The following is a 57,671-nucleotide window of genomic DNA, read 5'->3' as shown; positions in this document are numbered from 1 at the left end:
GTTTGAACTATGCCAGTGCCGCCCTCCAAGGCGGTCGCAGGGGGGCGGGTTGACCGAACCCACGAAGCATCATTTCGCCGGAATTGAAACCTACGTCGTCAATGCCCACATCATCCGCGTAGGTGGCGCATCGTTACAGAGGTGCAACATGGTTGGTTCGTTTTTCCCCCGGGCATCGTTCAGAGCGGATTTTGGCTCTGGATCGGGCGGTGGGTTGCTCCCTAGCGACAATCCCGGCGTTTTGACCCGGAAAATCGGCAGCATTGCCCATATCGCGCTCCATGATTTCGAAAGGGAGCGCGCAAAGCTGTTCTTTAAGGTCTACGAAAAGAAGCTGCCGTTCCGATATTACGCCCCTGCCTTCGTCGTCGCTGAGCTTGAAGAAGCGCACCGAAAGCACCCGACCACGGACATGGTGCATAAGAGTCTGGCCTGTTTTCTCGACCAGACCTTCCAGTCCGCCACTGAGGCGCTGCAAGGCGCTGTTTGGCATGGCATCGTCTGCCGCCAACAATCCGATGACAGCAGCAAGGATATCGTGCGTCTGAATGACACCCAGCGCAACCCAAGCAAGCAGGATCGAGCAGGGACTGAAAACGCTTCATTCGGAATTCGCTCTTCGCCTGGCGAAGGAGTCCTAGGAAGAAAAAATCGAGACTCTTGAACCGCCCCGCAATGGCAAAGCGCGGACGCTACACGGCGGCATGGGTTGCAAAGGTGAGGTTCCAAGCGGAACCGAGGCAATCCTGGAGGATGCGTCCACGCGTGCCTTTATCATCATGCTCGTCGCCTTCGGCATCGCGAGCCCTATAGGCGCCGCTCGTGCCGGAGGTTGGGGACACGGACCCAGCTGGCATCAAGTTCGCAAAGACGCGGGAGCCATAGCCCGGGGCGCAGGCCACACTGTGTAGAAGGCGGTCCAGGAACTCGGCAAAGTCAAGGTGAACGTTGCTATCGGATCGGCGGGGACGCACGGAGCGGGTATGCGCGGTGACGCCCCCTGCACGATTGACGAGGCCAACCAAACCCAACAGCTACCGGAGTACCCGCGGTTCGAGAATTCGACCCGTTCGAGACAAGAAGTTTTTGACGGGCCCTGTCGAGGCATGGGTTGTGAAGGCCCGATTGAAACCAATCCCGGCAACGATCTCCCCGAGAGATTGCCCGAGCCCGTGGGCGAGCCCGTAGCGGATTGACCAAACGCTTTCTGTGTTCGTGTCGTCGTCGATCGGCATCCGTCGGCTCTCTCGTCGGCTTCGGGCATGATGATTTACAACCAATAGCACATCATTCTTCATGCTTCGGCTGTTCGGGCTGATGATGCTGGAACTGCCGCCGCACGTTGCCGCGAGAATGGGCCATCATGTCCAACGGCAGGGCGAAACCGACACGGAAATACAGTCATTGCTGGATACGCAGGCGGAATCTGGAGGGTTATGTGAGGTCGCATCGGTCGTCGCGGCGAGCTCGAGCGACCTCACATAAGCCGGATTGAAGTAAGGCGCGGGTTGTTAGCCGCTGTTATGGAGATAGTAGGGCACGCTGTTTGACGGCGATAGCGAATTCGTCGCGTGCAGCGGTGGCACGACCGAATTTTGGCTTGATCCGGCGACCTTCGCGAGCAGCTTGGCGGGCGATCGGTGGCGATTTTTGCGCTCTCAATGCACACTGTCGGTCTTTCGGTGTGACCAGGGCCAAGCGGTGTCGCGCGCAGGCGGGGCGCTTGGTTTTGCGGGCATATCGGAGGGGGTGCGGATTGTCGGAGTTCATGATGTATCGCACCAGAAAGATGATGGCCGGGGCGGCGAAACAGGCGCAACAGTGATCCCTGTCCTGTGCATGGGACGCCGGCAGTCAGGGCATTCGTAGGACTGCCTGTGCTGTGATTTGCCGGCCTGCTGCTGCCCGCCTGCTGGTGATGGCTGGTCGAGGAGCTGCCTGCAGAGACCGATCCGATCCCGTCGGTGGCTATTGGCGAGAAAGCCGAAGTGACGCATGCGGTGGAAGCCGGCGGGAAGCACGTGAAGAAGAAAGCGCCGGATGAACTCGCGCGGGTCAAGGCGCATGATCTTCTCGCGGTCCCGACCATTGCCACGGTAATCCTTCCATCTGAAGGCAACATGGCCGTCATCGACCTCGACGATGCGGCTGTTGGCGATGGCAACACGATGGGTGTAACGGCCGAGATAGGCGAGCACCTGGTCAGGGCCGCCGAACGGTGGCTTCGAATAAACAACCCATTCGACGCGGCGAGCACGCGCGAGATGGCGGGTGAACGCCTCGTCGTTGAGATGGCTGAGTTCGTTGGAGAAGCGGAGTTCACCGTGAGCGAAGACGTCGGCAAGGGCAGTCAGAAAGAGCCGCCGAAACAGGCGCGACAGCACGCGCACGGGCAGAAAGAAGCCCGGCCGGCAAGCGACCCATCTTGACCTGCCGGGCGAGAGACCGCCGCCGGGCACGACGCAATGGACATGGGGATGATGGGTCATGGCCTGGCCCCAGGTGTGAAGCACGGCGACGATGCCGATCTCGGCGCCCAGCCGCTTGGGGTCGGCGGCAACGGCCTGCAGCGTCTGGGCTGCGATCCGCATCAGCAATGCATAGACGACCGCCTTGTTGTGAAAGGCGATCTCGGCGATGCCAGGTGGTAGCGTGAAGACCACATGAAAGTACGGGACCGGCAACAGATCGGCGACGCGTGCATCGACCCACTCCTTGCGGGCCGCGCCTTGACACTTCGGGCAATGGCGATTGCGGCAGGAATTATAGGAGATGCGGGTCCTGCCGCAATCGTCGCAGGCATTGACGTGACCGCCGAGCCTGGGTGTCCGGCAAGCTTCGATCGCGCCCATGACGCGTCGCTCGCCGCGGCCCAGATGGCCGGCGTTCTCACGCCTGTAGGAGCTCCCATGTCGTCGAAAGATGTCGGCGACTTCGAAGGTGGGGCGCAACCGATTACGATTCCGGCGGCGTCACCTCCAGTCGTAATCGATCGAGCGGACTGGCCGTCGACCGGATCGTGTCAGTGGAGACCTGCGTATAGCGCGCTGTTGTCGAGAGGTGGGCGTGGCCGAGCAGGACCTGGATGATGCGGATATCGGTCCCGTTCTCGAGCAGGTGAGTGGCAAAGGAATGCCGCAGCGTATGGACGGTGACGTGCTTGGAAAGACCCGCCGCCGTAACCGCCGAACGGCAGGCGGAATGCAGCACCCACGGCTCGATCGGCTTGTCAGGATCGCGCCCAGGAAACAGAATGTCCTTGGGCCGCGCCAAGCGCCAATAGCTGCGCAGGATACCGAGCAGTTCCGGCGACAGCATGACGTAGCGGGCTTTGCCGCCTTTGCCACGCGTGATGTGGATCACCATCCTTGAGCTGTCGATATCGTTGGCGCGAAGACCACAGACCTCCGAGACCCTGAGACCGGCGGCATAAGCTGTTGTCAGAGCCACCCGCGCCTTCAAGCTGGAGACAGCTTGAAGAAATTCGACGACCTCGTCGCTGGAAAGAACAACCGGCAACCGGCGAGGCTCGCGCGCATACGGAATATGCTCCGGGATTGTATCCTGGCCGAGCGTTACGCCATAGAGGAACCGGAGTGCACAGACGATCTGGTTCAATCCCGACCAGGAAATGCCCTTCGACACGAGGTGAACCTGGAAGGCATGGATATCGTCAAGGCCTAGCCGATCGGGCGATCGGCCAAAATAGCGGCTAAACTTTGCGACTGCATAAAGGTAGGATTGCTGCGTGGCCGGAGATAGATTGCGGACTGTCATGTCCTCGATCATCCGGCGACGCAGAGGGCTCATCTCAGCCATCTGGATCTCCTGTCTGAAGGATGGGTTTGCAACACCCAAATCCTCTCAGACAGGAGGCGTCTCTCAAAGCGGGCACCAATTGCCGCGACTAGCGGCTTAGTTCAATCTCATCTAACGGTCGTCTGCCGACAGCGATTCCGAAAGGGCCAAGGGTCCGAAGGACGGGAACGCCTCCGGAGGAAGGGGTCCACCGTCGGCGGAGCCACGGCGAAAGTGCCGGCATAGCCGCCCCTTCTCCTTATGGTTTCGACGGTATTTCGCCGACGAAACGGACCTCGGGGGCTATCGCTCCGATCGGCCTGGACGGGCGGTAGTCCGGATCGAAGTCGAGCAGCCTGCCCGCCCTGGAGCGGTTGTAGATGAGCCCGGGGATTGATACCCAACCCATCAGCGGTACACTGCCGTCGCCGGGGAAGAAAGCACCGAAGGCGAGCATGTCGTTGTGTGGCGATCTTTCGGAGAGCAGCCACTCCGATCCCGTGTCCAGCGAAATAATTCGAACGACCGGGAAATGATCGAGAGAGCGTCCGCGCTCTGCTGAGGCTCGGCCATTTTCGAGCAATTTTTCCATTTGTGCGATCGGAATCATTTTGCCTCTCCAGAGAGCCTGTCGTTCAGCCTGCTTTCCATCAAGAGGCACGCTGTAGGTTGATCGGCCATGTCATCCACCCCCTTTGTGGCGGTGCGGTCGCGACGAGCGGTCCTGCAGGCGGTCGCACCCTCTGTCCGATGCTGCGTAACCTACGCGGACAGTCGCCAGGCAGACGCGTGCGGCGGCCTTCGGCAGCTGCGCGCCCAGCACCGCTTGAACAAGTTGCTCTCGACCGAGCGGCACTGAAGGTTCGCAACCTCAGCTTCCTCGGCCCGACCGGGTGGACAGCCTGAGAAGTCACAGCTAGGCGAATAGGCCAAGAAGAGTTGGGCAGACGCCGCATAGCGTGATCACGGATATTGGCATATATCACAACAAAGCAGCTTGGCCTTAGGTCGCTATTCGGCGTACCGGCGCTCCAGCGCGGTTGCAATTCGCTCGCAAAGCAATTCTGATGTCACGACTGTGAGGTGGAGACGGAGGCGAACTCCGCGTGCATCAACTATGGTAGTGACAATACCGCGATCAGAATACTCGGCGAGGTCGAGAACATCGTTGATGATGAAGTCTGGTATTTCACGAAGCCTCTCAGGGTGCCCATCCACTGGGGTATCCTCCCAGATTGGTGGTTTTCCAGGCAGGCCAAGCCTAACTCTCTGGAATTCGGCGTAACTCTCGGCAACGGCTTTAGCGTTGAATGAATGCCGAGTTACTTTGCCATTTTCGACGACCTGAACAATCCATTGGCCGTTGAGATTGTTCAATCTCACGTCGCTCGGTTCTCCCGCAACCATATTCGCCATCCGTTTCAGCAATCAGGAGGGAGGAATGACAGTGGACGTCCCAAGCCGCGGTATCGGCATTTAGACCGAAAACGACATCGACAACCCTCGGTTATAGACGACGAGCGCAGGGCTGCTCGTCACGGACCGCCGAAACCCAGCTCTCAGCAAGCCGTCGCCCGAAAACGTAGCCACTGCGGCCCTGGCCGAGCCTAGACGGCAAGTCTCTTGTGGGTGATAGACGGCGCTACAGTTGCATGATCGAGGGAGCCGTACGGATGATCTCGTCCCAGCACTCGACGATCGTGTCGGATCGGATTATCCACGCCATGCTTTGGCCCGGGATAGCAGTTCGCAGGTCCAATCGAGGCGAGCCGGCGTTCGGGCAGATGCGCAGCCGTGGCACGAAACCGGTCAAGCAGATGGCAGAGGTCGACAACATGGTCTGAGGCCTCTACGCCCTTGCGAACCTGTCTTCGGCCGAAATGGCGACCTATGGGGAAGGACGGCCGGTTTGGGAGAGCAGGGGCATCGACGGCGCCACCGCACATGCTGCCTAGAGCAAGGACGAAACCCGCCGATCGTTCGGCCGTATCCATCAGTCGCTGTACCAGGACTATGCGGTCTATTCGCTCGCCACGCTTCTCGAGCAGACCAAAACGCATCCCTTCACCCTCGGCCGCTTTCTGGCATGCGCGACAAGTCCGAATGAACTGCATCTGACGCCACGGCCAGGGTCGAAGCAAGGCAATTCATTGTTCTTCTAGCAGGGGTTACCAAAATCACTCGACGGTAACGGACTTCGCAAGATTGCGTGGCTGATCGACGTCTAAACCCATGCATGCGGCCGTATGGTAGGCGATCATTTGGATCGGCAGCGCATAGACAATCGAAGCAAACAGCGAATCCATGACAGGCATGATGATGGTCGCTTCGGGAGTAATGCCACATTCGGCCGCGCCCCTCGAATCCGTAATCAGAATGATGCGGCCGCCGCGCGCGGCAACCTCTTGCATGTTCGAGGCTGTCTTCTCGAAGAGCGCGTCATGTGGGGCAATGACGATGACCGGCATGTCCTCATCGATCAGCGCGATGGGACCATGCTTGAGCTCGCCGGCCGGATAGCCTTCGGCATGAATGTAGCTGATTTCCTTCAGCTTCAATGCGCCTTCCATGGCCAGTGGGAAGCTTGTCCCACGACCAAGATAAAGCGCGTGGCGGGCCTTGGCGAGCGTGTGACTCAGCTTCTCGATCTGCGGCTCCAGTTCTAGCGCCTTTGCCAGAAGGCCAGGCAGCGCGATCAGGCTTTGGACATGACGTGTTGCGTCCTCTTTGGAAAGCTTCCCGCGGCTTTGCGCTGCCGCGACGGCGAGGCAAGCCAACACCGTCAGCTGACAGGTAAAGCTCTTGGTCGAGGCGACTCCGATCTCGGGGCCTGCAAGCGTGGGTGCAACCGAGTGGCTCTCCCGCGCTATCGTCGAGGTTGCTACGTTGACCACCGAGAGGACAGTTTGTTTCTCTCGTTGCGCATAGCGCAGGCACGCCAAGGTGTCAGCGGTTTCGCCTGATTGCGAGATGAAAAGCGCAAGACCGTTTTCCGGTAAAGGTGCCTCGCGATAGCGGAACTCGGAGGCAACATCGATTTCGACCGGCAGGCGCGCGAGGTGCTCGAACCAGTATTTGGCGGTCAAGCCGGCATAATAGGCGGTGCCGCAGGCTGAAATCGACACGCGGATCAAGGCCTTCCAGTCGATATCGATGTCGACGGGCAATCGGACGCTGCCTGTGACCATGTCGATATATTGCGTCAGCGTGTGACTGACCACTTCGGGCTGCTCGTAGATTTCCTTTCCCATGAAATGCCGATGATTGCCTTTGTCGACCAGGAATGCACCAGCGGCGACACGCTGGGCGCGACGTTCGACCGGCGCATTGGCCTTGTCATAGAAGGTAGCGCCCTCACGGTTGAGAACGACCCAATCGCCCTCTTGCAGGTAAGCGATGAGACTGGTGAAGGGCGCAAGCGCGAGCGCGTCAGACCCGAGATACATCTCGCCGTCGCCGATGCCGACGGCCAGTGGCGAGCCCCTGCGTGCCCCAATGAGCAGATCTTCCTCGCCCTGGAATAGGAAGGCGAGCGCGAAAGCGCCACGCAGCAGCGGCAGGGATGCTCCGACCGCTTCGAACGGGGTTCTGCCGCGATCGAGTTCGCGTGTGACGAGATGTGCGACGATCTCGGTGTCGGTCTCGGTGTCAAATACACAGCCGTCCGCCTGCAATTCAGCGCGCAATTCCCGAAAATTCTCGATGATGCCGTTGTGAACGACTGCAAGCTTTGCAGTCGCGTGCGGATGGGCATTGGTCTCGTTGGGCTTACCGTGCGTCGCCCATCGAGTATGGCCGATACCTATCAACCCGTCGAGCGGTTCCATCGAGAGCCGAACTTCGAGATTTCTTAGCTTGCCTTCGGCGCGTCGGCGCGTGAGCAGCCCGCCTTCCAGCGTAGCAATGCCAGCCGAATCATAGCCGCGATATTCAAGCCGCCGCAACGCTTCCAGCACCTTCGCCGCAACTGCTTGCTTACCCAGAATTCCAACAATGCCGCACATACTATGATCCTCAAAAAAATGTCATTTGTGGTAAAGCCTGTAGCGATCGCGGGCTTAGCACGACTGCTTTTCCGGTTCCCGAGCGGGCCAGACATAGCAATCTGGCCTACCCTCACGCGCTACGTCCGGCACAACGGGCGAACTGCGTCCGCATCACGACAAATCGGTGAAATCGGCAGCCGCCGGCGAATTGACCGGCCCGCACTGCGGAAAATTGCCCCTTGAACGTCGCATCCATCAAACTCCACCGGTTATCGCTGCTCGTTCAGGTAAATCGAGGTGTCCAGCACTGGCCGGTCGCCTGCCGCCTCACGTCGGACCTCAAAAGCAAACTATGATCAGCTCAAGGCCCGGAAAACCCTCAAAGGGCTCGTGATCTGCCAAAACGGCCGTGATGAAAAACCAAAATGGCTCCCGAACACTCTCATCAAGGTCGACCGGGGAAGTCCCAAGTGAGGCTTGACTAATCCGGATACTCCAGATGGTCATCTGCCACTTCGCTGGCACGACGAAGGCCACTCAAGTCTTCCATACGGTCCTACTTGCGTGATGACGCAGGCAAGCGCATCGCGAGCGCCTAGTGGCTTGAAATCGATCCTTTCAAGTTCCGCGCCACCAGCATATGCGATTTGCGGAACCAGCTCAGGCCGGTTTTGCGAAATAATTTCATTGCCATAGGCTAAATTATTTTCTGAGCGGATAGCGGCCTGCGACTCCAAAAGGGAGATCCCTGGCGACGTTGTTGTTGTGAGGCCGTAGGCTGGGCGGCCAGAAAAGGGTACACCTATGAAAAGATTGTCCTGAGCGGAAACTAAAGCTCCGTTGCTTGCAAAAATACCATAGGTCGACCCTGACGTGCCATTCCCTCGATCGAATGGGGTGAATGCAAATACATTGTTGGTGGCGTCCAGCAACACTCGGCCGAAGGCTCGCGGTTGTCTTTGCCCCGCCCATTCGAAGAAATTGGCAAAAAGCGTCACCTTGTACAGCGGCGCTAGGGGTTCAGAGTTGGCTTTCGCATAGTCAGGGCAGTCAACTGGACCAACGGTTGCATCGCCGCATCCGTCCGTTCCCAAAAGCATAGCTTTATCATGATGCCCAAATCGATTGAATGCGATCGTCATATGTCCGCCAGCGTTTGGCATAAGGTTGCCCACGCCGGATGTGATATCGAGTTCGCCATCGCCGCAAGTCTCGAAATCATTATAAAGGAAGGCCAGCCGATCGACCGACCCGGAAACGGTTATACAGTCTCGAAAATCCTTCCCATCTGCTCGCCCCTTGTTCTCGCCCGTATAAGGATACTTCCTCATTTTCAGCCCGGAAATAATCACATTCTGCCTGCCAGCAAGAATTATCAGTGCTATATCGGCGTCTGCGACAAGTGTCACGCCTGTACATTTGCCGTCAATAGTTGTATTGTCGCTAGGCCGTAACGCTGAGTATAGTTTAATCACGTGCCCTTTCAACTCCGGAGAAAACTCGATACGAGTAGCCGTGCGATGCCTATATCCGAATTCCACCGCCTCTCGCAGTGTCCCCGGCAGTGGCCGAGTTCTCGGTTGATTGTCCTCGTCTGAATGGACCTGCAGGACTACCCCCCCCTGCCCACCGCTCGTTTGCGCGTCTCCGGCAAATCCTGGTATTTGGTCGAAATCCTGCTTTTTTTGCTGGCAAGCATCGTGAAGGCCAATTTCTTCAGCCCGTGCTCTCGCCGAGTTTACAAGTGCTATAGCTTGAGCTTGAGCAAATTCGTCCAAAATTGCCGAGGAGGCTGAAATTGCGATCTGGGGCGTCAAAAACGCTGACAGCGCAAATAGACGGAAGGAGATTACCAACATTTTGAGGTATGTTGCCACGAATTACTCTCGTCTTTAGGTCTATTCAGGGCAGACCATGAGGCAAACTGGAGCTTGCATAGCAAGCAAAAAGCCGGCAATAACTCTGTCTAAATCTTATTCTAAAGAAATGCCCGTCCGCTAGCTGTTGTTTTGTACAGCGATGGCCGTCGAGTTTGCGGATACGTCTTCAGCGATTGATTTATTCGAACTGGCTTGTTTAGCTCAACACTTGGCGGCATCATGGCATCGCTTTCAACACTTGACGTAGTCCAGCAGTAACACCTTTGCAGACCCAAGTTGGACGCTCAAATATTGCGCCAGAGTCCGCCGTTGAGGCGTAGATTTTCTGGACCCGTTACCAATACATTCTTAACCTCCTCGAAGAAGGCTTGCTGCCAGCGACTGGAAAACTGTCTCAACCCCTCACCTGTTTCGGCGGTCGGCAGCCTTTTTACAACAAACCGAAATTGGTTTTCTGCCCAGAGGGGAGAGGTAAAGATCGTAGGCACTTTGGTCTTGTAAGAGAGCATCGCGCAAAACGGGGAGTATGTTATGGACTTTCCCTCCCAGGTGATGCGTGGCGCATTGGGGGACATCGCGCCGTCGGCGGCGAGGGTGACGAGGCAGTCGGCACGCAGCGAATCGATGACACATCGCGCCACTTGAACTTCGTTTAAGTCGGCCGTGGAGATCAAGGTATTCGCAAAGCTGGTGGTCGAAATTCTTGGCGTTGACGATAGCCACCTGTAGGGCTTTCCAAACGAGTGGATGGCTACAGGGCCTGCAAACATCGGGCCGATATGCGCGCTGACTAGCAACACGCCTTTGCCTTCGTCACTGGCCTCGATGACGGTGTTTCTATTGGCATCGCTGACATTGAAAAAGCTGGCAATCTCTCCAGCTTGATCAATAGAACACTCCAGCCAATCTTGGATAAGTTTGTCTAGAAGATGTCCCCATTTCGCGCGCCGATCCCAGTCCTCGCGATTGGGTGAAGGTGGGTGTCCAAGCTTCCGGCTCACGATTTCCCAAGCCCAGTCGAGTCGCCTCTGCGGCAGCTTGACCTCATCCAGACGTGCATCGAGTGCAGCCAATCCTGCGGAGAAAGTCCTTGTTAGCTTGTTCTTCCGTTCGCTCACCATGTCGCCATAAAGCTGCTTTGCCTCGGCTTCGCGCCCGACCTGCAACAGCAAGGCAACTGCGCCGCGCCTGTTCGTTACGGAGGGATCGAGCTTCACAACGGTCAACATCTCGGTACACGCCTCCTCAAGCCGGTGAGCATGCTTGAGAGCACGGGCCAAAAGAAGCCGGGTATTAGTCGTGTTAGGCCTCAACGATACAATAGGGGCGAGGACATCGACAGCCTCTGCGTAACGCCCGGCAGACAATAGAAGTTCGCCGTAGGCGCGCAGGAAAATACCGTCGTTGCCGGCGCAACTTTTAGCATTTTCAAGGATCTCCAATGCTTCTGAGACCGGTTTATCGCTGGCGAGAGCGGCGCGCGCCGCCGCTTCGGCGAGACGAGGTTCGACCTTTCCGTTGCCCTCAAGTAGAGTGCGGGCAAAGGCGTAGGCTTCGCCGGCTCGATCAGAGCCGAGCAAATGGCGAATGGCCAATACGGCGACTTGAGGCAATGTGTTGCCTTTTGCGACGACGTTATCGACCAATCGTGAAGCCGCGTCGTTGCGATTACCCCTCAAAAACGCCTGCAGAGACACTTGCGTAAGCCGGGGAAAGTCCGCAGCATAAGAGATGTGGGCGAGAGCAAGGTGGATCGCTTCTTCGATATTGCCGGCCTGACCGGCGCGCAAAATGGCGACCGATGCCGCAGCGACGGCTCTCACGTCAGGTTTTTGGGCAGCGATTTCCACACTCATGTTAGCGAACCACCTTCGTAGTGTCCTGCGAGCAATCGGACGGTACGAAGAACCATCGCTTCGGTTGAAAACCGCTCCTCGGCAATCAGACGAATTCTGGTCGGTGCCTCAGCATCTGCCTGGGCGAATGCAAGCACCTCGTTGACCTTGTCACAGCATTCCTCCAGATCGACTTCCTCCACTGCCGACAGTACGCAGCCAGTGATACCCTCCACCGCTGTGTCGGCCGCGCCGCCCGCCGGCGTGGTGACAACCGGAACACCGCACAACTGCGCTTCAATAAGAGCATTGGGCAAGCCTTCGAACCGGGAAAGCAGCACGAAAGCATCCATTTTCTTCAACCAGAAACCGACATTGTCGGATAAACCAGTGAATAGTACGCGATCGATAATGCCGAGGCGAGCGGCCTTCTCTTTTGCCTCCTTGAGCATGCGCCCACCGCCGACTAGCACAATCTTCGTCTGCGGATGGCGCTGAAGATAGGCATGAGCGAAATCTATCCAGAGAGAGGGCCGCTTATCGGTATCGAAGCGAAAAACGCTGCCGATGGTGGTCGTCGCATCAGGGTTGGACAACTGAAAGTTTTGCCACAAATCGACATCGCCATCGGCGGCAGGAAGCAGCGGCACAAGAACGCCGTTATGCACAATGCTAAAACGCAGGTTGTCGACTTTAAGCCAATCCGTATACGCCTTCACTGCCGCCTCACTGTTGGAGGAAAAGCGCACACCAGGAGTCACTGCGAGTGCGCGATACATATCTTGATAAGCAGGATGAAACAAATGTACACGCAGTGAAGGTGGTAAGCCGCGAACGGAGACTACGATGCGAGGAACACCCGCTATTAGCGCGGCCAAGGCGGCAAATAAGACTGCCCCATCCTGCCAGATAAATGCGACTTCGATCTTCTCCTCCCGAAAATAGTTCACCATCCTCTGGACGCCATAGAGCGCAGACTTGGGAAGCATTGGCAGAAGAGTTGATATCTCGTCGTCGCCCAAAACAAGGTCTTGAATGCGCACGGTAGGAAAATCATCGATCTCACGTGTTTCCACGTCGTTTCGACGCACGGCTGGGAGGAAAAAATCGCATCCTTCCGCGCTCTTGAGCGATTTAAGCACGACATGGCACGGCTCGGTTAATACGATGCCCGCGAGGGGGCTTTTCATCCGGAAAGCATCCATCAAGCGAATGCCGACGCGCGCTATCTGACGTTCCGCCCCTCCCGCTGCTAAGCTTCCGGTAATAAGCGAGACTTTCCCAAGTCGGTTCGTTGCCGTCGGCTCCTCGCGTTTGGATGCGTACTTCTCGATCACTAAAGCTAGGGCCAATCCTGAAGTGTCTCGCGACTTGAGCGAATCATCGTCATAGCGTTTTGCAAGGACCGCCATGCCATCGCGCAGCTCCTTAATGAACTGTCCGGAGGCATGGGAGCCGACAGTTGCGTGATCAATGCCGTCCAAAACGGACAGCGCCACGAAACTGTTGCCCCAGTCCTTAAGGCGGCGCGCATAAGATATCCTTCCGCGCATATCCTCTGGAAATCGTTCGATAAACTGCGTGAAGTAAGTCTGAGCGCGCTCGGGTTTACGCAGTTCGCAGTACAGTTCTCCCTTTTCTAAGAGGTCGTCTGCGGCTTTCGGCACGGACGGCAGCACGGCTTCGATGAAATCGCACGCCTCGTCCACGCGCTTTTCCCGGTAGAACCACCGGACGATGTAGCGCAAAGGTTTGAGTTCTTGAGGGAACCGTTCGTGCAACTGGAGCCACAGCGAGAGCATATCATCCCTCGTGCGACACAACTCCAAGGCGAGGACATGGTTGTAGTTGACATCGAATTCCAACGGATAAACGGATACCAGTTCCCGTAGGCGAGGCTCCACGCGCCGCGCGCCCGTGGCGGTTCCGGTCTCATGCATCAATTGCCGAATTTCGATAAGGTAATCGGCGCTCTGTGGAGAGGGAATTCCCTTGAGTTCCGCGCTCACGTCCAACATTGCTTGCCCCTTTAAAGTATTCTGGAGTTCATTTTATAACAACGATAATCACAACCCTCGCGAGGGGCAGGTCAACAATGGTACAAACCTGCGCTGCGACTTGCTAAAAGCAAGATATTTGCGCATTCGCCGCTTTGAAAGGTTTCGAAGAGCGTTCCGAATACGTCGCCATGCGGCCTCGGCTGTCCGTTTTGCAGCCTTCCGTGTGAGGTGCTTGAGCTTGGCGAAGACCTGCTCGACCCAGGCCCAAAGCTTGCGATTGATGGGATCGTCGATGATGCAGGGCGCGTCGATGCGTTCTCGGCGCAGCACGGCCAGGAAGGTCAGCGTGCGCCGTGGATCAAGCCCGCCCGGTACTTCCTCCGTTGCGCCCGGCGCGTGCAGTCACCGGCCTGTCCTACTCGCTGGCGAGCAGTGTTTTTTGAAGCTGAATTCTTTCAGCACCCGCCAGACCGATATCGGGCTGGCAGGATCCGGCGCTCGGCGAGCTCCGCCAACGCGACTGTGAGGCTACCCGCTCCACCAACCCCGCGAGTCGTCCCAAATCCCGTCCGGATTGGCGTCCCATGCGTAGCGCTGACGCGCTTCCGCTCAAGCCCTGGCGTTGCGACCACCTCACAACATCGCGACGCTCGCCCCTGAACACTGCTCCCGTCCCGGCATGTCCAGCCGGTGCCAACCGCCACGCCAACGCTCTCACGAATCACAAAATCACCCGAGCGCGACTCCGAACCGATTAACATCAACGGTAACACCCTCTTGAGTTTTGGAGACATGGCCGCTTTCGTCTGAACAGCTTGGCGAGTTGGACTTCCGCCTCTGTTATGGCCGGTTCCTAGTCAGTTAAGGTAGGCCTCGAGAGTTAGCGCAAGCATGTTGTCAATTGAAAAACGTTCGGTAGCATAGTCCCGAATTTGCTCCGCCAAAAGCTTCTGCTCAGGAACAGGACGACACCAAGAATTCAACACCTTAGCAACCTGCTCCGGGTCTACCTTATCTATGCTGGGTAGAAGTGTTCCCGTTCTTCCGTTTTCAAAAGTTTCACCGGAACCTCCAGCGGGCGTGGCTACCACAGGCAGCCCGGAGTATTGAGCCTCAATGAGGACATTGGGCAAACCCTCATGCCGCGACAGCAGCAAGAAAACATCCATTTGCGAAAGCCAAAAGCCTACATGTTGCGATCGTCCGGTGAAAAGAACCCGATCTTCAATGCCTAGCTTTCGAGCATGGTTCATCGCTCCGCTACGAAGCGGTCCGTCGCCGACCATTATGAACCGCACGTCGGGACGAGATGAGGCGAAGGTTGCCGCGATATCAAGCCACTCTAATGGCCTCTTGTTGTTGTCAAATCGCATTGCTGAGCCAATAGTAAAGCAGCCGCGGGGGTTATTTTTACTGAAGGCTCGCGCCATTGCCAAAGTTGCCTCGTCGGCGGCCAAAGACAACGGCTCCAAACCGTTCGGAATGATCCGGACGGTTCCGCGCGGTAGATCGAGCCACTCCTCGTAACGCTTAGCCACTGCGAGAGAGTTAGAGACGATCACCACACCCGGAGCGGACAATAGTAACCGATAGACGATGTTATATTCAGATTTATTTCGTTCGGCTCGGTCGACTGGCGGCAAAGTTCGTACACCCAGCACTATACGCGGTACGTTGGCAAATAGCGCGGCTAGTCCCAAGGCCAATACAGACCCGTCCTGCCAGATGTGTATGACATCCGGCGATGCCTGACGCAGAACGTCGGCCGCCTGAACCAGGCCCTCACGCATCGGAAATGGAAGGTAGGGGAGACAATGGATTACCTCCCGTAGGCATGACCATCCTGGTCGCCCGGCAAACTTGTCGAATTCCACATACTGGTGAACATTGAACCCCGCGTGCGACATCAGCGGAGCAAAGAAATCCGACCCCGAGCGCGAATTGAGCGACCGGCATAGAATTTGAACCGGGCCAATCACGTCATGCCCGTCAATTGAGAGCCCCGCTTCCATAGCCGATTTGATTGCGAGAGCGGTATTGGTTAACTGGCGCTCGGCACCACCGGAGCCAAGGCCGCCATTGACAAGAATTAGGTGCCCCAAAAATCCTTTATTGTCCGTTGGGGCGCTCGGCCGGAGGCGCTTGGCTTCATTAAAGACGTGATCGATAAGAAATTCGTGTGGATTAATCTCTGCGCCGCTACTGCTTTCGGCAGCGCTTTCTAGGGCAGATATATTCGCGTCGACCTGTGAGGCGACACTTAGATTTTTTACGGTAGGGCCAAATCTATCCTGACTCGCATTAACGATTTCTCGCGCTCTAAGCGGTTGGTTTATGGCTAAGTATAGATTCACCACGTCAAGAAGTATGGCCTCTGAAATATCAGCCATTTGGGTTATTTTCGATAGAGCGTGCTCTGCCTCTTCGAAGTCTTTTAGTTCTATAAGCGCACGCGCAAATACGAACATGCCTTCAGAGTGCTTGGGCTCTTCAGGGTATCGCTCAGCGTGGATATTTCGCCCGGCATCTGTCCCGCCTAACCGTATGGTCCAGCGCAAGAGGCGTACATATGCATGGCGCGAATTTGGAAATCGAGAGTCGATGCCGCGCCAAACGGCTAATGCACGCGGGTCTTGGAACCTTTCGAGTGCCTGCGCGGCCATCTGTTGAAGCCTCTCTTCGTTGGGGAACCGCGCGATTTCTCCTAGAAGATAAGAGAGAGTGTCAGGCAATTCTGCCATTTCTCGCAATGAACTAACTCGCTTTTGCGCCCTGCCAAGCGCTTTCGTGTCAGGACGTGCTGCGATCGTGTTTTCTTGTAGCCCCTGAAGAACTGCAACTGTTACGGGATCGACATCATGTCGCTCAATTGATTGTACCTTGTCGATCCGATTTGGACCCCGCAACCACTTCTTGGCGGTGAATAACATATTAGCCGATCCAGTTCGTATGACGATCAATAACACATATTGTGGGTCAAAGAGCCGTCAAAAAAGAAATAGTAAAAGAAGATCCGGGTAAAAGCGCGTTGCGTGGGCATTATCTCCACGATAGCGATACGAGCTAGTATCGCCCAAATAATGTGTGGACGACTTTTGCGGTTTCCTATACGGCGTACTTACAATATGCGGCAGTTGACTTAATTAGGCGATGCCTGCACTAGCCGTTCGGCGGCGGCCGCAACGGTCATGTCGTGGGCTGCTTTGGTTGCTGCTTGCGAAAGTTGTTCCAGGCTGCCCGGCTGAAGGATGAAGGTCGAGACTGCGTCAACCATTGCCGCGACCATCTCCTCTCCAAAAGCCTCGATGGTTTTCAGGCTGGGCTTCACGGCGCTTGCGATCGGCCCTGCCGCGAGTACAGGGCGCCGATACGCAAGGGCTTCTGCGATTTCGAAGCGTGATCGCCCGCAGCGCTGGGTCACTGGCATCGCTGGGATGACGACCAGATCAATCGCGGCGAAGGCGGCTGCGATATGTCCGTTGCGCGGGCGTCCAGGAAATAGGCATCGGTCCCCGTGGCCTAGGGCTTGCAGTTTATCGCGAATCCGGTGGAAGCGCGTGCCGACGCCAAAAATGAGCAGCCTAACTGGAAGCCCGCGCTTGACCAGTTCATCCAGGATCGCCGGGAAAGATTCGAGATCCACTTCGTCGTAAGCGTCGCCGACATATCCGATGACGAAGCCGCCTTTGAGAATTGGCGATGAGGACCAGTCGGAGGAATTCTTGTCGGCGTTGAATTGGAAAACCGATTCTCCGATAGATAGAACCTTATGTGCCGACACGCCAGCTTCGGCTAAGCGGTCAGTGAAAAAGTCGTCACGCACCAGGACCGTATCGGCCTCGGCCAAGAGAGCATTTTCCAGCGCAATAAGGATTTTTTCGCGCTCGCTAGCTGGACTGCTCTTCGCTCGAGTCATAGTCGTACAATCGAGAATGAAGCGAGATCCGTTAAGGCGCGCCGCTATCGCCGCCGGATAGGCAAGTTCAATCGAGCTTGGTGCGACAACAGCCCCGGCATTCGCGGCAGCGATCCTCTCCGCAAGCAGTTCGCTGGCATCCCAGGAGTGGGTGTCGAGTATGCTACCGTCGACTTCGATAGCCGGCAGTCGGAAGTGGGCAATGCCCGCAACTATATCCTTGGTAAGTTCGACGCGGCCGGATTTGTCGATTGCGGGGTAGCCAGGGACGGTCACTATCTTGACTTCGTTGCCGGCCTTCTGGAAGGCACTAGCTAATGAGAGGCCGCGCAAGCTGGAAGCGGACCAGTGGCCAGGGAAAGATTTCGGCCAGTAGAAGATGACCGAGTTGGGACGGCCGTTTTGGCTGGCGCTACGCTTCGGCAAGGAAAGCCCAGTCACTTCGAGCCTGGCAAGCGCGGATAATTCGTCGAAGCGTTTGAGTTCGCTCGGGTTGAAGTTGACACCGGTGGCGATCGCCGATCGCATCACCTCCAAAGCCTCTTTGACCACCCCAACATCCGCGAGAACGAATGCGAGATGCTTAACTCTCCACTGTTGCGGATCGGCTGCCAGGGCGGCCTTGGCCAACGAGACGGCGACGGGAATATCGCTAAAGCGCGCGCGACGCGATAGTTCCAAAAGCACCCGCGATAAGATGCCCGCGGGCAGCCTCTGATCGCGAACCCATTGCTCGGCAGAATGCCAGCCATCCTGCTCGGCGATGGCCAGAGCGCGATCGGCATGCTGTAGGGCTTCGGCCGTTGCCAGATCGGGGCCCAGCTCGACCGGCAAAGCGGCCTTGTCCTTCATCGCTTGATCTTGAGCGGCACGGAATTTGGTTGGAAGCGAAAAAGCGCGTTTCCAGTCTCCTTTGATTGCCAAGATATCTTCACCCAAACTCAAGATCGGGCTACTACGCAGCGTCTCGAGCTTATTATTTATAGTTTTGACCTGGGCCAGGAGGTCGAGGTTGAGAACATCAACATTCTTCTTCGCTTGCTTATAAGAGTCCAGCTCCTTCTCGATCTGGTTCACTCGTAACGAAATGTCGCCTCTCGATATTTCGATGGTGAGCGCATGAATATTGGCTTCGAGCTCACGGATACGCTCCCGGTCCCGGGCCTCCTTTTGGCTAGCCAGGTCGATCTGCACTTCATAAGCTTTTCGCTCCGCAACTGACAGCGCATCTATCTGCGCTGTCTTGAGAGGTTCCCCATTCTTGGCACCTTTGGGGAGCGGCGGGAGATTTTCGTCGATCAATCGCGAAACCGACTTCGTCCCGAGACCTTCCCCAAATAGACTATTGAGCATACGACCGCTTTGATGATCTTTAGCCCCTGCCATGTCGAAATCCTTATGATCCGATTTTCCGCGACGCCATGTGCAAGAAGATGAGCGCAGGGCATCGCGCCCTTAAGCTACTGGCGCAAAAGCGGTGACAATTTGCTCTGCAATTTGATTTCCAGGCTCAATGGAAAGGCATCTCCTTGCCGCTTCAACAGCTGCGGGAAGATCGCCAAGCTTTTTGCGGCTGCGGGCCAGTCCGATCCAAGCCTTCACATTCGACCCGTCTACGGATGCCAACCGCTCATAGTAGGATACTGCCTGTTCGAAATTTGTGACCTTGAAGGAGTATTGGGCGAGGTTCGCCAACGCAAATGGATTGTTGCTGTCGATATCCAGCACCAATTCTGCCAACTGGGTAGCTTCCTTAACGCTCCCATCCTTCATTAAGCGTTTGTACTCACGGACGGTGCCGCGAAAGACGCGTTCCTCGATGTTGTCGTATTTGGACAAGTCCAAAGAGGATTTCTTAAGGACGGAGAAACGATGTGCAGCCAAGAGATAGTTGTGGGTGCGCAGGAATTCCCTAAGCTGAAGGAAGACAGCGCGTCGGGTTGCTTCGCCGATCTTATCATCGGGCACGGCAGCACCTACGCTCGCCAAAAGGACAAGAGCGTCCAGTTCCTGGTTAGTCAAAAGCGCCAGCCGCAAAACGCGACGCACCACCGATGGATTTTCAGGTGTCAGGCGCACCAGACGCGCCCATAACTCCAGAGAGGCTTCGTTATGTCCGCCTTTTTCATACGCGGTCGCCAATCTTTTCAAAGCGGTACTGTGATCGGGACTGAGCGCCAGGACACCGTGCCACGTTCGAATATAGGTATTTGCGTCCGTTTCAAAATTGGCCTCGATCGCCTTTACGGCGGCGGCATGAATGAGTTGGCGCAACCTGCGCTTCATCTTGGCGTCTCCGGGACTGAGGCTCAGTCCCAATTGCCAAAGCCTGGCAGCCTTCTCTTCGTCGCCTTCGTTTTTCGCCTGGAGTCCGGCGGCCGCCAATTGGGCGGCGATGCGCCGTGACAAGGTTTCGCGCTGTTCCGTTTTCTCCGCGTTTTCCGGTAGAGCTAGCAGTAACGTGGCTGCATCCTCCCACCTTCGTTTCGCGGCGAGCTGGTGAGCCGCACTTTGCACGTCGGGCGCGGCAATGGCCGCTGCGGCGCGAGCAGTTGCGACGAGGTCTGTGTCGTCCCCTCTGCGAATGGCGGCTTTCAGTTGGAGTTTCAGCGCATTCTGGTTGTCGGGGATGAGTGCCAACAGCGTTGCCGCGGCGTCTCCGACGCGGACATAGTCTCTCCGCTTCCAGGAGACGTTCAACTCCGCGTGTGCGCTGACGACGCTTTCAAAAAATCCGAGATCAGGTGATATACTGGCGGTGGCGGACATGTTTTCGGGGTTCCTCATTTGCGTCTTAGGTTGGTACTTTCGAGACTTGGCTTTCATGCAACCTAATCCGGCGTTCGAGTATACTGTCTATTGGTAGGGCAAATCGACGCTCTCTGAGCAGGCCCAATCATACATTGCAGTATTGTCGTGCGGATCTACATAGTACGGAACTTTCGCACGAATGCCGCTTCGCGCTCCTTCATGTCGCCCGCAATTAGTCCCAGTGATGCGTGCAGCTATGAAAAGCTTGGCGCCAGATCGGCTTATTGGGCTCGAAAAATGTATTTCGAGAAGTTTGTCGTCGCGAGCGGATATGGCGAGGGAAGTTATTGTCGGGCAAGCCGCTCCCATCCCTACTGCATCAATACCTAGCCCAGCCCCCAGATTTGATACATTTATGCGATCATCGTTTTGCTCGAGCGTGATTGTTCTGGAATATTCAAGACCGATCAAATTTGGTCGCAGCAACCGGACATGACTGACGCGTAGCGGTTCCAATCCAGGCCCGAAAAGGTCATCAAGTAAAAAATGGCCGAATTGGAAGCCAATGCGGCGGTAGCCGATTGCTTTCAGATGAGCCGACCGACCATCGGAACGCATTTCGGGCTCGTGATGGTAAACAGGCCCAACACATCGTATATGCGGGTCAGCTTTTGCCACCCGAAGCTGTGACCAGACGCTTTCTGCTATTATTCCTGGTCGCGATGCTCCGCGATTGGCTTGATATGTGAGCATAGGTACAGAAGCCACTTGGCCAGTTAGGTGCCGGATGTCCGCGTCATATTGCTGCCGAAGCAGGATCAGGCCTCGCTGATAAGAATCGGCAGGCGTTCCCCGTCCGGCGTCGGACTCGCCGTGTGCGAGACAGATCGCCAGGACTCGGACACATTTGCCTTCGGCACGGGCAAATTCCGCTGCCTTCGCCACCAAACGCATGGCCTCCAGATGCTGTGCCGATCCTCGAAGTAACCCGTCAGCGCTCCCCTGATTAAGCCCGCTCAGGGTTGTGCCCCCGCGTCCGACAGAGGCAAACACCACGGTGGGCTTCTTTCCGAATCGACTTTCGCAGGTACGCATCAAGTAATCGGCCAAACCTCCGCAGGGTGTTTCCTTGGTGGAACCGGTGGCCCGCTCAAATAGGTCAACCAGTTTTGACACGCGCCTGCCTCGAGGAGCAGATCCGGCATCGAACATCAGCGCGCGCCCAGGATGTTCTGGCACGGAGGTAAGAGGCGCGTCCCCTGCCTCATCGTTATTGCCACCAAGTGCCCAAGACTGGCCGACGACAAGAATCATGTTGAGCACATTCGCGTCGAAATCGAAATGAGACGCCGTTTCCGGATGATAAACGAGATCGTCTGCGCTCAACGTCCCACCGTCCGTGCCCGGTTGTAACTCTCTAGCGTCTCCCGGGGGATCCTCACGCCCAACCGCTGAGTTGTCCTTCTCGCTCCCGTCGACGCTAGTGGTTTCGCTCAGACGCTTGTCTGGACTCTGGCGCTTATTTGGGATCGGTGGTGGTTCGTCGTTTTCGAGCTCGGTTGGAACGAACGTCCTCTCAATGAGATCCTCCGGCGTCCCTCGCCCGGCGACTCTGCTTATGAATTTATATAGATGGTTGGCGATCTCGGGAAAAAACCCGGGGTTCCAATGGCGGCAATCATCGGCCAGGACACGTTTCACGCCGTGGCGTGCTACGAAAGGAGCAAAGTCCATCTCGTAGGCTTTGAGCCGATGTGCGACCTCGATCGATTGGTCCTTAAGTTCAGTGGGCCAGGAGATAGGCCTCCCGTCGGGCATGTATCTAAAATTGTGATGAACCATCGCTAGCGGCACATCTAGCGTTTCTTTGATGCGCCCGATGTAATTGGTCATATCGTCAACGTTCAATTGACGCGTAGTCGTTCGTCCGACTAGATCGTGAAGCCACTCGAAATCCTCCGTAAGAGGAACCAATTCGAGGAGTTGTTTTGCATACGTGGCGCGTGCGGATTCGTTCTGTTTGACAAGAGACGACCTCCATTTGGCCACTATTCGTGGCGGCACAGTTAGATGCTCAAGCTCTGGCAGGATGATTTCTTGAAACCGATTCGTGTTAACAACGAAGCCATCGTACAAGATATCGATAGAGGTGCTCATTTCGACAATTATTATGTCGGCAGTATATGGGATGGCCATCTGCTCATTGCTAGGCTCTCGGCTGCTATCGAGATAACAGAACCGCCGCACGTGCGGCGGGATTGTTTTGCTGCCGGTTATAAAGTCCAAGAGCTGGACAGCACTCGCTGCAGAAATGGAGAACGGCGTCCTAAGGAAGCCCATCTCCTTGTATATTCCGCCCAGCTTATTATTCTGATGTAAAGCCGAAATTAAATTATTGAGCAAGCAACCGCCGAATGATAGCGGGCGAATATTATCCAATGCAATAACTCCTTTCATCGGCCTCAACGACTCTGCTCCTAGCTTTTTTAACGCCAAACTATCACCAATAAGTGACGCGATTTGGCTCGCACAGCGGTGCGCTATGGATCTACGCCATTCCTCAAGGTGAATGACTAGTTCTCGATCCGAACTATTGTGGATTACGGACCAGAACGCGAATCGGAAAGTCTGATTCGGATTGAAACTGAAAGCCTAGAGACTTGTGCAGCTTTATGACGATCGCGTTTGTGTTCGCAACGTGTAGGTATATTGGAGTATTAGGATAGCGATCAAGCACATGATGCATCAACCGCCGCGCAACTCCTTTTCCCCGAGCCGCCTCTGCCACGGCCATGCGCGGGAGATATTTTCCCTCCCCGGATGCAAGGGTTTCAACATTCGAGCCATGGCCTTCGAGGGCTCTCTTGAAATTAGTCCTTGCGTCCCGATCCAGGTGCCGCACGATGTCCAACATTCCCATCCGCTGGGATGCATCCAGTTCGCCTGCGTCGACAACGGATAGAAGCCCCAAAATTGCACCCTCTTCCCACAGGGTCCAAGTTTCTGAGAGTTCGGTCGACGGTGAATCAATTTGATCGGCTAAAATGAGGTTGAGCTTCGGACGGTCGATTGGAACCTTGTCATACAACTCCGGCAACGCTTGATATACGAGGTCACCCAAAAACGCCTTTCCCTCTTCTGACAAGTCGTTCTCAATCTCTCCCTTCACCAATCGCCTGATATTCTGGTCCAAGGTATCCACCTCTTGTAATATAAGAATAATGCACGCTTACTATAAAGAAGCTTATTGCTTACTTCTTCGATAGCTTCTCTTTAAGAACATCGAAAAGGCCGCCGACATTCTCGAAAGTGACGATCTCCGCACCGCTGAAACGAACGCTGAATGCCTCTTCAATCATTGCGATGAGACTAACATGCGCCATGCTGTCCCAACCAATGACATCTTCCGCAACGGTCTCCCGTGCAATTTCGGTGTCATTCTCAGGAAACTCGCCGTTTATGATTTCGACGACTTTCTGAAACAATTTGCTTTCCTCTATCATGTCCGCTCCTTCTTCATAACAAGCTTGTCCTCGAACCATGCTGCTGCTGCTGCGCGATCCAGTTTGTCATTCTCGCTGCGCGGTGCTCTCTGAATCTCAAGGATCCATGTCGGTATGGCATGGGCTTCGACGATTTCTGACAACGCTGCTTTCAGCTCGCGCTCATTGAGCGGTCCCAGCCCGTTAGATTCCACGACAGCCGCGAGTCCATCGGCTCGTTTGAAGACGACAGCCACAGGCCACCCGCACTGCCGAATGGCGGAAACGATCTCATCGAGCTCGATGCGGTATCCCTTTACCTTAACTTGGAAATCGATCCGCTCCTTGAAGAACAAGCGATCGTCACGGATTTCCGCCCAGTCACCGGTCAAATACCCACGGTCCCCCGACAACTCATCCAATACGCGGAACTGCTGCTCGGTCTTTTCCGGATCGTTCCAATAGCCCTCGGCAAGTTGGGGACCGCTAATCACAATCTGACCCTCGGTGGGAGAACGCCCGCCAATAAGCGAGATCTTCATGCCTGGTATGCTCTGACCTAGGGCGGCAGACGTATGGCAGTAAGAACCGTAGTTGTCGGAGGTCAGAACTTGCTTAGTTACAGAGATTGTAGCTTCGGTGGGGCCATAGGTATTTTGGGCGAGCGTGTCTGGCAATGCGGAAAAAATGGCGTCCAGTTGCTGTCTGACGAGCGGTTCCCCGCAGAAATTAAACAGCCGAACGCTCCCTAAGTTGTTCCTTGTTACTTGCCGCGCCCGCATCATTAAGCTAACGGCACTAGGCGTGGAATTCCAGATCGTAATAGCTTGCCTCGCGATAAATTCGGCGGGCAACATTCTGTCGCCCTCATCCAGCAAGGGGTGAAGCGAAGCGCCATGGCATAGTGCCCCAAATATATCTGTCATGCTGATATCGAATGCTAGATTTGGCTGTTGCGAAAGACGATCATCCGGGGTGATATGAAGGCTCTCCAGCCAGGAAACGTAGTTTGCCAATGCCTTGCGTGAAACCATTACGCCCTTTGGTTCACCAGTCGATCCCGAAGTGAACATGACATAAGCTAGTTCATGGCGCGTTCCATTACCCAATAAACAGCGATCTGTATTGATCATATCTGGGTGCAAGACCTTCAAGTTAGGAACTGCGGTGGCAATGTCAGCCGCCAACTTTGGCTTGACCACGAGAAGATCAGGTTGCAACCGATGCAGGATTCGCCGAAGCTTTTGTATCGGCGCAAGCGTGTTCAGGGGCGTATGGAAGCCCCCGGCTAATCCGGCCGCTAGGATGCACGCATAGGCATCGGCCTCTTGAGGGAGCGCGATCGCAATTCGCGGCTGCTCGAATGACGAAAAAATCTGTGCGTAGAGTCGGACACGCTCCTCAAGCCAAGCATAAGAATATTGACACGCACCAACATCGATAGCCAAGCGCTCAGGATAACGAGAAGCGACCGAGAGAAACCTGTCAACTACATCCACCATCATTTCCATCGATCTCCGCGTAACAATAAGAATACTGGCCGTGGGTTTCCGGAAGGGAGCGTCCACGTGACCGTCACTCGCGCCTGTCAGACGCAATGTTGACGCGATGCTTGACATATCCGAACCGAATGACCGCCAACGTCATACGGCGGCGAATTCAATTGGCGAAAGCGACACCTCGCAACGAGCCTGCTGTTGAGGTAATCCCTCTGACCATCGTTACAAATTTGTTGAACTGAACCACAGGCGAGTTGGCAACGTATATGATGTCCCTATCACGAATGGCGAGCTGCTGTGCATAGAAGTAGTTATCCGCCTTATTTAGTCGCAGACGATAAATAACGGGAACTGAGTCAGGCCCCGTAAGATGAGTTGATGTTGGCTTTAGTGCGCGTACTAAGCTTGCTCCTTCGCGCCGGAAAAGAAAGATCGCACTACTATCTGCTTGCGCATCTTGAAGACCGCCTGCTTTCGCAATCGCTTGAAGGAGAGACATGGGTTCTTTGTCTATGGGGTAGTCCTTTTGGGCGGTAACGGCACCAAGCGCCACAAAAATCGGGGGGTCGCGATACACATAGATATTGTCCCCCGGATATACGAAGACATTTTGACTGGGATCTTTTAGGATCGTGTCGAGAAGGGTCACCTCGCTCAGGGCACCGCGTGTTAGGCGAACCTTCGTCTCCTGCGGCATCGTCCTTATGCCTCCAGATTGAGCGATAACCTCCAGTAGACGATCACCTTTCAAAGAAAGCGGCACGCGCGCCGCGCCGGTCGCGTCGCCTGAAACGGTCGCGGTAGCCGCGCTGCCCTGCGTCGAAACGATGACCTGTGGCTCAACAGCTTTATTTGCCAACCGCGCCTCTATCGCCTTTGCCAGGGAGCCTGGCGTGCGGCCGGCTGCAGTGATACGGCCTGCGTAGGGTACGCTGATTGATCCATCACGGTCGACGGTTTGCTGTGGAAGTGAAATGCTGTGCGAGTTTCCCATGGGTGCGCCTTGCGTCGATGATCCGGAGAAAAGTCCGCCGGAAGCCGCTTCGAAAATCGTCACAACAATCTGGTCTCCGACCGTGAGTGCCTGCGAAGGCGCTGGCGGATGACGTGAGAATTGACTGGCAAGATCACCGGTTGGGCAGTTGCGTAGCACAGCCAGGGTAGCATCAGTGATATCGACTACCTCATAGAGTGCGGAATCGGCACCTTTACCCTGCGCATTAACTACTGCACTGGCCGTAGGCCCCGAGGCCGGCAAGTTAACGCAGCCCATCAACAGCGCGGGCAAAAGTAATAGTAAGTGACTTGCTTTTTTCATCAGCTTGATAACGTCCCCTAGCGGTAGCAGCTATTGGTTGGACTCGTCGTAGAGCAAGCGGAAGGAGACCTGCACTGGACTTCGGGCCGACACTCGCCATCGGCCGCGGCGCCGACGATCGTACTGGCGAACTGCATAGCTATGTTGACCTTGAGGCGCGCAGGCGCGGCGTAGTCATCCGTTGCTGGCGATCCAGTTAGTCGTAAGTCAGACTCTGTCGGCGATGGCGCGGGACATCGCGTGCTGTATTCGCCAGTTGGACGGTCATCGACCCTGTTGCGCTGGCCAAAGCCTACCTGACGTCACGCGGCGAATTGTGATCGAACGATGCTTACTATCAAAGAGCCGAAAAAAGCCAGACCGACACCGATGATCGATGCGGCCAATAGGCTTGTGACGGGGTCCGGATAAGACGGTCTTCCGTCCGCTCTGGGCTCGGCGATCACAACCACATATTTTTGCTGTCGGATGGCGGCTTGCCGAGCGTAATCGAGCGCCTGCCGGGCCGATGTCAAATTGGTCTCGGAATATTCCAGGGCAGCGTTCAGAGCCTCATAGCGGGAGATCTGGTCAGTTGCTGATCCACTGGGGCCGCCTAATCGCTTGCGCGTCTCTGCGATCCGATCTGTCAATGTCTTGATGTCTAGGAGGAGTGGTCGACGGCGAGGATGATCGCTCGCACCGGACGCGTCGATCGTGGCGAGCTCGTTTTGATCAGCTGTCCGCTGTGTTTCCAATTGATTGATCAATCCGTTTAGCATTGTCACGTCGGCCGTCGGATCGACGATGCCGGTCTCGCTCCGCCAGTTAGCCATTTGCTGCCTGGCTTCTGTCGCACGCTTCTCTGCGCGGGCCAATTCTTGCTCGCTGAATCGCAAAGCATCTTCACGAGCGCGTTGGTTCATTTGATCTGCGAATTCCTCGGTCATCCGAACGAGAGAGGACGCGATGAGCACCGAGTCCCCTGGCTTAAAAGAGCTGACGTCCATCACGACGATCTGTTCCAACATATTGAAGCGCGCTGTCACGCGCGCCCTATAGGCGTCAAAGAGCTGATCGTCATCCGCATTCTGCGGTAACCGCACCAGGGGATCGGAATTCGTTCTGATAAATAGATTCCGGATGTCGATCCGGTGTCCTAGCCTCGCCAAAGCCTCCCGCGAAACTAGAAAGTCCCGGGCCGCATATCCATCAACATAGCCATCCATCGGTCCACCGCCTGACGAGAATAACGAGTTGACAGGTGACGTCGCTTGCATGGTGTCGGATCCTCCGCGGATCGCGAACCTCACCTCCGTCGTATACATCGGGGTGGCGATGAAGAAAACGAACAGCGACGTCGTCAAAATCGGCAGCGTTACACAGAGAGCCGCCGCCCAGGTACCCCATTTTGATCGCCTGCGCGTTACGCGACGTAGTTGGATAAATCGGCGTTGGTCGTCCACCCCTCCAGGTGAGACCGGGAAGTTTGGGGTTTCTGCAGGTGAGACCGGGAAGTTTGGGGTTTCTGCCTCAGAGAGGGTCGTCGGCAAGTTCGTCTTCGAACTCTTTCTGAGCATCGTAAGAGGCAACACGAGGCGGATACCGATCAAGGGCCTTTTTGAGATCATTCGCAATTGTCACTCGTCCCCTGTTAACCACAATAGCCCTGTCGCAGTATTTGCTGAGATCAGCAACTCGATTGCTCCCTGCTATGAGCATCTTGCCAGCCGACTGCTTTTCGAAGAGTGTATTCCACAGGTAGCTGAAGCGGTCTTTAAGAAACGGGAATACCCCCTCAACTATATAAATATCGAAAGGCGGAAGAAGTGCGGCGGCAAGGCCGAATTCATACCGAAATTCCGCCGGCCAATGCTCTACTTTCCCATTTATATGCCTAGGGTCCGTAACCATCGTCTCTAATACCGCATTTGAGACGTGCATATCCAAGCCGTAAAGCCTGCATATCAAAGCAATCACGTGTCGGCCAGTCACATTGCCACGCAAAAAAGCCGGCCGGCCAATCGGCCACGACGTCAAGCCAATGAAACTTATCCTCCCCACCTGCGGAGGCCTGAGCCCGGCCAGAAGATCAACCGCGGGCTTTTTCGCAAGCGGGTCACTTGTAAGCAGTGCGTAGCGTCCCGTTGGGATATCGAGATCTACAGACGATGCGATTTGCCGACGAATGCCAGCGATCTCTGGCTCGTCCGAAGCTCGTTGAAAGGAAATCATCGAACCTAGCAAATCGCTGGCAATGTAGTTGCGTTCCAGCGATCTATTTCCGCTGCCGGTCTTGTTATGTCCGTGCTGCCACGCGCCGCAGAAGCCGGCGGCCATCTCATCCACGTTTGTGGCAAAGCTGCTAGCATTAGGAGTTCGGAGCTCCGGCAATTCATGTCAGTCTCACCCACGTTGTCGAAGGCCGCCGAGCGTTTTCTAGAAACCAATTAGACCGGCTGCACGTGTCGCCGGAACCACCCCTCCAAAATAAGGGCAAAGCAAGCCAGGGAAATAACCGCAAGCCAAAAATATGAAGGCTCTGCGTCAGTGCATGGATATGAGTGGAAATACGCGCCACGTAACAGCTGCATGCCATGACTCAAGGGGTTCCAAAGAACATATTTTCTATATACCTCTGGGAATTGCTCAGTAACGTAAAACACCGAAGAAAAAATCTGCAGAGAACGTTCCACGGCGCCAGTTAGTCGCGAAAAAAATGGCCACACCCCGATAATAACACCGAATATAAAACCAATACTCACACCACATAGCCACATACCAACAAAGTAGAAAAAGGCGGTAAGAACGTCGTCTGGCAATGATATCACACCAAGATAGCGGCCGATCCCGAAGAGAAGCGCAATTGAAACTATGTAAACTATCAAGTACAGTATTGCTGTGGTTATACCTTGGTGGAAAGGGGAAACCATCGGCAGATTTAACATTACACGGTTGTGCGCGATTTGCCCGCTAACGCGAAAGATTGTCATGCGGCAGGCCACCCACGTTCCTGATCCAAGCAGAGCAAATGTAGGAACGTCCATGTTGAGGATGTAGTTAGTTCCAACCAATAAATAGACAGAGCTAATAATTCCCAACATGATCATCGGTTGAATCAATAGCCAGATAAAAGCAAATGGACCGTCCCCGTTGATAGTGTGGAAATTATGGATGAATAGCGCCCATATTATTTTTATCGATTGTACATTATGTTTTTTGGCGTCGTTTCCGGTACCCGCTAGTCTTATATTGAAGTGAGTAATGTCCTCTATGTATTGCACTGTTTCTGATTGACTTTGTATTAGGGCGGCGTAGTCACCGTCCTTCTTTGCTCTAAGCGCCTCTCGCTCTGCACGTATCGCCGTTAACTCGCGACGTGCCTGGATGTTAACTTTAGCCTGTTCGTTCTTTTGAACGAGCGCGTCCAATTCCGCGGGTTGGTATCCCGCGCGCCAAACATCTACACCGGCTCGAATGTCTTGCTCTAACAGACGGATCGTCTGTCTTAGTATCCTAAGTTCGATATCCTGCAGCTCACTGTCGAGCGGAGCGCGCATATTTCCCATGGCGATCTTAAGTTGCTCTTGAGCTTTATCATAGATCTCGCGCCGTTCGCCCATTTTTATATTCGGGTCACGTGCCAGAATTCGAAGTATTATCCTCAAATATGGGACTCTTCTTGATGATGTGCCGCCGACCGTAGATTCCATTCCTCATCCTCAACCAGCCAGGTGGTCACCAACTGAGCCTTATCGTCGGAGCCTGCGTTTCACGAGCGCCGCAGCTAGTGCGATCTCGTGTCGGAGCCTCGACGCCGGCCCTATTTGGAGCGCCGACTGAGGGGGATCGGTGGCAATCGCCTTTTCGGGCCGGCGACGAGGGTCAGTAAGGCATGATCGCTCCGACCGAGCCAATTCGGCCAACGCGTCAGCGGGCATCAATGCCGGGAGGGGCCCAAGTTGGCGGCGACGCCCGAGGGAGATGAAAGTCTCTCAAAATTGCTGAAGCATGGAGCGTTCATCATCGGAATGCGCTGCTGCCGAAATACGCCTGATACCAGTCCACAAACCGGCCGACGCCCTCGGGCACGGACGTGCCCGGGCGGTAGCCGACGGCCTGCTCCAGCGCCGAGGTGTCGGCGAAGGTATCGGGCACGTCGCCAGCCTGTAGTGGCAACAGTTCGACAATCGCCCTTCTGCCCAGCGCAGCTTCCAGCGCCATAACATAGTCGGTGAGCTTAACCGGATTGTTGTTGCCGATGTTGAAAACGCGCCAGGGTGCATTGCTGGTGGACGAGTCCGGATTGGAGGAATCCCACGCATCATTGGGTGTGGCTGGCCGGTCGCTCGCGCGCACCACGCCTTCGGCGATATCCTCGACAAAGGTGAAGTCGCGCGTGTGGTTGCCATTGTTGAACAGTTTAATCGGCAGTCCGGCCAGGATGTTCCTGGTGAACAGGAACAGCGCCATATCGGGTCGACCCCAAGGACCATAGACCGTGAAAAAGCGCAGGCCTGTGGTCGGCAGCCGGAACAGATGGCTGTAGCTGTGCGCCATGAGCTCGTTGGCACGCTTGGTGGCAGCGTAGAACTGCAAGGGGTGATCGGCTGGCCTATGCTCGGAAAACGGCATGTTTGTGTTGGCACCATAAACGCTGGACGTGCTGGCATAGGTCAAATGCGCAACGCTAGCATGGCGGCATGCCTCGATGATGTTGGTGAAAGCAATGATGTTGCTCTCAACATAGGCATGCGGATTCTCTAAACTAAAGCGCACGCCTGCCTGCGCGGCAAGATGGATGACGCGGTGGAATTTGTGCCCGGCAAAGCAGGATTCGACGGCGGCGCGATCGGCCAGGTTGGCGCGGATGAAATGGAAGCCGGAATTGTTCGTCTTGTTGAATTCCTGAAGGAGTTTCAGGCGCCCTTCCTTGATGCCTGGGTCGTAATAGGCGTTGACGCTGTCAATGCCAACGACCTCGTCGCCTCGCTCCAGCAATCGCCTAGCGACATGATAGCCGATGAAGCCGGCCGCGCCGGTGACCAGAACCTTCATCAGAAACGACCATCCGTATGTTCCTTAGGGAAGATGCCTTTAATATCGTAGATAACTCCGGGATTGTTGCGCAACTCCTTCAGGCCAACAATGCCAAGCGTCTGGAACTCTCTGTGCCCGACCGCCACGACGATTCCGTCATAGCGGCCCTCGGGCCTGCTCCTCGTGCTGGGAAGGCCTAGTTCAGAGGCGCATTCTGCCGGACAAACCCAAGGGTCCCAGATATCTATTACAGCATTGTATTCTTGAAGCCGACTGACGATGTCGGCGACCTTGGAATTACGCAGATCTGGGCAGTTTTCCTTGAAGGCCGCGCCCATAACCAAGATCCTGCTGCCGACGACCGATATGCCCTTGCGCATCATCAGACGCGCGGCTTGGTCCGCCGCATGTTGCCCCATGCCGTCATTGATGCGGCGTCCGGCCAGGATTACCTCGGGGTGGTAGCCAAGCTCTTGCGCCTTGTGCGTGAGATAGTAGGGGTCAACGCCTATGCAATGGCCGCCAACCAGGCCGGGCGTGAAGCGCAGGAAATTCCATTTGGTACCGGCGGCGGCCAACACCTCGGATGTGTCAATTCCCAGCCTGCCGAAGATCAGCGAAAGCTCATTCATTAGCGCGATGTTGAGATCGCGCTGCGTGTTCTCGATGACCTTGGCGGCTTCCGCCACGGCGATTCTGCCGACCAGATGTGTCCCTGCAGACACTATCGAAGCATAAAGCGCATCTATGGCGTTGGCTGCTTCCGGAGTCGAACCGCTTGTCACCTTCACGATCGTTTGCAGGCGGTGTTCGCGATCGCCTGGATTGACGCGTTCGGGGCTGTATCCCAAAAAGAAATCCTTGTTGAAACGCAGGCCTGAGGCTTTCTCTATCAAGGGCGCGCAGACCTCCTCGGTACATCCGGGATAGACTGTCGATTCAAAGACAACGACCGCGCCCGGCGAGATCGCTTCGCCCACCGTCTTCGACGCGGCAACAAGCGGTGCCAGATCGGGGCGATTGGCCTTGTCTATGGGGGTCGGCACGGTGACGATGAAGATCCCGCACGATTTGAGTTCCGTCCTGTCGGTAGTGAAAACCAAGCCTGTAGCGGCAGATATCTCGGCTCCGTCGGTCTCGAGCGTGGAATCCTCGCCGCGCCTTAGGGCGGCAATCCGCGCCTCGCTTATGTCGAAGCCTATAACGGGCCGCCTCACGCCAAAGGCGACGGCGAGTGGAAGCCCGACGTAGCCGAGCCCGATAATCGCTATCTTCTTATCATCCAGATTCACCTGTCCCGGCTCCGTCTCTTTACCTGTTCATGTTCAGAATTATCGGACGTAGCCAAACCACAGCTACCGCACTTCCGGGTGAAACCGGAAGTTTTCACATGCAGTCGTGAGATTGCGCGACGAGAACGAACGCCCTCTGATTACGCAATTCCGGCAAGATCCCTGGACTCCAGATCGACAGGGATTTCGCCATTCATGATAGAAACCAGAACCCGGGCCCGCCCTGTAGGGTCAAGCCGATCAAGGCGACCTATCAACTCGGCAAAAGGACCCGATACAATTCGAACCGAAGATCCCGGCAAAAGGCCACCGCTGAAATCAAGCAGGCCATCTTTGCCGGTCAATGCAATGAACCGCTCGACTAAGCCAAAAGGGACCGGAAGCGGCCTATCCCCTTGCGTGATCAAAGAGCGGATACCGATAGTCCCGTTGACAGAGCGCCAGCGTTGCTGAGTGACATCGAAGGCAACAAACATGTACCCGGGAAAATATGCCGCTGTTCGTTTTGAGAGCCGCCGGGCGTGGCGAACTGTTCTCTCCCCCAGTGGCACGAATGAAGCAAAACCCTGCCGGCGAAGATGTTGTTCAGCTATGGACTCCTTACCCTGAAGTACGCCGGCCACATACCAACGGACACCAAGGACGGCGCGTGCCTTCTCATGCTCGCGGTTGACGCCGGCTTCCGTCATCGGCAGCGGCACTTCAAACACGGCCATGGTCTCAGCTGTTCTATTCATGTTGGTGGTATGCTCACCCGTTGACCAATATACGCCGTCGCAAGCGTGAGCCTCTCGAAAGGGTTTCGCTTGCGTTGATCATAAATCTTCGCAAGCGGCACAATATCCAACAACTGGTCACCCAGTTCTCTCCCTGCTCTCGAAAGTACTCACCTGCAACCAACTTGGTGGATTTAGACAAAAATCCAATGCACGAAGACAAGCATAATTTTACGGGGTTCCACCGGCTTCCCGCCTCATTGAAGATCTCATTCGCTGGCATAAGAGAACGTCATGGACATAGAGATCAGCATATCAGGCATTCCACATACTGTTGCGACTTTCTGGATGGCAATACTTAATCGTTCGGGATTCATGTAAGCGTACATGAGTCCCATATTGACGGTATAACCAATTTTTATTAGTGGCAGCTAATATTGTATCGTGAGACCCATAGCCATCCTCACGTTTATCCTTCCACCATTCGCCGCTATGCTATCATTCTTGATCGCGCCGGGGTTATGGCAATCGAAATTTGCCAAGTCAAGCTTGTTTCTAACAAGAGAATATGTGATTTGTTCGCCACCTAAATTGCCGCCATGGCCTTACTGTTATCGGCAAAAAGCAATCGAGAAAGAGGAGAGTATTCCGATTGCGTTTTCGGAGTTGAATTACTCATTTTTTCGATTCCTGGACAGGCGGGCAAAAGGGGTTATTGGTGATGATTGAATCGATTGAAACGACATTGGAAATGTGGGCGGCGTCACTGCGCGAGGTGAAATCGCGGATTAGGCGTCTTTTCCCTCAGGAACGCGTGGCGATTTCGGCCGGACTGTTCCTTGAAGGCCTACTCCTAGACGAGCACCGCAAGACTGGCGGGATGCGCGTCGAGGCTGCGGGAGACCCAGGGCCGTGGCGTCTGCAGGCCATTCTCGGAAGGGCAAAATGGGACGCAGACGCCTTACGCGACATAGTGCGCAAATACGCGCTTGAAACGCTGGCGGACAACGAAGCGGTCCTCGTGATCGATGAGACGGGTTTCATCAAGCAAGGCAACACTTCGTGCGGAGTAGCGCGGCAGGTCGACGGCTCGACGGGCAGGATGGCCAACTGCCAGATCGGCATGTTCGCGGGCTATGCATCCAGGCACGGGCATGCTTTCGTTGATCGCGCGCTGTATCTTCCAAGGGCCTGGACGGATGACCCTACCCGCTTGGCGCGGGCCTACGCGCCTGCCGGCACAACTTTCGCAACAAAGTCCCGCCTGGCATTGAATATGATCGCACGCAACGTGGCTGCCGATGTACCGCTAAGCTGGGTGGCTGCTGACCGCATCTATGGCAGCGTCGAAATCGAAATGGCCCTGCGACGCTGGTGCAAGGGCTATGTGCTCGGCGTTAGCGCTAACCACCATTTTGCTTCCCGAAATAGCGTGCTCCCTGCAGAGGGAGCGGCCGAAGATATCGCAGGGAACCTCGATCCCTCCTTGTGGCGGAATTTCGACCCAGGAGAGGGCCCGGAGGACTCTGGATCCCAGCAATGGGCTTACTGTCCGTTCTCTGACTTGGATGTGGCGGAATACGACAGAACGCGTTCTGGGCTCTGGACTCCGGGGCTCTTGATCCGACGCAATGCGAACCAGGCCCTCTCCTACTTTTCAACATGGTCTCCAGCGGGAACCCAGACCGAAACACTGATCGCAGTGCAGCAATGTTGCGGGATTATCGAGGAAGGCCTTCGCACTGCAAAGAGAGAACTGGGCCTTGACCATAACATAACCCGTTCTTGGCACGGATGGCATCGCCACGTCTCGCTGGTCATGCTGGCATTCACGATGATGTCAACGGTTCGTCACAAGGCAAGCCACGAGCGCCACGAAGCGGTCGGAAGGCTCACTCTGACCAGTCGCCGGTTCGAACGCCTACCGAGGAGCTCCGAGAAGCCGAAACCGGCATCGCTCGGCGCCGCGGCCACCATCGCACGACAAGATCAATCCGGCGAACGTCGCCGCAAGCCCTTCCGGAGGAACTTGCCGGTCGAAAAGCAATAAAAAAGGGGGTCTCAACCGTGACATTATCCATGAAAAAGACCTCCCCCGCCGTATTTCGGATCGATTTCGAAAGGACCGGATTCGCCTGGATCGACAGAAATGAAGAGATGGTCATGCGACAAAATGCCGTAATCGGTGTGCCCCAGTTCACGAGAACGACCTGGCCCAGGGCGAAGCTACTAAACGCTCGCAGAGTCGGGGCGGCGGTAGCTGTCGCGCGGCGGGTCCCACAGATAACCCACGAAATGGGTGATCTTGGCGCCCGAAGCCTTGTCGGCCTCGCCATCCCACGGTCCGGGCTCGAGGCAAGCGCCCAGATACGTGTTCATCGAGCGCGCAGTCGGAGAGTCGCCCTTGAGTGGTTTGGTGTCGAAAGCGACGCCCTGGGCATGGATGTCGTGTGCACAGATTTCGCCGAGCACATCGTTGGAGACCTTGCCGAAGCTGGCGACGTCTGCCGCCGCGTTACCGGCGCTGCCGCGGGAGGCTTTGATCGCCGGGCCCAAGCGGCTGTAGAGCAGTTCGGCGCGCTCCGTGTCGATCAGGTTCATCGCTCCCTTGATGATGCCGTTGGTCTCGAGGAATTCCTCGTCCGACTGGGCGATGACGTCGACAATGGCATTGCTGATGCAAGGCACGTCATAATCCGGCATCAATGTCTCCGCCAAAAACCAGCGGGCTTACCCCGCCGGCCAGGAATGGGTCTAGCGATTCGTTGCGTTCTCGCTCACGAAAGATGCGGTCCATGGAGGTCTTTCGTTTCGGAATTTTGGTAATTGGTCCGAGCGAGGAAAGCAGGTCGATGGAAAGTTTCAAGGTCGAAGAGATGGACGGCACGAAGATCATCCGTAGCGTGTCTGTCGAGGCACAGAGCCATGTTCACGCAGTGGTGAAAGCGATCCCGCGACCGCTCAAGCCTGGTCGAGTACCCGGTAGGCCGTGGATACGCGTTACCGACTCTAATCGTATGTCCAGAGAGTTTTCCAGCGGAGACTAGACCGAGCCATGTTGCTCCCCTCGCTCATGAGCTTATCGATATTGTTGCTATTGTCCTGTGGAATGCTGACGCTTGGAGGAATGCGCGGTTACGATTTGTTCGACGATGGGAAATCGGGCCGAAGCGGAGATCAGACGTGTGTGTTCTGGATCGTCGTAACAGTCTTCGCGATAGGATTCGCCACTTGGTGGAGGGTCTAGTATCCTCAGAACGTAGCAGTCATTTTACTTTTTCGAATGATATACCATCCAATTGGAGCAATATTCTCTGACCTCTTGCCGCCGAATGGAAAAGATGAGACGGTAGGCAATGAGATTGGGCAAACGGAACCTTTTTGGGCAGGGGCTTGGAGGGAAATATGTATTTGCCAAGGTTTTTAGTTAGCGCGACAGTTGTATTGGCAGTTCTTCTGATTTGGACATATTATGTGACCGGATCGTGCTGGTACTCATTGATTTGGACTGCACTCGGCGCTTTGGTGCTGCAACTTGGATACTTTCTGGCTGTTGGTTTCCTCATTTTTCGCAGCGGCGCGGCAAAACTCGAACAATTATCTGCAAGAGACGAAGAACGCGTCAACCTATTTGACGGGACGGGATCGTTGTTCCATTAAATTGAAAATCCGATGTCACACCTGATCTTCCGGGGGATCCAATCGATCCAGGAGTTACGATCATGCGCAACTACGTGCTCGGAGTGAGCCTGCTTGGGCTGACCGCCTTGGCCGGTCTGGCGGCGGTACAGGCCGCAGCGCCGCAGGCCATCAATGTCACGCGGCCCAATGCACCACCGACGCCACCGGTCTCGATGGCCGTCGAGCCGCGTGCGAAAGCCAGGTGCAGAGGATCACGGCCCCGCACGGCTATGTACTTGCCAAGGAGACGGCAAAGGGCGGCCTGATCTCTGGCAACGACTCGGAATAGGAATGTCGCGTCCGGTTCACCGACAATATCGAGGTGATCCTCGGCCTGCCGCAGCCACGGAGTATCGAATTGCAGGTGCATGCCCGTTCGCCGAGTGGCCACGCTTCTGCAACGCGGCGCGATCGCCGCTTCAGCCAGCAGCCTTTGGATGTGATTTCCCCCTGGCGGAATCGGCCCCTCCCGACGAAAGCCTGACCTTTGCCAGTCTTCTACGGGCAAGCGTTCGCGCCAGAAGTTCAAAGCCGCGTCCGTAACATTCAACAATGAAAGCCAGCGTCATGAGATCGAGCAGAAAGTCGTCGATCGCATGTGTGAGCGCGTCGGACCTTTGTTCAAGCTGAAGCAGCAAGGCGCGCGCCTCTTCGATCACGGCCCGGCAATCGTCTGCGTCTATCAGTGAATCGATCCTGTCAAAGATCTGCAAGCGTCCTCGCTCTCCCCAAGCCACACTCAGCGCATTGAGGGACACTTGCCCCAAATGAGCATTGGAGACGAACAGCGTTTCCCTCGGGTGGCAAAGAAAGGCATCCGATACTTTATCGTCTACATAATTGATAGACATACTGCTACCATCAAGATAATCTCAATCGGGCGACGCGTTTATGTCAAATGGCCGTGATGGCCGCAGCTGTGCCCGGCCTATCGGTCGAAATAGTGCCGGCGAGTCGATTTATGACTCGCATAGGCTGTGCTGGAGTGCGCGTGCGATGATGGCGGCGCGGGCGAACTGGAGAGGAATGTCGCAATGTCGATCGACGAGCTTTGCAATCGGCGTGGCATAGGCGGTCAGCAGACGAGCGTCGTCCCGCCTTTTTCGAACGAACATCTGGCGGCGTGATCGGGTTGGAGTTAGCAACCGCACTCGATGGACGCTTCCTTCCCCAACGTTACCAACCACGGCTGTCGCATTTGGCACATTTTTGTGTAGCCGCCAAAAGCCGAAAATCGCCACGACGCGTGGTGTTGACGGGCCGACAATTATCGTACAAATACCGAATTAAATCGGTTCAGCCGCCTAGCGGCAAAGCTCTGCCCAACCACTTCGGGGACCATGGACGATCGCGCAATAGGCATCAGGAAAGGCAAGGCCGCGGTTGAGGCCAACGACGTCAAAGCCGACCTGATCGCCGTCGTTGTGGCAATGAACGGTGGGGGACCTTGTGTTCTCACCGTTGGACAGGAAGCCGCGCTGCCCTCGGGGCCATTCGAGCTTGCTCATCGTTCGCCGCAGTCGGGCCTCAGGGGATGGGTGGAACAACAGACAGGCCAGCCGCTCGGTTATATCGAACAGCTCTACACCTTCGCCGATCGCGACCGGATCGGCGGTGAACAGCGCGTGATTTCGATCAGCTACCTCGCGCTCACCCATCCAGACAAAGCTGGCGGCTCGGACGGGCGCCACTGGGGAAGCTGGTACGACTATTTCCCCTGGGAGGATCACCGCTCCGGCACACGCGCGGTCGTGGACGAATTGCGGCTGCGCCTCATCGAATGGGCAGACGGCGCTGACGACGGCGCGACGCGCCTCGACCGGCGACGGCGGGCGGCGATCGCCTTCGGCTTCGACGACCGCCATTGGAACGAGGAACTCACGCTTCAACGCTATGAGATGCTCTACGAAGCCGCCCTGGTGGAGGAAGCGATACGCAGCGGACATTCGGCGGCGCCTACCTCGGTATCTGGCAAATCCATGATCGCCGATCACCGCCGCATCCTGGCAACGGCTATGGCGCGGCTGCGCTCCAAGATCAAATACCGGCCGGTCGTGTTCGAGCTGATGCCGCCGCTCTTCACACTTCTGCAGCTGCAGCGAACCGTGGAGGCGCTCTCCGGCAGGCTCATCAACAAGCCAAACTTCCGCCGGCTCATCGAGCAGCAGGACCTCGTTGAGAAGACCGGTGAGACGACGGCGGAAACCGGCGGCCGGCCCGCGCGCCTCTACCGCTTCCGCCACGACATTCTCGATGAGAGGCCCGTGGCTGGGACAAAATTGCCGCTTGCGCGGGCTTGACATCGCTTATAGTCACAACGAATATATAGGTCACTTATATTCGTGTAGACTATAACTGGAGGCTCGATGAGCGCCGTCCTGCCTTCGGGCGCGTCCCTGTACGACCGCGTGCGGCGCGTTATCCCCGCGATCGAATGGCCGGTATTTGCCAGCGATATCGATGCTATCCTTGCGCTGAAGCGGCAGCGAAATGCCGTCATCCTGGCGCACAACTACCAGACGCCGGAGATCTTCCATTGCGTCGCAGATATCGTCGGCGACAGCCTGGCGCTTGCCCGCAAGGCGATGTCGACCGAAGCGGATGTCATTGTGCTGGCCGGGGTGCATTTCATGGCCGAGACGGCAAAGCTGCTCAATCCGCAAAAGACGGTGCTCATTCCTGATTTGCGCGCAGGCTGTTCGCTGGCGGACTCGATTACCGCCGAGGACATCCGGCTGCTGCGGCAACGCTATCCGGGCGTGCCTGTCGTCACCTACGTCAACACGTCGGCCGAGGTCAAAGCCGAGTCCGACATCTGCTGCACGTCAGGCAATGCGAAAGCCGTCGTGGAATCGCTTGGTGTTCCCAGGGTGATCATGCTGCCGGATGAGTATCTGGCCCAGAACATCGCCGCCCAGACCGACGTCGAAATCATCGCCTGGAAAGGGCATTGCGAAGTCCATGAGCGCTTTACGCCGGCCGACATCCGCCAGCTGCGCGAGGACCATCCCGGTGTGATCGTGCTGGCGCATCCCGAGTGCCCGCCCGAAGTGGTCGCTGAAGCGGACTTCTCCGGTTCTACCGCCGCCATGTCCGATTATGTCGGGCTGCAAAAGCCGCCGCGCGTCGTGCTGCTGACGGAATGCTCGATGAGCGACAATGTGGCGCTGCAGCATCCGGAGCTCGAGTTCATCCGGCCCTGTAATTTGTGCCCGCACATGAAGCGGATAACGCTCGCCAACATCCGTTCGGCGCTGGAGCAGAACCGCCATGTCGTGACCATCGAGCCGGAGATCGCCGGGCGCGCGCGACTTGCCGTCGAGCGGATGCTCGCCGTATGAGTGCGGATGTCCGCAGCTTCTTTGGCCGGCCAATCATCATTGGCGGCGGCATTGCGGGATTATTGACCGCGCTTCATCTGGCGCCAGAACCCGTGCTTGTTTTGTCGAGGACGCCGCTCGGATCTGAAGCATCGAGCGCGTGGGCACAGGGCGGGCTGGCTGCCAGTCTTGGCGTTGACGACGATCCGGCGCTGCACCTCGCCGATACGCTCGCCGCCGGGGATGGGCTGTGCGACGCAGACATCGCAAGCCGCATTCTCCATGCGGCTCCTAACGCGATTGAGGCCCTGGAAAACCTTGGGGTCCGCTTCGATCGGACGCCTGAAGGAGCACTGCGCCTTGGCTTGGAAGCCGCGCACGGCCGCCGGCGCATCGTTCATGCCGGCGGCCACGGCAGCGGACAGGAAATCATGCGCGCGCTGGTCGCCGCCGTACGAAACGCTCCGTCGATTGTGGTCGTCGAGGGTGTGGAGGCGCGGCGGCTGGCGGTCGAGGACAATACGGTCCGGGGCGTTTGGGCAAGCTGTTCGATGAGCCCTGTGTTCCTGGGTACGGGACGGGTCGTCCTCGCGACCGGCGGGATTGGCGGCCTGTTCCGCGACTCGACAAACCCGCTCGGCAGCTGCGGGCAAGGCCTAGCACTTGCAGCCCGCGCGGGCTGTCCTTGCCGACCTGGAATTCATCCAGTTCCATCCGACCGCGGAACTCGCGCCACGCGACGTGGTGGCGCGCGCCATCGGGACCCATCTTTCGAACGGCCACCGGGCCTTTCTCGATGGACGACAAAAGCCCGGCCCGACATTTGCGCGGCAGTTTCCGACGATTGCATCAACCTGCCGGCGCGCCGGCATCGACCCGGAGCGCGACCTCATTCCGATACGGCCGGCCCAGCACTATCACATGGGCGGCATAGCGGTGGATCGGGAGGGACGCTCCTCCGTTGCCGGACTGTGGGCTTGCGGCGAAGTCGCCTCGACTGGACTGCACGGCGCCAACAGGCTTGCCAGCAACTCGCTGACCGAAGCTGTGGTGTGCGCGCGCTGGGTCGCCGAAAGCGTGGCGGGATCTGCGATCGGCGTCAGAACACGATCGATGGCACGCGAAATTCCGGCGCCCGATTCAGTCTCCTTGCGCCCTCTCCTGACACGCACCCTTGGCGTGAAGCGTGATGGCGAGATGTTGCGGGAGGCCGTTCGGACATTGCTTCCGCTTGCCAGACGCCACAATGCGGCGTCCGATCCCGCCGCAGTGGGACTGATGATCGCGGTTGCCGCCTTGCTGCGCGAGGAAAGCCGCGGCGCTCACTACCGCACGGACTTTCCCGATCGTGCTGCCATCGCTCGCCGCTCCAGGCTCAGGCTTGATGAAGCCTTAGCTACAGCCGACGAACTCGCATGTTCGTCAACGCTTGAAGAGGTCGAGCCATGAACCTCTCGCCGCTTCCCGCAATCATGCTCGAGCCCCTGGTCCGGGCAGCGCTTCTGGAAGATCTCGGCTGGGCCCGTGATCTGACGACCGACGCCATCGTTCCGAAGGACCTTCGGGCAACGACCGTGCTTTCGGCACGACAGAGTGGAGTTGTCGCGGGGCTCGATCTGGCGATGCTCGCTTTCAGGCTGATCGATGAGAGGATCGAGAGTACGCTTGAGTGCCCGGACGGCAGCGAGGTGGCGCAAGGACAGACCATAGCGTCGGTGAGCGGGCCGGCCCGAGCCATTCTCACCGCCGAACGCACCGCGCTTAATTTCCTCAGCCATCTGAGCGGTATCGCCACAGCGACGGCATCGATCGTCGCTGCGGTTCGGGGACATGGCGCAAAGATTGTCTGCACTCGCAAGACGACGCCCGGATTGCGGGCGTTGGAAAAATACGCCGTGCGCGCTGGTGGCGGCGCCAATCACCGTTTCGGCCTCGACGACGCGATCCTGATCAAGGACAACCACATCGCAATCGCTGGCGGAATCCGCCCGGCCATCGAACGAGCGCGTGCGAGTGTCGGCCATCTCGTCAAGATCGAGGTCGAAGTCGATACCTTGGCCCAGCTGGAAGATGTCCTGGCTCTCCCCCCGACGCTGTGCTGCTCGACAACATGTCGGTCGACGAATTGCGCCATGCGGTATCGATGGTCGCCGGTCGATGCATCACCGAAGCATCGGGCAGTATCACCGCCGCCACGGCGCCAGCCATCGCCGCGACCCGAGTCGATCTGATCTCCATCGGCTGGCTAACTCACAGCGCGCCGATCCTCGATATCGGTCTCGACTATTGGGGCTCATGATCGACTGACAAACGGACGGCAGCGGGCCGATAAGCCTTCCAGTCGCCGTCAATCCGCCAGCAAAGAAGCCGTAACGCCGGAACCCAGGGAACAGGACAGGGATGCACGCATCGAATTCGACGAAGACACTGCCACAGGCGCAATGCAACGATGGCGGGATGTGGACCCTGGAGAAGGCTCGGGCTGTTCACGACGCGCCCTTCAACAATCTCCTCTTCCTCGCGCAAACCGTGCACCGCGAGAATTTCGATCCCAACAAGGTCCAGCTGAGCCGTCTTCTCAGCATCAAGACAGGCGGCTGCGTGGAGGATTGCGGCTATTGCAGCCAGTCGGCGCACCACGAAACGGGCCTTAAAGCGTCGAAGCTGACGGAGGTCAGGCGCGTCATCGCCGAGGCGACCAAGGCGCGTGAAGCCGGCGCCACCCGTTATTGCATGGGAGCCGCCTGGCGAAACCCCAAGGCGCGCGACATGGATGCAGTGGTGGCGATGGTCGAAGGCGTCAAGGCACTGGGCATGGAAACCTGCATGACCCTTGGCATGCTCGATCGTGAGCAGACCGCTCGTCTGAAACAAGCGGGTCTCGACTATTACAACCACAACATCGATACGTCGGAACGCTACTACAGCGAGATCATCAGCACGCGCAGCTTTGCCGATCGGCTGGAGACGCTCGAGCAGGTTCGCCAATCCGGCATCAAGGTTTGCTGTGGCGGCATTGTCGGCATGGGCGAAGAGCCGGTGGACCGGATCGATATGCTGGTGACGCTGGCCAATCTGCCGGAACATCCGCAAAGCGTTCCGATCAACATGCTGATCCCGATTGCCGGCACTCCGCTGGCCGACGCCAAGCCGATCGACCCGATCGAATTCGTGCGCGTGATCGCGCTGGCGCGCATAATGATGCCGAAATCGCATGTCCGTCTTTCCGCCGGCCGCACCGCCATGACCGACGAAATGCAGGCACTGTGCTTTTTCGCCGGCGCCAATCTCATATTCGTTGGGGACACGCTGCTGACGGCAGAGAATCCCGGCGAGGACAAGGATCTTTTGCTCTTCCGGCGCCTCGGCATCGAGCCGATGGAACGCGAGGCGCAATGAACGGGACACTACTTGCCCGCTATGACGCGACCTTGCAGGGACTGGCGCGCAAGGATCGCCTGCGGACGCTTGCGCCACGCGCCGGGCTCGACTTCTCGTCGAACGACTATCTCGGACTTGCCGCCTCCAGGAGACTGGGCGATGCGGTTGCAGCAGCCATTGCGCGGGGCACGCCGGTTGGCGCGACCGGGTCGCGGCTGTTGTGAGGCAATGCATCAGAGCATGTCCACGAACCCGACATTTCCGCCATGGTCGACACGATCGTCGATGTGATGGGCAAGGCATGACCCAACGCATCGTCATCACCGGAACCGACACCGGAATTGGCAAGACCGTGTTTGCGGCTGGCCTCGCCGGTTTGCTCGACGGTTTCTACTGGAAGCCGGTGCAATCGGGCCTCGACGGCGAGACCGACAGCGAGGTGGTCGCGCGGCTTGCCGGCTTGCCCTCGGAGCGCGTGCTGCCGGAAGCCTACCGCTTGAAGAGCCCGCTGTCGCCGCATCGTTCGGCCGAGATCGACGGCGTCGCGATCAAGGCTGCCGATCTGACTTTTCCCGTCCTGCCGACGCCGCTCGTCATCGAGGGCGCGGGCGGGCTGATGGTGCCGCTCAACCGGCGCACAAGGTTCATCGACATCTTCGCTGAGTGGCGGCTGCCAGTTATTTTGTGTGCCCGCACCACGCTCGGCACCATCAACCACACGCTGCTGTCGATCGAGGCCCTCCGCGCCCGCTCCATCCCGCTGGCCGGCATCGCTTTCATCGGCGATGAGATGGCCGATACGCAACGGACCATCGTGGAAATGGGCGGGGTGCCGCAGCTCGGCCGGCTGCCCTATCTCGATCCGCTGACAGACAAAACGCTGCGAGACGCAATGATTGCCGGCTTCGCCTTCGCCTCGTGCACGGGAGATCACTGATGTCGCATATCTGGCATCCCTTTACCCAGCACGCGCTCGAGCCGGCGATTCCTGAAATCGTCCTGACGGAGGGCGCCTATCTCCACAAGGCCGACGGTACGCGCATCCTGGACGCCATTTCGTCCTGGTGGGTCGTCACGCATGGCCACCGCCATCCCCGCATCATGAAGGCCATCGAGACGACCGCGTCGAGCCTCGACCAGATCATCTTCGCAGGTTTCACCCACGAGCCGGCCGAACGCCTGGCCAAGGCGCTTGTCGGTCTCGCTCCATCGGGCCTCGACTGGGTGTTCTATTCCGACAGCGGCTCGACCTCAGTCGAAGTCGCGCTGAAGATGGCGCTCGGCTATTTCCGCAACATCGGCGCACCGCGCTCGCGCATCGTCGTCATGGAGCACAGCTATCATGGCGACACGATCGGCACGATGAGCGTCGGTGCCCGCGGCGTGTTCAACGCCGCCTACGAGCCCTTGCTGTTCGAAGTCGACACCCTCCCCTTCCCGGCCGCCGGGCGCGAGCAGGAAACGCTGGATCGGTTCGAGGCAGTTGCCCGCGACCGGCGCGCCGCCGCGCTGATCGTCGAACCGCTCGTGCTTGGCGCCGGCGGCATGCTGATGTATCCGGCCTCGGTTCTGACCGAATTGAAGAAGATCGCCAAAACCTCCGGCACGCTGCTGATCGCCGACGAGGTGATGACCGGCTGGGGGCGCACTGGAACCATGTTCGCCTGCGAGCAGGCATCCCTCTCTCCGGACATCCTGTGCACCTCGAAGGGCCTGACCGGTGGCGTGATCCCGCTCGCCGCAACGCTCGCCACGGATGCCATCTTCCAGGCTCATTATTCGACGGACCGGACGAAGACGCTTTTCCACTCGAGTTCCTACACCGCCAATCCGATGGCCTGCGCGGCAGCACTTGCCAATGTCGAGATCTGGCGCGACGAGCCGGTGGCCGAGCGCATTGCGGCCTTGAGCGCGATGCAGGCCACCGGGCTTCGACGCTTTCGCGACAACCCTTTCTTCACCGACAGCCGGGCGACCGGCACGATAGCGGCGCTCGACCTGCACGCCGGCTCTGCCGGTTATCTGGCCGAGATCGGTCCGAAGCTGCGCGCGTTCTTCCTCAACCAGGGATTCCTTGTGCGCCCGCTTGGCAATGTCCTCTACCTTCTGCCGCCCTATTGCATCACCGGCGAGGAGCTCGACGGGCTCTATGACGCGATCGAGGTGGCCGGCGAACGCTTCGGCTCAAAGCCATGAGCAGGTCGTCGCGCATTCTCGGGTTCGGTCATCACGCGCCTGGGCGAAAAGTCGAGAACCCGGAAATCGAAAGCCGTCTCGGGCTCGAACCGGGCTGGATCGAGCGACGCACCGGGATACGGTCACGCTTCTGGGCAAACGACGAGGACACGTTGTCGGGCCTTGCCGCGCATGCCGGCGACATGGCGCTGGCGAATGCCGGCATCGAGCGGAGCGACATCGGGCTGCTGTTGCTTGCCACCTCGACACCCGATCACCTCCTGCCGCCCAGCGCGCCGCTCGTAGCTCATCGTCTGGGTCTCGGCCGTGCAGGCGCGGTCGACCTCGCTGGTGCTTGCGCCGGCTTCATCTATGCGCTGATGTTCGCGGACGGATTCACCCGCCTGCATGGCAAATCGGCCCTTGTCATCGCCGCCAACATCCTCAGCCGTCGCATCAATCCCGCTGAGCGTGCCAGCGCCGTGCTGTTTGCCGATGCCGCCGGCGCCCTGGTGATTGGCCCCTGCGAGGACCCCGATCGCGGCATCCTCGGCGCCTCGGTGGATTCCGATGGCTCGCGCTACGGGCTGATCCAGATTCCTGCTGGAGGAAGCAACAAGCCGTTCCACGGCGACCTCGACCTCGAGCAGACTCGAATGACGATCACCGACGGCCGTGAAGTGTTCGCCAAGGCGGTCGAGATGATGACTGCCTGCTCGCAGGACGCGCTCACTGCTGCCCGAATGCGGCCGCAGGACATCGACCGATTCGTGCCGCATCAGGCCAATGCCCGCATTTTCGATGCTGTTGGGAGAAACCTCGGCATAGCAGATCATGCGATCGTCAAGACGATCGTCGACTACGGCAACTCTTCCGCCGCGACGATCCCACTGTCGCTGTCGCTGGCCAACCAAGCGGAGCCGTTCCGGCAGGGCGAGAAGATCCTTCTGGCGGCAGCGGGTGCGGGTCTCAGCGGCGGGGCCCTCATCGTCGGAATTTAGCCGAATAACTGGCTGCTCCGAGGGCGGCAGGACTGATCATTCATGACGGATAGGACAACAGACCAATGCGAAAAATAGTCGCCGGCAAGCTGCACGGCATCTACGTCACCGAAGCGAACCTCGATTACCATGGTTCGATAACGCTCGACCCAGACCACTGCGAAGAAGCAGGGATCCTGCCCATGGAGTTCGTGGAGATTTGGAACAAGAATTCCGGGGCGCGGATTTCGACCTATGTCATCCTCGGCGAGCGCGGCTCACGATGCTGTATTCTAAACGGAGCAGCTGCCCGCACTTGCCAGCCCGGCGACCAGATCATTGTCTGCAACTCCATCTATCTGGACGAAGCGCACATTACCTCTCTGAAGCCGCGGATCGTTACGTTCGACCAGGATAACAACATACTCGACCGCCTGAGTTACTCCGTCGATCTTGACCCAGACGGCCGTTACAGCTTCTCGATCCTTGACGAGGCGGATGAGGCTTTGGCCATACCTGCCTTGGTCTCCGGGGCGTGACACCCGCCGCACATGTGAGAAAGTCTCTCCGTCCCGTTCCAGCTTGCCCAGCGCTGAAGAGAGGACCTAAGCCTCACGGATCGCGCAATGTCGGCATCTCCACGGTTGAGCCAACAGCCACGCGGCTCGATTCCCTGTCTGAAGTCAGTTGCGACGGCCGCTTGCAAATTCCTGCTGCTTTTTCCAGCGCCGCGGCCGGGTCCTTGACGACCTGGCTTTTCATGATCTTTGCCGCCGTGTCGATCAAGCCGGTCCCATAGTCGTCTTCCGCATCGCCAGCGGTGCCAACCATCATCGTAAATATGGCCAGCCGAACGGCAGCAAACAGCGTTGAAATGGCCCTTCGGCGATGTGTTTCTTCTGCCGGCGCCAAAGTCTCACCAGCCATCCAAGGTCTCCCCAAATCCGGTGCAGATGTCAGCTTTCGTCAATCGGTGGCTTGCTAGCAAGGCCGAGCCTGGCTCGTTGGTCATCGGCGAAATTCTCGGCGGGAGACTGGGTCTTGAACCTATGAACTGTCAGTTTGCCGTCCTCGACAATATGAACGGCCCATCCCCCACCGCAACGCTTGACGCGCACGTCATTTGGCTCGCCAGCCACCATCGCTGCCCCTCATTTTCGTCTCCCTTGACCTAGACTGGAAGTCGTTCCCCACACAGCGACCAACACGAGAGATTACGTAACGTCAAGCGCGGATTTTGTGATAGCTGACGCCTTGCCGATTTGACGGCGAAGAGAATTTGGGCCCGGAACGTCCGACCGCGCGGCATCTTGCGCTCGTATCGATTTAGATGCCCAGATCTTGAATGTTAATGCAGACTTAACTACCCGCAGCCAATGTGATTGAGGACGCGTATTCAGTCCGAGTAGCGCTGCAAAAACCCGCCGCTCGTGCCCAAGAGTGGCGGGTTTTTCGGCTGTGAAACGCTGGCGCGGAGAAGGCGGTGCAATCTAATCGCTGCGCCGCAAACAGGTCGCGACCGGCGGGCAGCAGGACATCGTCGGCAAGACGTGGTTTTTACAGCAGCGCGTCACCATCGCCCTGGTTTTGCCGATGCGTCGCTATTGACCACGGTGCAGGACGAGCATGGCAAAAGTCTTGCCGGGGGTTTATTGCTTTCAACAGCAACCGTCACTATGTAGCGACACTTCGCCAGCTGTCTTTCAAGCCACCCGGAGAGTTCCATGACAGAAGAAGCCGACAAAAACATCGACGTCCTCATCGAGCTCACCGCCGATGTCGTCTCAGCCTATGTCTCCAACAATCCGGTCCCGGTAGGTGAACTCCCTGCCCTGATCGGCCAAGTGCACACAGCACTGAAAGGCACGGCCGGCAGCGTCTCCGCAAAAGAGCCGGTGGTCCTTGACCCTGCAGTCCCGATCAAGAAGTCGGTGACCCCGGACTACATCATCTGCCTTGAGGACGGAAAGAAATTCAAATCGCTAAAGCGCCATTTGTCGACCGACTATGGGCTGACGCCGGACGAATATCGCGCCAAATGGGGTCTATCGGGAGATTATCCGATGGTCGCGCCGAATTACGCCGCTGCGCGCTCGGCGTTGGCTAAGACGATGGGGCTCGGCCGCAAACCGAAAGAGCCGGAAACGGAGCCGGCGAAGACCCGCAAGAAAGCCGCCGCCTGACTTTATCTCTCGAGGTTCGTTGTGGCGCGCGCAACAGACAAAGTCTGCGCGGAATATGAAAAGGCGGGGAACCAACCCCGCCTTCCCTTTCAAACAGCTTGGTTTCCCCAGGATTCGCGCCGGCTTGCAGCAATCTCCTGCTCCAGCGTTCCGGTCGAGCCTTGTTCTCGCCCGCTTCTTATTGGGCGGCCATCAGTCAGTCCTCGCCGTACCGCGTCCATCCGGCGGTTGCCAGCAGGCAGGAGAAAATTAGCCAGCTTTGCTGAGGCTGCCAGCTGAGGACTTGCCCGTGCGGCGGTCCTGTTCGACTTCATAGTTGAAATTCTGACCATCAGCGAGGGTCGAAAGGCCAGCTCTTTCAACGGCGGAAATGTGGACGAAAACATCCTGACTGCCATTGTCGGGTTGGATAAATCCAAATCCCTTGGTGCTGTTGAACCACTTCACGGTTCCGGTCGCCATATGTGTGTTCCTTTGTAACAATTGCAACGTGGGCAGGCCGTTAGGCCAGTCCCGATTCATAACCGAAAATCTGGAGTTAGGCGCAGCAAAAACGAAAAATTTGCAAGGCCGGTTTGATCGGCCGGCAGCAACTCGCGCGCTTCATCATGACCCTATCATCGTCCTGCGTTTCCGCCGCTCACATAGCCCAAAACAACCGCGGGATCTGAAGCCTAGCAGAGCCATGTCTATGGCTATGATCTCCTCCGAGGACAGCCGTCCGGCGCATTGGCCGCAACACATAGTCCTGCAGGTGACCGTAAACCTTTGCAATTAGGATGCGCCAGGGTCTCGGGTCACGGCAGGTTTCTTGGTCCGAAGGTGATGCCAGGGTGGTTCGGATCGATCCCGCCGGAGCCCGTCGCGTCCCGCGTTCAACGTGAGCAGTTTGAGGGCGGGGACGAAGCCGGGTCTCACTGCCGAGAGGCTGCTGCTGGCCGCCGTTCGCGCGCCTGCTGCCTCATCGCCGCCGCGCCATCTGCCAAGAACGTTTTCGATAGCCGGTGAAATTGACGAGTTGGACGCCAGGCACACTTGCAACCGGACATGATTTCTCCGCTGCTTGGCCGGCAAGGTAGGAAGCGGCGCTCAGCCGGTTAGAAAAGGGCGAAGTGACCTGAGCTCCGAAGCTTCGCTAGCAGGATGATGGCCGTTCCGCAGGGGTCAACCTTCGCTTGCTCACGCAGCGGAGACGCATCCCAGGCAGCCAACTCTGCCACCAAAAGGGCGGTGTCGCCGTTTACCGATGCGCATCTAAGTTGTCCATTCTTCTCCATCACGATTATTGCCGTGCCGGTCACGCCATATCCAATCGCAGCTATGCGCTGAACGCAGATATCGCCGTCGACACGGACATCGAAAAGAACCGATCCAGCGGTTTTCTCCGCAGCGTCAGCCACACGATCACAGAACGGCCGATGCAGGCCTTCGATATTGCCGAGTGACTGCTCAAACAATGCCAATTCAACATGCTCCGCCACCATGGCTGCGAAAATGCGCGCCGGCTGGCTCAATGGACAATAGGCCAGGGCTGACTATCCACACACCAACCGCGCTCCCGATGCCTACATCGCAACTGCGCTTGACCGGCGCTACTTCGCTTGTCCGCGGCATGCCCAAAGCCGTTGCAGCGCTCCTCAAACAGATTGCGCAGGCATCAGAGCCGAAGATGGCCGATAGGACGGACGACCTTCTGATATCACTTCGTTCGTCCGCCCAAGCGCCGCCGCCCTTTTCCCAAGAACCTCTTTGTCTTCGCTAAAATAGCCAAAGTTAAATTTCGAGCGTTTCGGCTTGCCGGAAATTAGGGTCTCGGCGGATAAATCTGGATGGCTTTTTGGGTGGGTGCTGGCAGGAAGACTGATGCGGGGGCGTGGATGGATCAAGGCATTGCGTCAGGACGACGCTCAGCAGGTGCGTGCGCGCATTGCGGAACTGGAGCGCGACCTCATGGCGACCACACCACAAGGGCGCCATCGACGTTTCGAAGCCGGACATGAACTCCGCAATGCGAAGTTCCGCCTCGAATGCCTGGAGGAATGCATCGCCGGAATATCGGAGAGAGGTGCGCGTTAGCGGAAGCTTCGCCGCTCTCAACCTGCCCTGGTGCGACTGGTCGGAGGGGAAGCCAATTGCAGCCTGCAACCATGTTCTCTCTGCTCGTCATCGGCACTCTGGCCTATGTCGTCTACCGCTGTACAAAGAAGTTGGTCGAGGACGTGCCCGATACTATCGCCCGCAGGCTGCTGCCTCAGAGCCGCCGCGCCGTCTGCCTGGAACGTTTTGCCCTTGACGAGTTGGACGCCAAGCATGCTTGCATGGCCCGACTTGAACAGTTGGAGGTGAACGGATGGCGAACGCTGTCCGTTAAGCTATTGAATTCACTCGCCTCGAGTTTTCGGCGCGAAAATTTGTGGTAACAACATTTGATCTGCTAGCCGCATGTCGTATGGATTTTATGGCATTTATTCGCTAACAACGCTGGCATGTTTGTCGTTGAGAGAGTCGCGCGCGGCCACCGCTATCTTTACCTCGTGGAAAGTGTCCGCGACGGCAAAACCGTTCGCCAGCGCACGATAAAGGCGCTGGGCCGCAAGGATGCGCTGGTTGCCAGCGGCGAACTTGACAGATTGGCGGCCTCGATTGCGCGCCATGGCGAGCGCAGCCTCATCCTGTCCGACATTGACGCGGGGCGAATTGCCTCTCGCCGCATCGGCGGTCCGCTGTTGTTCGGGCGGCTGTGGGAGCGGCTCGGGATCGGCGATGTGCTGGAAGAGGTGCTGGAAGGGCGCCAGTTCGGCTTTGCGGTGGAACGGGCGGTGTTCATTGGCACGTTGCATCGGCTGTTCGTCTCGGGCTCGGACCGCGACTGCGCGAACTGGATGGCCGATTATGGTATCGAGGGCGCCGAGGGTCTGGCGCTCCATCACTTTTACCGGGCCATGGCGTGGCTGGGCGAGGAACTCGGCGAAAAGGCGCAAGGCGCGCTGGTGGCGCGCTGCGTGAAAGACGCGATCGAGGAAAAGCTCTTCGCGCGCCGGCAGGACCTGTTCACCGACCTCAGCCTTGTGTTCATGGATACCACCTCGTTGTCCTTCTACGGCGCGGGCGGCGAGACGCTGGGCAAGCGCGGGCATTCCAAGGACTTCCGCCCCGATCTGGCGCAAATGATCCTGGCGCTGGTCGTTGATGCCGAGGGCCGGCCGATCTGCACCGAGATGGTGCCCGGCAACACCGCTGACGTGACCGTCCTGTTGCCGGTGGTCGATCGGCTGCGAACGCGCTTCGGCGTCACACGCGCCTGCGTTGTCGCCGATCGCGGCATGATCAGCGCCGATACCATCGCCGCGCTCGAAAAGCTGGGCATGGAATACATTCTGGGGGCCCGCGAACGCTCGAGCAGCGTGATCCACAACGTCGTGCTCAATGACGCGGCACCGATGGTTCCGCTCGTTCTCGAGCGCCAGCGCGGTGAAACTCAGTTGTGGGTCAAAGAGGTCAAGGTCGGTAAAGACCGCTACATTGTCAGCCGCAATGACGCCGAGGCCGAGAAGGACAAGGCCGACCGCCAGGCGATCATCGCCGGCCTCGAGGCGCAGCTCAAGAAGGGCGACAAGGCACTGGTCGGCAACTCGGCCTACCGGCGTTACCTCAAGGCCAGCGGCAAGAACTTCAAGATCGATGTCGGCAAGCTTGCCGAGGAAGCCCGGTACGACGGCATCACCGTGGTGCGGACCAACGCGAAGGTGACCCCGCTCCAGGCCGTGCTGCGGTATCGCGATTTGCTCGAGGTCGAGAGCCTGTTCCGCGCCGCCAAGGCAACCTTCAATACCCGGCCGATCTTCCACCAATCCGATGCCGCCATCCGCGGGCATGTGTTCTGCTCGTTCCTGGGGCTCGTACTCAGCAAGGAACTGTACCGCCTCTGCCGGGCCAAAGGCCTGACGCCCGAATGGCAGCCGCTTCTACGCGATCTCGACCGCCTCCAGGAAGCCACCATCGAAAAGGATGGTCGCATCGTCACCACCAGAACCCACGTTACGGGCCAAGTGGGCAACGTCTTCAAGGCATCTGGCATCGCTCTGCCACACAACCTCGACGAACACTCGCCTGAGATCATCCCCAAAATGTAGTGGTAACACGCGCCGGCGCGCGCCTAACGTGCTGATATAATAACATATTCTTACAGGCGGTGTTTAAGTGGGGTCACGGAGGCAATGCGATCGGAGTTGCGCCCGTTCGCCATCGACCTGAAAATCGTCGAGCCTGGGTTTGTTCGGGAAACCAACATCGTGAACGTTACAATGGCAAACGCCAAGGCGGCGCCCGTGCCGGAAGCCTATAAGGACTATTCCAATTCGACAGTGCAAGCGTTCATGGGCCACGTGCAACTTTCCTCCAGGCGATTCATCATCGAAGTCGACGGCGACCAACACCGGCTCGATCCTGACGCGCTGTTGCTCGTTGGAACTGCCGATTTCCTCCTGCGCCAGCCACGCAACGATGTCCTGATCGACTCGGTGTCGGTTCACGACGCCGACGAAGGCGGCCGGTTCGATTGCCACAATGCCGGCCTTGTGGAGGCGGTAACGCAATCGATCCCGAAACACCTCTCGGCCGAGTCTTGCGAGGATCGCGACGCGTTCGTCTCGGCGGCGATAAAGATCGACAGTATCTATCTGACCGCCCGCCTGGATATTACCGTACGAATGCTGGCGCGGTCGACAGATACCGACCTCGCGGCATGGGCGCGCCAGGTGCTGGCCGGTAGGGTCGGTCCAGCCTTCCTGCGGCCATGCGGACGACCATTAGTCGCGGCAAAGGCGGCGTAACAGATGACCGAGACGCGGATGGCGCCGATACAGACATGCAACTTAGATAGTTATTGATGTAGCTGTTTCATTTATTGTGTACCGGCAGGCCCGAAAAGGTATATCCGCTCCTGCTCGCGGAATTCAACATCATTATTGTTGAACGTCATCCACAACCGGAAGAAGACCGAACGAAATTAGATTTGCATCTTCGCCGTTATTTTCCATTATGGATTGGATCCAACGACGCTTAGCGCCCGCAACATGCGGACTTCCGTAACGGGTAAGTCGATCAATGGTAACATCTGCTATTTGCTTGAGGCGTTCCTTCTCAGTTTTCCATTTAATCGCGTCAAGCTCCGCCAACCCGTCATACCGCACCCGCTTGCCGGTTTTCTCGTCCAACTCTGCGGGGCCAGTTGGTCCATTGGAGAATACTCGCATATCGTAAGCTAGGGCGGCAGATTGCGGGCTTAAACCCGAGACGTCATCAACTTCGAACGCTCTTTTAAGCAAGGGTAACGCAGCACCATCCCAATACCTCGCCTTGGCTTGCGCCAATTGTTGACGACGCATGGCGGGCTCATCCCCGAGAGCTGTCAAGAAGGCTTTGGTATCAGGCTTTACAACTTTGACGATGTTCTTCCCATGCTTCACCGGGCTCAATCCCCAATCACCGAAACATGCCCTGGCAGCACTGGAGGCGATGCAACTCTCCAACGTTTCTGCGCGCTCCTGTGTAAGGAGCTTAGATGTCAAGGAATCCCAATCTGATGAATTGCTGTCCTTGAAACCTCTTAATAGCTTCTGAACTTCACCGTTAGAAGATGTAAAGCCGATTAGACCCCAAGTAACACCATCATCAGTAATCGTTCCGGCGGAGCCTTCCGATGCGGTGAACCAAGTACCTTCGAACCCGCAAGCACTCGTCAATTGAATAGCACGCTCGATCACGTCAGGAAATTTCAGCCCGAGTTTCGCGTACTCAGCCTGACCGGCCAGACCCGTCACCTTCATACTATTCTGTTGCTGCAGCAATTTTATTGCTTCAGTCGTGCGCGGGCCATAGAACCCGACCTTGACAGACCCGCATGATGATTTCTCCAGCGGAGATAAATTCAATTTGTTCTGCAATTCCTCAATCAACATCCCTTTTGCAGCGAGATAGTTGCTTGATGCTGGTCCAAATGCATAATAGTCATCAGCGCGAGCCGAGCCAGCCGCCCAGAAAAACCCAACAGATATTGCAATTTTGAGTAGATTTATCATTGTCGCTCTCCTGTCGTGATGGATCGCCATTGTGCCGTTAACGAGCGCCGGAGACCCCCGTATCGTCGCCTCGATCGGCATGCCGTCGATATGCCTATTGACGCCGTCCGTACCGACGTCAGCGGTGCGGTGGCCGTCGGTTTGTTCCCAAAATTCGCAGCCCTGGATAGTGTCAATCTTGCGCATGATTCCGCTCCTCAAGGATTTGGTGGCACGACGTGGCCATCGGCCTTAAACTGGAATACAAAATAAGGTGGGATGCATACGCCGCGGCGGTCGGTGCGCTTCAGCCACTTGTCGTCAGGTATGTCCTCGCCGAAGAACTTCAGATTGAAAATTTTCAAACGGTCGCTCCCCACGGGATACGACATCTGCTCATTTTTGCGCGCTTCGGCGCGACGATCGAAGAGGATTTTTGCGTTCGCGGGCGTGTAACCCATAGGACTCATGCAGATGTAGTCGTCGCGACAAGGATCGGCTGGATCACAACCTCGAACACCAGAATAGCTTGTGTAAACGCGGAAGCAGCTTTCAGCGGTCCGCTTCGCTCCTGCAACCTCCCCAAGACATGCGGTAAACCCGCTTGACGCCAAAAGCCCGCATGTCGCCTCCCCCGGAAGATCCTTGCATTGTCCCAAGCGCAGGGATCCCCCCGGGAACCCTCCGGTTTTCTGCTCGAGAATGCGGCGCGCGTGCTGCTCGAGTGTCTCGGCACCAATGGGATCGAGGGCATCGTCGCCGGGATAATATTCTTGATGCGACGCAATGTAGGTATTGGTAGCAAGGCGCGGCAGCGCGGCGACGGAAATCCTTGTGTCATCTCGATCGGAGTTCAGCGGCATTTCTCGCACATACTTGTCGCTTCCGTATGAGGTTGTCGTCACCTTACCGAATTGCATGGCCTCGCCGATCCGAGGGGGATTTCGAGGTCCTAGGCACATGCCGATCCCGCGCTGATTCGCCGACGCGAACACGGTCTGACAACTCAGATCGCCCTCACATCCCCAGTCTCGACGATCGTCTGCCTTTTTCGTGATCAAGCATGCTCCGCCCCAACCGGCGACGAGTTGTATCTTCGCAGCGCTGGTCGGCCGCAGCGCTCGGTAACTGTTTTGCGGGCGAACCGCATAACTCGTAGCGAGAAGCCGTCGTGGCAATTGGACTTCTTGGTCGGCGGGCAAGGCGGCAAGGGCCTCGACTATCTCCACGCGTCGAGGTTGATCTCCGAAGAAGTGAGCCGAGCCCGGCAGGAAAATGGCATTCACGGTCGCCGTTCCCGGGCGGTCGGAGCCGGGGAAGTGAAAGCCAGCAATCGCGCGACTCTGATGGCATCCAGAGCAGGATGCCTCGTTGAGACGCGTACGGAATTCTTCGGGATTTCCGACGAAATTTAAACTGTTGGGATAAAGCGCGCTATATTTGGTCAAGGCCGTCTTGATGTCGGCATCGCTCAGGATCGGGTTCTTAGGGTCATTCCAGAATGGTTGATTGGCTGATCGGCTCGCTCCCCCCGGCGAAATCGAAACCGCTCGGCAGGCGAGAAATTCTATTGGAATATTGACTAGTCCCAGGTCTACGTCAGCGAAGCCGTTCTTTGCATTCCTCACCTTTTTGGGATCGTCCATTGAGAGCAGATAATTGGCAAGCGCTTTGCGCGAGATCGCGTTGCCCTTGCGATCCGGGCACGTGTTCTCATCTCCTTGGGAATTTCCAAGCAAACGCGCGCGATCTATTTGGTTGGTGAGATAGCTCACGCCCCAATGTCCCTTGGCGCTCCCGGACGCATCCTTCCACCGAAACACACGGATAATGTAGGTCGCGCGCGTACCGAAGTCGCTCTCATCGTCGCTCGCGCTGACTCGGGAACCCTGCATATTGAGCTCAATGCGATCGACGTCCGAAGGAAGCAAGGTCGACACAAGCAACTTCGCCTGATTTAGCTGGTCGTTCGGTTTTGCCCCCGCCTTAAGCGCACGTACATAATCGCGCCATCGGGCGGCAACGGTTCGACAACCCGGCGAACCTGACCAGGGCTCGGCTGGGAACACGACATTAAGCGTCACAGGTAGACGCGACTGATAGCTGCGGTCGTTGGCCGGCCCGTTATCCAGTGAACCCTTGTAGGCGAAACGATAGATTGCACTGATCTCTCCGCACGCCAGAGCTTTTCCACGCTCGGGAACCTTGTCCCGATTGAATTGCCGATCCATACGGTTCACGACGCCGACAAGTTCGATTTTGGCTCCTGCAAAACTCAGGAACTTTGTTGACAGGTGGTCAGCCGTCTGCGCCTCAAGGTCCTTCTTGACGAATCTCCGGACTTCCTCGAAGACCGAAATGGAGAATGGATTATTCGCGAAATCCACTGGACTCATGGTG

45 protein-coding genes and 5 pseudogenes (1 of these 50 cut by a window edge) are annotated in these 57,671 nt (G+C 57.3%); 18 read left to right on the top strand and 32 right to left on the bottom strand.

Annotated features, from left to right (window positions below):
- The first annotated feature begins 49 nt into the window (after positions 1-49).
- On the top strand, positions 50-664 hold the full coding sequence (locus DBIPINDM_RS01985; protein WP_258581187.1) for a hypothetical protein: 615 nt from the start codon (positions 50-52) through the stop codon (positions 662-664).
- 1,102 nt (positions 665-1,766) lie between these two features.
- Here DBIPINDM_RS01985 and DBIPINDM_RS01980 read toward each other — a convergent pair.
- The 23 genes and pseudogenes from DBIPINDM_RS01980 to nusG all read right to left on the bottom strand — a co-directional run bounded on the left by DBIPINDM_RS01980 (position 1,767) and on the right by nusG (position 33,492).
- Positions 1,767-2,951 (bottom strand): IS91 family transposase, encoded by a 1,185-nt coding sequence (locus DBIPINDM_RS01980; RefSeq protein ID WP_258580585.1) that lies wholly within the window; start codon positions 2,949-2,951, stop codon positions 1,767-1,769.
- A 4-nt stretch (positions 2,952-2,955) separates the two neighbouring features.
- The gene (locus DBIPINDM_RS01975) at positions 2,956-3,819 is read right to left on the bottom strand and encodes a tyrosine-type recombinase/integrase (protein ID WP_258580584.1); all 864 of its coding nucleotides are present in this window, start codon (positions 3,817-3,819) and stop codon (positions 2,956-2,958) included.
- 238 nt (positions 3,820-4,057) lie between these two features.
- A complete protein-coding gene (locus DBIPINDM_RS01970; RefSeq protein WP_258581186.1) occupies positions 4,058-4,408 on the bottom strand; it encodes a DUF2958 domain-containing protein in 351 nt (116 codons plus the stop codon).
- A gap of 401 nt (positions 4,409-4,809) precedes the next feature.
- Entirely contained in the window at positions 4,810-5,175 is a 366-nt protein-coding gene (locus tag DBIPINDM_RS01965; protein WP_258581185.1) for a hypothetical protein, read from the bottom strand.
- Between the two features lie 800 nt (positions 5,176-5,975).
- The gene (glmS, locus tag DBIPINDM_RS01960) at positions 5,976-7,802 is read right to left on the bottom strand and encodes a glutamine--fructose-6-phosphate transaminase (isomerizing) (protein WP_258581184.1); all 1,827 of its coding nucleotides are present in this window, start codon (positions 7,800-7,802) and stop codon (positions 5,976-5,978) included.
- A 485-nt stretch (positions 7,803-8,287) separates the two neighbouring features.
- Entirely contained in the window at positions 8,288-9,661 is a 1,374-nt protein-coding gene (locus DBIPINDM_RS01955) for a hypothetical protein (RefSeq protein ID WP_258581183.1), read from the bottom strand.
- A 287-nt stretch (positions 9,662-9,948) separates the two neighbouring features.
- On the bottom strand, positions 9,949-11,520 hold the full coding sequence (locus tag DBIPINDM_RS01950; RefSeq protein WP_258581182.1) for a tetratricopeptide repeat protein: 1,572 nt from the start codon (positions 11,518-11,520) through the stop codon (positions 9,949-9,951).
- A complete protein-coding gene (locus tag DBIPINDM_RS01945) occupies positions 11,517-13,517 on the bottom strand; it encodes a glycosyltransferase (protein WP_258581181.1) in 2,001 nt (666 codons plus the stop codon). The genes DBIPINDM_RS01950 and DBIPINDM_RS01945 overlap by 4 nt, the downstream gene beginning before the upstream one ends.
- Positions 13,518-13,588: 71 nt before the next feature.
- Positions 13,589-13,850: pseudogene (locus DBIPINDM_RS01940) on the bottom strand (hypothetical protein); the annotation flags it as partial.
- A gap of 506 nt (positions 13,851-14,356) precedes the next feature.
- Entirely contained in the window at positions 14,357-16,429 is a 2,073-nt protein-coding gene (locus DBIPINDM_RS01935) for a glycosyltransferase (protein WP_258581180.1), read from the bottom strand.
- 209 nt (positions 16,430-16,638) lie between these two features.
- A complete protein-coding gene (locus DBIPINDM_RS01930; RefSeq protein WP_258581179.1) occupies positions 16,639-18,801 on the bottom strand; it encodes a glycosyltransferase in 2,163 nt (720 codons plus the stop codon).
- Positions 18,802-18,870: 69 nt separating this feature from the next.
- A complete protein-coding gene (locus DBIPINDM_RS01925; RefSeq protein ID WP_258581178.1) occupies positions 18,871-20,184 on the bottom strand; it encodes a hypothetical protein in 1,314 nt (437 codons plus the stop codon).
- A gap of 87 nt (positions 20,185-20,271) precedes the next feature.
- On the bottom strand, positions 20,272-22,605 hold the full coding sequence (locus DBIPINDM_RS01920; protein ID WP_258581177.1) for a hypothetical protein: 2,334 nt from the start codon (positions 22,603-22,605) through the stop codon (positions 20,272-20,274).
- Positions 22,606-22,756: 151 nt separating this feature from the next.
- Positions 22,757-23,359, bottom strand: coding sequence for a GNAT family N-acetyltransferase (locus DBIPINDM_RS01915; RefSeq protein ID WP_258581176.1), 603 nt, complete (start codon positions 23,357-23,359; stop codon positions 22,757-22,759).
- Positions 23,360-23,417: 58 nt separating this feature from the next.
- Complete coding sequence (locus DBIPINDM_RS01910; protein WP_258581175.1) at positions 23,418-23,669, bottom strand: acyl carrier protein; 252 nt, start codon at positions 23,667-23,669, stop codon at positions 23,418-23,420.
- Complete coding sequence (locus DBIPINDM_RS01905) at positions 23,666-25,159, bottom strand: AMP-binding protein (RefSeq protein ID WP_258581174.1); 1,494 nt, start codon at positions 25,157-25,159, stop codon at positions 23,666-23,668. The genes DBIPINDM_RS01910 and DBIPINDM_RS01905 overlap by 4 nt, the downstream gene beginning before the upstream one ends.
- 148 nt (positions 25,160-25,307) lie before the next feature.
- Positions 25,308-26,465 (bottom strand): polysaccharide biosynthesis/export family protein, encoded by a 1,158-nt coding sequence (locus DBIPINDM_RS01900; protein ID WP_258581173.1) that lies wholly within the window; start codon positions 26,463-26,465, stop codon positions 25,308-25,310.
- Between the two features lie 302 nt (positions 26,466-26,767).
- Complete coding sequence (locus DBIPINDM_RS01895) at positions 26,768-27,673, bottom strand: hypothetical protein (RefSeq protein ID WP_258581172.1); 906 nt, start codon at positions 27,671-27,673, stop codon at positions 26,768-26,770.
- A 304-nt stretch (positions 27,674-27,977) separates the two neighbouring features.
- Positions 27,978-28,784 carry a hypothetical protein gene (locus DBIPINDM_RS01890; RefSeq protein ID WP_258581171.1) on the bottom strand — a complete coding sequence of 269 codons (807 nt, stop codon included), beginning with the start codon at positions 28,782-28,784 and terminating at the stop codon, positions 27,978-27,980.
- 110 nt (positions 28,785-28,894) lie between these two features.
- The gene (locus tag DBIPINDM_RS01885; protein ID WP_258581170.1) at positions 28,895-30,157 is read right to left on the bottom strand and encodes an ABC transporter permease; all 1,263 of its coding nucleotides are present in this window, start codon (positions 30,155-30,157) and stop codon (positions 28,895-28,897) included.
- Positions 30,158-30,467: 310 nt separating this feature from the next.
- Positions 30,468-31,502 carry an NAD-dependent epimerase gene (locus DBIPINDM_RS01880; RefSeq protein WP_258581169.1) on the bottom strand — a complete coding sequence of 345 codons (1,035 nt, stop codon included), beginning with the start codon at positions 31,500-31,502 and terminating at the stop codon, positions 30,468-30,470.
- Complete coding sequence (locus DBIPINDM_RS01875; RefSeq protein WP_258581168.1) at positions 31,502-32,776, bottom strand: nucleotide sugar dehydrogenase; 1,275 nt, start codon at positions 32,774-32,776, stop codon at positions 31,502-31,504. Before DBIPINDM_RS01875 ends, DBIPINDM_RS01880 begins: the two co-directional genes overlap by 1 nt.
- 140 nt (positions 32,777-32,916) lie before the next feature.
- Positions 32,917-33,492 carry a transcription termination/antitermination protein NusG gene (gene nusG / locus DBIPINDM_RS01870; protein ID WP_258581167.1) on the bottom strand — a complete coding sequence of 192 codons (576 nt, stop codon included), beginning with the start codon at positions 33,490-33,492 and terminating at the stop codon, positions 32,917-32,919.
- A 721-nt stretch (positions 33,493-34,213) separates the two neighbouring features.
- Between nusG and DBIPINDM_RS01865 the strand changes: the two genes are divergently transcribed.
- Entirely contained in the window at positions 34,214-35,542 is a 1,329-nt protein-coding gene (locus DBIPINDM_RS01865) for an IS701 family transposase (protein ID WP_258581166.1), read from the top strand.
- 215 nt (positions 35,543-35,757) lie between these two features.
- Here DBIPINDM_RS01865 and DBIPINDM_RS01860 read toward each other — a convergent pair.
- Together DBIPINDM_RS01860 and DBIPINDM_RS01855 are read right to left on the bottom strand one after the other, a co-directional pair.
- Positions 35,758-36,195 (bottom strand): annotated as a pseudogene (locus DBIPINDM_RS01860) (adenosine kinase); the annotation flags it as partial.
- Positions 36,182-36,388 (bottom strand): hypothetical protein, encoded by a 207-nt coding sequence (locus DBIPINDM_RS01855; protein WP_258581165.1) that lies wholly within the window; start codon positions 36,386-36,388, stop codon positions 36,182-36,184. The gene DBIPINDM_RS01855 and the pseudogene DBIPINDM_RS01860, both read right to left, overlap by 14 nt.
- A gap of 509 nt (positions 36,389-36,897) precedes the next feature.
- On the opposite strand from DBIPINDM_RS01855, the gene DBIPINDM_RS01850 reads away from it, so the two are divergent.
- Positions 36,898-37,152 (top strand): exopolysaccharide production repressor protein, encoded by a 255-nt coding sequence (locus DBIPINDM_RS01850; protein WP_258581164.1) that lies wholly within the window; start codon positions 36,898-36,900, stop codon positions 37,150-37,152.
- 70 nt (positions 37,153-37,222) lie between these two features.
- On the opposite strand, the gene DBIPINDM_RS01845 is transcribed toward DBIPINDM_RS01850, so the two are convergent.
- Entirely contained in the window at positions 37,223-37,543 is a 321-nt protein-coding gene (locus tag DBIPINDM_RS01845; protein WP_258581163.1) for a hypothetical protein, read from the bottom strand.
- A 49-nt stretch (positions 37,544-37,592) separates the two neighbouring features.
- On the bottom strand, positions 37,593-38,024 hold the full coding sequence (locus DBIPINDM_RS01840) for a hypothetical protein (protein ID WP_258581162.1): 432 nt from the start codon (positions 38,022-38,024) through the stop codon (positions 37,593-37,595).
- Between the two features lie 489 nt (positions 38,025-38,513).
- On the opposite strand from DBIPINDM_RS01840, the gene DBIPINDM_RS01835 reads away from it, so the two are divergent.
- The 10 genes and pseudogenes from DBIPINDM_RS01835 to panD all read left to right on the top strand — a co-directional run bounded on the left by DBIPINDM_RS01835 (position 38,514) and on the right by panD (position 47,568).
- Positions 38,514-39,473: an NUDIX hydrolase gene (locus DBIPINDM_RS01835; RefSeq protein WP_258581161.1), complete on the top strand. Its 960-nt coding sequence runs from the start codon at positions 38,514-38,516 to the stop codon at positions 39,471-39,473.
- 66 nt (positions 39,474-39,539) lie between these two features.
- Positions 39,540-40,514, top strand: a complete 975-nt coding sequence (gene nadA, locus DBIPINDM_RS01830) for a quinolinate synthase NadA (protein WP_258581160.1) — start codon at positions 39,540-39,542, stop codon at positions 40,512-40,514.
- Positions 40,511-41,942, top strand: a pseudogene (locus DBIPINDM_RS01825) (L-aspartate oxidase). Before nadA ends, DBIPINDM_RS01825 begins: the two are co-directional and overlap by 4 nt.
- Positions 41,939-42,792: pseudogene (gene nadC, locus DBIPINDM_RS01820) on the top strand (carboxylating nicotinate-nucleotide diphosphorylase). Before DBIPINDM_RS01825 ends, nadC begins: the two co-directional pseudogenes overlap by 4 nt.
- Positions 42,793-42,950: 158 nt before the next feature.
- Positions 42,951-43,892, top strand: a complete 942-nt coding sequence (gene bioB, locus DBIPINDM_RS01815) for a biotin synthase BioB (RefSeq protein WP_258581243.1) — start codon at positions 42,951-42,953, stop codon at positions 43,890-43,892.
- A pseudogene (locus tag DBIPINDM_RS01810) lies at positions 43,889-44,095 on the top strand (8-amino-7-oxononanoate synthase); the annotation flags it as partial. The gene bioB and the pseudogene DBIPINDM_RS01810, both read left to right, overlap by 4 nt.
- Before the next feature lie 80 nt (positions 44,096-44,175).
- A complete protein-coding gene (bioD, locus tag DBIPINDM_RS01805; RefSeq protein WP_258581159.1) occupies positions 44,176-44,811 on the top strand; it encodes a dethiobiotin synthase in 636 nt (211 codons plus the stop codon).
- Positions 44,811-46,070: an adenosylmethionine--8-amino-7-oxononanoate transaminase gene (locus tag DBIPINDM_RS01800; protein WP_258581158.1), complete on the top strand. Its 1,260-nt coding sequence runs from the start codon at positions 44,811-44,813 to the stop codon at positions 46,068-46,070. Before bioD ends, DBIPINDM_RS01800 begins: the two co-directional genes overlap by 1 nt.
- Positions 46,067-47,050, top strand: coding sequence for a beta-ketoacyl-ACP synthase III (locus tag DBIPINDM_RS01795; RefSeq protein WP_258581157.1), 984 nt, complete (start codon positions 46,067-46,069; stop codon positions 47,048-47,050). The genes DBIPINDM_RS01800 and DBIPINDM_RS01795 overlap by 4 nt, the downstream gene beginning before the upstream one ends.
- A 65-nt stretch (positions 47,051-47,115) precedes the next feature.
- Entirely contained in the window at positions 47,116-47,568 is a 453-nt protein-coding gene (panD, locus tag DBIPINDM_RS01790; RefSeq protein WP_258581156.1) for an aspartate 1-decarboxylase, read from the top strand.
- Positions 47,569-47,641: 73 nt separating this feature from the next.
- Here the strand turns inward: panD and DBIPINDM_RS01785 are convergent, their stop codons facing one another.
- Complete coding sequence (locus DBIPINDM_RS01785) at positions 47,642-47,956, bottom strand: hypothetical protein (protein WP_258581155.1); 315 nt, start codon at positions 47,954-47,956, stop codon at positions 47,642-47,644.
- 797 nt (positions 47,957-48,753) lie between these two features.
- On the opposite strand from DBIPINDM_RS01785, the gene DBIPINDM_RS01780 reads away from it, so the two are divergent.
- Positions 48,754-49,212 carry a MucR family transcriptional regulator gene (locus DBIPINDM_RS01780; protein WP_258581154.1) on the top strand — a complete coding sequence of 153 codons (459 nt, stop codon included), beginning with the start codon at positions 48,754-48,756 and terminating at the stop codon, positions 49,210-49,212.
- A gap of 249 nt (positions 49,213-49,461) precedes the next feature.
- Here the strand turns inward: DBIPINDM_RS01780 and DBIPINDM_RS01775 are convergent, their stop codons facing one another.
- Together DBIPINDM_RS01775 and DBIPINDM_RS01770 are read right to left on the bottom strand one after the other, a co-directional pair.
- Positions 49,462-49,674 (bottom strand): cold-shock protein, encoded by a 213-nt coding sequence (locus tag DBIPINDM_RS01775; protein WP_258581153.1) that lies wholly within the window; start codon positions 49,672-49,674, stop codon positions 49,462-49,464.
- A gap of 635 nt (positions 49,675-50,309) precedes the next feature.
- Complete coding sequence (locus DBIPINDM_RS01770) at positions 50,310-50,696, bottom strand: hypothetical protein (RefSeq protein WP_416361699.1); 387 nt, start codon at positions 50,694-50,696, stop codon at positions 50,310-50,312.
- 406 nt (positions 50,697-51,102) lie between these two features.
- On the opposite strand from DBIPINDM_RS01770, the gene DBIPINDM_RS01765 reads away from it, so the two are divergent.
- The 4 genes from DBIPINDM_RS01765 to DBIPINDM_RS01750 all read left to right on the top strand — a co-directional run bounded on the left by DBIPINDM_RS01765 (position 51,103) and on the right by DBIPINDM_RS01750 (position 54,044).
- A complete protein-coding gene (locus DBIPINDM_RS01765; protein ID WP_258581151.1) occupies positions 51,103-51,288 on the top strand; it encodes a hypothetical protein in 186 nt (61 codons plus the stop codon).
- A 56-nt stretch (positions 51,289-51,344) separates the two neighbouring features.
- Complete coding sequence (locus tag DBIPINDM_RS01760) at positions 51,345-51,632, top strand: hypothetical protein (RefSeq protein ID WP_258581150.1); 288 nt, start codon at positions 51,345-51,347, stop codon at positions 51,630-51,632.
- Between the two features lie 66 nt (positions 51,633-51,698).
- A complete protein-coding gene (locus DBIPINDM_RS01755; protein ID WP_258581149.1) occupies positions 51,699-53,345 on the top strand; it encodes an IS1634 family transposase in 1,647 nt (548 codons plus the stop codon).
- A 96-nt stretch (positions 53,346-53,441) separates the two neighbouring features.
- Positions 53,442-54,044 (top strand): hypothetical protein, encoded by a 603-nt coding sequence (locus tag DBIPINDM_RS01750; protein ID WP_258581148.1) that lies wholly within the window; start codon positions 53,442-53,444, stop codon positions 54,042-54,044.
- A gap of 132 nt (positions 54,045-54,176) precedes the next feature.
- Here the strand turns inward: DBIPINDM_RS01750 and DBIPINDM_RS01745 are convergent, their stop codons facing one another.
- Positions 54,177-55,478 carry a peptidoglycan-binding protein gene (locus tag DBIPINDM_RS01745; RefSeq protein ID WP_258581147.1) on the bottom strand — a complete coding sequence of 434 codons (1,302 nt, stop codon included), beginning with the start codon at positions 55,476-55,478 and terminating at the stop codon, positions 54,177-54,179.
- Positions 55,479-55,489: 11 nt separating this feature from the next.
- A protein-coding gene (locus tag DBIPINDM_RS01740) for a hypothetical protein (RefSeq protein ID WP_258581146.1) crosses the window boundary here: on the bottom strand, positions 55,490-57,671 show its 3' portion. The gene runs 227 nt beyond the window's last position; 2,182 of the gene's 2,409 nt are visible here — the last part of the coding sequence; its start codon lies beyond the right edge, outside the window — the gene reads right to left on this strand; it ends in the stop codon at positions 55,490-55,492.

The organism is Mesorhizobium sp. AR02, from assembly GCF_024746835.1.
Classification (GTDB): Bacteria; Pseudomonadota; Alphaproteobacteria; order Rhizobiales; family Rhizobiaceae; genus Mesorhizobium.
Note: the sequence above shows the minus strand (reverse complement) of the source record. Positions and strands in the feature narration are given on the sequence as shown.

Coding starts and splice junctions, on each gene's coding strand:
- DBIPINDM_RS01975 (WP_258580584.1), bottom strand. CDS start 3,819: ATGGCTGAGATGAGCCCTCTGCGTCGCCGGATGATCGAGGACATGACA.
- DBIPINDM_RS01970 (WP_258581186.1), bottom strand. CDS start 4,408: ATGATTCCGATCGCACAAATGGAAAAATTGCTCGAAAATGGCCGAGCC.
- glmS (WP_258581184.1), bottom strand. CDS start 7,802: ATGTGCGGCATTGTTGGAATTCTGGGTAAGCAAGCAGTTGCGGCGAAG.
- DBIPINDM_RS01950 (WP_258581182.1), bottom strand. CDS start 11,520: ATGAGTGTGGAAATCGCTGCCCAAAAACCTGACGTGAGAGCCGTCGCT.
- DBIPINDM_RS01945 (WP_258581181.1), bottom strand. CDS start 13,517: ATGTTGGACGTGAGCGCGGAACTCAAGGGAATTCCCTCTCCACAGAGC.
- DBIPINDM_RS01935 (WP_258581180.1), bottom strand. CDS start 16,429: ATGTTATTCACCGCCAAGAAGTGGTTGCGGGGTCCAAATCGGATCGAC.
- DBIPINDM_RS01930 (WP_258581179.1), bottom strand. CDS start 18,801: ATGGCAGGGGCTAAAGATCATCAAAGCGGTCGTATGCTCAATAGTCTA.
- DBIPINDM_RS01925 (WP_258581178.1), bottom strand. CDS start 20,184: ATGTCCGCCACCGCCAGTATATCACCTGATCTCGGATTTTTTGAAAGC.
- DBIPINDM_RS01910 (WP_258581175.1), bottom strand. CDS start 23,669: ATGATAGAGGAAAGCAAATTGTTTCAGAAAGTCGTCGAAATCATAAAC.
- DBIPINDM_RS01905 (WP_258581174.1), bottom strand. CDS start 25,159: ATGGAAATGATGGTGGATGTAGTTGACAGGTTTCTCTCGGTCGCTTCT.
- DBIPINDM_RS01900 (WP_258581173.1), bottom strand. CDS start 26,465: ATGAAAAAAGCAAGTCACTTACTATTACTTTTGCCCGCGCTGTTGATG.
- DBIPINDM_RS01895 (WP_258581172.1), bottom strand. CDS start 27,673: ATGGATGGCTATGTTGATGGATATGCGGCCCGGGACTTTCTAGTTTCG.
- DBIPINDM_RS01890 (WP_258581171.1), bottom strand. CDS start 28,784: ATGGCCGCCGGCTTCTGCGGCGCGTGGCAGCACGGACATAACAAGACC.
- DBIPINDM_RS01885 (WP_258581170.1), bottom strand. CDS start 30,157: ATGGAATCTACGGTCGGCGGCACATCATCAAGAAGAGTCCCATATTTG.
- DBIPINDM_RS01880 (WP_258581169.1), bottom strand. CDS start 31,502: ATGAAGGTTCTGGTCACCGGCGCGGCCGGCTTCATCGGCTATCATGTC.
- nusG (WP_258581167.1), bottom strand. CDS start 33,492: ATGGCCGTGTTTGAAGTGCCGCTGCCGATGACGGAAGCCGGCGTCAAC.
- DBIPINDM_RS01865 (WP_258581166.1), top strand. CDS start 34,214: ATGATTGAATCGATTGAAACGACATTGGAAATGTGGGCGGCGTCACTG.
- DBIPINDM_RS01855 (WP_258581165.1), bottom strand. CDS start 36,388: ATGATCTTCGTGCCGTCCATCTCTTCGACCTTGAAACTTTCCATCGAC.
- DBIPINDM_RS01850 (WP_258581164.1), top strand. CDS start 36,898: ATGTATTTGCCAAGGTTTTTAGTTAGCGCGACAGTTGTATTGGCAGTT.
- DBIPINDM_RS01845 (WP_258581163.1), bottom strand. CDS start 37,543: ATGCACCTGCAATTCGATACTCCGTGGCTGCGGCAGGCCGAGGATCAC.
- DBIPINDM_RS01840 (WP_258581162.1), bottom strand. CDS start 38,024: ATGTCTATCAATTATGTAGACGATAAAGTATCGGATGCCTTTCTTTGC.
- DBIPINDM_RS01835 (WP_258581161.1), top strand. CDS start 38,514: ATGGACGATCGCGCAATAGGCATCAGGAAAGGCAAGGCCGCGGTTGAG.
- nadA (WP_258581160.1), top strand. CDS start 39,540: ATGAGCGCCGTCCTGCCTTCGGGCGCGTCCCTGTACGACCGCGTGCGG.
- bioB (WP_258581243.1), top strand. CDS start 42,951: ATGTGGACCCTGGAGAAGGCTCGGGCTGTTCACGACGCGCCCTTCAAC.
- bioD (WP_258581159.1), top strand. CDS start 44,176: ATGACCCAACGCATCGTCATCACCGGAACCGACACCGGAATTGGCAAG.
- DBIPINDM_RS01800 (WP_258581158.1), top strand. CDS start 44,811: ATGTCGCATATCTGGCATCCCTTTACCCAGCACGCGCTCGAGCCGGCG.
- DBIPINDM_RS01795 (WP_258581157.1), top strand. CDS start 46,067: ATGAGCAGGTCGTCGCGCATTCTCGGGTTCGGTCATCACGCGCCTGGG.
- panD (WP_258581156.1), top strand. CDS start 47,116: ATGCGAAAAATAGTCGCCGGCAAGCTGCACGGCATCTACGTCACCGAA.
- DBIPINDM_RS01785 (WP_258581155.1), bottom strand. CDS start 47,956: ATGGCTGGTGAGACTTTGGCGCCGGCAGAAGAAACACATCGCCGAAGG.
- DBIPINDM_RS01780 (WP_258581154.1), top strand. CDS start 48,754: ATGACAGAAGAAGCCGACAAAAACATCGACGTCCTCATCGAGCTCACC.
- DBIPINDM_RS01775 (WP_258581153.1), bottom strand. CDS start 49,674: ATGGCGACCGGAACCGTGAAGTGGTTCAACAGCACCAAGGGATTTGGA.
- DBIPINDM_RS01770 (WP_416361699.1), bottom strand. CDS start 50,696: ATGGTGGCGGAGCATGTTGAATTGGCATTGTTTGAGCAGTCACTCGGC.
- DBIPINDM_RS01755 (WP_258581149.1), top strand. CDS start 51,699: ATGTTTGTCGTTGAGAGAGTCGCGCGCGGCCACCGCTATCTTTACCTC.
- DBIPINDM_RS01745 (WP_258581147.1), bottom strand. CDS start 55,478: ATGCGCAAGATTGACACTATCCAGGGCTGCGAATTTTGGGAACAAACC.